This window comes from Pseudonocardia sp. DxW (assembly GCF_058448985.1).
The window spans coordinates 1-56,931 of sequence record NZ_JBZFLK010000025.1 but is presented as its reverse complement, the minus strand read 5'-3'; the positions used below and the strand labels follow the sequence as shown (position 1 = coordinate 56,931).

Sequence of the window (56,931 nt, the reverse complement as noted above, 5' to 3'; positions counted from 1 at the left end):
CGGTGCTGCGCCGGATCTCGCGGTTGAGCCGCTCGGTGTAGGGGTCGACCCGGGTCCCGGTCTTCGGGGTGGTCAACCGATGAGCTATCTTCTACGGAGCGTAGGAGACGCGGATTGCGGAGGGGGAGGAGAGCGGGGTGGCGGCGTACCGAAGGTTGTCCCGCCAGCGCGGTGTTGGGCGCATGCACCGGCGCCAGGCGCGCCCCGCTGGTGCAGCGGTTGCGGTCATGGCGGTCATGGCGGTCTTGCTGTCGACCGGCTGTGGAGTTGGCCGGGACGAGGCCGGGTCGGGGCCGGGACAGGAGTTTCAGTTCGTGGCACCCGGCGGACAGTCGCGGATTGCCTACGACCCGCCCGAGAGCCGTCAGCGGATCACCGACCTACGCGGCGAGAGTCTGATGAACCCGGGCACCGACGTCGGTATCGGGGACTTCCCCGGCAGCGTTCGCGTGATCAACATCTGGGGTTCGTGGTGTGGCCCGTGCCGGGTGGAGGCGCCCGAGCTGCAGGCGGTGCAGGACGCCACGCGTGGCGATGCCGTCGTACTCGGCATCGATGTTCGCGACGACCGGCAGGCTGCGCTGGACTTCAAGACCGACCGGGGGCTGACCTACGACTCGATCTATGACTTCTCGGGCCGCAGCCTGGCACGGCTCGACGGGTATCCGCGCAACGTGGTGCCCTCGACGATCGTGCTGGACCGCGAGGCTCGGGTGGCGGCGGTGTTCCTGACCCCGGTGTCGAGCTCGGACTTGCTGCCGCTGATCGCCAAGCTGACCGACGAAGCGGGGACAGACCGTGGACGCTGAGACCGCTCCCGCGTACTGGTGGAGCGTGTGAGGGATGGGTGCGACCACAACTCTCGCGATGTCGGGGCCGCTGGTGCTCGCGGCCCTGGTCTCGGTGGCGGCGGGGCTGGTCAGCTTCGCATCGCCATGCGTCGTGCCACTGGTTCCCGGCTATCTCGCCTATCTGGCCGGGCTGGTGGGTGCGCAATCACCGCCGGTGACCTCGGCCGAGGCTCGTGCCCGCGCAGCCGCCCGGCGCACAAATACCGACGCCGAGACCGTACCGGTGCTCGCCGACCCGGGCGCTGCCCGGGCCGCCGCCGGCGACCCGCCCTGGCCGTCGGCCAAGGACACGGCGAGCTCACCTAGAACACGAGCGGTCGACCGCCGCTGGCGTGTTGTCGGCGCGGTCGCACTGTTCATCGCGGGCTTCACCACCGTGTTCACCATCGTCATGGTCGGTGTGGTCTGGCTGTCCGATGTACTGATCGACAACGAGGCCGTGCTGCAGCGCATCGGCGGTGTCGTGATGATCGTGATGGGGCTGGCGTTCGCCGGGCTGATCCCGGCGCTGCAGCGCGAGTACCGCGCGCACTGGGCGCCGCGGGCCGGGCTGGCCGGGGCGCCGCTGCTCGGTGCGGTATTCGGGCTCGGCTGGGTGCCCTGCATCGGCCCAACCCTGGCAGGGGTCGTTGCCGTCGCCGCCGGGACCGGGGGCGGCTCGTTTCGCGGGATCGTCCTGATCCTCGCTTACTGTGCCGGGCTGGGGATCCCGTTCGTGCTCATCGCGCTCGGTGCCACCCGCGCCGTTGGCGCGCTGAGTTGGCTGCGCCGCCACACCCGGGCGGTCCAGGTCGTCGGGGGTGCGCTGCTCGTCACGGTCGGGGTGCTCCTGGTGTCCGGGTTGTGGGCACAGTGGCTGGTGAAGTTGCAGGTCTCGATCGCCGGGTTCACCCCGCCCATCTAAAGGATGAGCTGAGTTCCCCAGTGCGGTGGTCCGATCACGGGTACTGGCGAGACCCGCTGGCTCCGGACATATCGGCTCCGCGCAGAACCTGGTAGTACGTGTCGCCGCGGAATCGGACGGGCCGCACGATGCGGCCGTCTGCGCGCCGGCGAACCTGGAGTCGCGATCGTTGCTGCTGGGTGCCTGCCGTAGCCCGTCGCCATCGGCCGAGCGCCTCTCCGCACATGGCCGGGAGTCGCTGTGTTTCGGTCACGATGCACCTCGCGGATCGGCCGCGTTGGTATAACCGGTACGCTGGCGCAGCAGGCCCGCCGCGCGATGCTCAGACCCCAGTCGTCCACTTTTGCTGCTCGACACCGGCGGCGCGACGGATTCGCGTTGCGAGACTTCGTCCCTGACCAGCGCAGACCGGTCGGCCAAGCCGAGATGGGCCGGATCGGTTCCAGCACCGGCGGTCGGGCCTGGCGTAGCAGGGACGGCTCTCCCGGCTGGTGGCCGGTAGTCGAGTTCCGTGCGGGGCACTCGAGCTTCGAACGCGACGAGCTCGAGGCCGTGCTCGACGACGGCGGATTGCTCCTGCCAGCGGCCCGTGCGTACCACGGAGAACGTGATGCCGTTGTCCGCGGTGAGCGCGCCGCGGAGGACGGCGGTGGCGTGGTCGAGGACGTGTCGAGACCCGGGGGAGCCGGTTGGCATGCCGGTGTCGTGGAGGCTGAGGAGGAACCGGTCGATAAGCATGTCGGGGCTGAAGCCGGGAGCACCGGTCCAGGTCACCAGCAGTGACGTCGTCTGGGGCGTCGATGTGCGACCTGCCCGGCTGAGAACCTGCTGACGACCTTGCCCGTTCAGCAGTGAATCGCTCTGCAGGGCCGTGAGCACGGTGTCTCGTATCCAGTGGAAGCGGCCAGAGTCGTCGTGCATGAGTGCTGCTCCTGATTGTCGATGCCCGCGAGCGGCCGCCTGATCTGAGCAGGATGGGCAGCAGCGGACGAAGGTGGAGAGGGCCGGCGACGGCCTCGTGGCTGCCGATGCCGGCGACCGTTGCGGCGTGGCCCGTGGTGGGGGAGTGGTGGGTCGTGGCCGTCCGGCCGAGCTGTACCTAGTGCCTCGTCAGGCAACGTTCGGTAGGTAATCCGGTCTGCGGATCTTGGACTCGGGGGCGAAGTGCCGTTTCGGGGTCGCGTGTCTGTTGGCCCACCGGATGTAGCCGGCGATCGAGGCTTCTTGGGCGGTGTGGGAGGGGTAGTCGCTGCCGTCGAGGGTGAAGTAGCGCAGCGCCGTGAACTCGCACTCGATCCAGTTCAACCACGAGGCGTTGGTCGGGGTGAACACCAACTCGACGTCGTGGCCGGCGCACCAGTCGGCGACCTGAGCCTTGCGGTGCGGGGAGAAGTTGTCGCACACGACATGCAGCCGTCCGGTCGGGAACCGGGCACGCAGCTGCTTGAGGAAGGCGAGGAACTCCTGCCAGCGCTTCGGGTCCCGGAACCGGTAGAACATCTGGCCCGAGGCCAGGTCCAGTGCCCCGAACATGTGCCGCACCCCGCCGACGCGGTTGTAGGTCGCGCGCAGCCGCGCTGGTCGCCCGCTGGGGAACCATCCCCGCCCTGGTCGGGGCTGCAGGTTCAGCGGCCCGAACTCATCGACGCAGATAACGCGCCCACCGTCGGGGATCTGCCCGGCTGCGGCCTGGTCATAGAGCTCCAGGATCCGGTTCATCTTCACGGTGAACTCCGGGTCCCGACTGGTCTTCCAGGTCTTGGTGGCCTGCCAGCGCACACCGGCATCGCGCAGGACCTGACGCACGGTCTCGGTGCTCCCCACGATCCGATGCCGCTCGCGCAGGTGGGCGACCAGCTTGGTCAGGCTCCACGTGGTGAACGGCAACTTGAGGTCCTGCGGCGGGGTGCGGGCGACCCGGCAGATCAGCTCGCGGGCATCGGGGCCGAACCTACGGGGTCGGCCCCCGCTCCATTTTGGGTCCAGCCCGGCGAACCCCTTCTCGTTGAACGCGTGGATCACCTCCCGCGCGTACTGGGCCGTGGCGGCGAACATCGCCGCCGCCTCGGTGGCGCTGCGGCCCTGCACCGAGGCCAGCACGATCCCCGCCCGGCGCAGTCGGACCCGGTCCCGCGCAGTCCTGGTGATCTTCACCAGACGCTCCGCGTCGGCCGGGTCCAACTCCCGGACGAACACCTCAGGCTGTCGAGCCATCGCCCACCTCCAGCGACAGCCTCGCGCTCGCCGGCCCAGTCGATCAAGCTGGCCGGTTACGCCCCCAACGTTTCCTGACGAGGCACTAGTACCAGCACGGCTGGGACGAACACCGCGGAGATCCGGTCGGCGAGCCGCTGCGCACCTGCCTTGCCCTCCTGGGCCTGCTCGACAAGCTGCGCCATCCGCGCCATCCGCGTCTCGGCTCCCACACGGGTCGCGGACAGGACGAGGAATCCAGCGGTGTTGACCGTGCCGCCGACGACGGCGTCGCCGGCGGCAACCTCGCGCGGCACCGACTCCCCGGTCACGACGCTGGTGTCGAGCGCGGACCGGCCCTGCACGACGGTCGCATCGGTGGCGATCTTCTCACCTGGACGGGCGGTGAACCGGTCCCCCACCTGCAGATCGTCCACCGGCCTGCGGATCGGGGTGCCCTCGACGAGTACCTCGACATCCCGGGCCCCCCAGTCCAGAAGTGCCCGCAGCGCCCCACCTGCGGACCGCTTGGCGCGGGCCTCGAAGTAGCGCCCGGCCAGCACGAAGGTGATGACGACGGCGGCGACGTCGAGGTAGAGCACATCGTCGGTGCGGGTCAATGCGGCCCACCCGGTCCCGAAGCCCGGCTGTGCCGCACCGCCGCGCAGCATGATCCAGATCGACCAGACGGTGGCGGCCAGGGTCCCGACCGAGACCAGCGTGTCCATCGTCGCGCCGCCGTGACGCAGCGCAGTCCACGCACCCCGGTGGAACGGCCAGGCACACCACAACACCATGGGCAGGGCCAACCCGAGGAAGACCCACTCCCAGCCCGGGAAGCGAAGTTCCGGGAACAGCGACAGAGCAAGGGACAGATCGGCCAGCGGCATCGCCAGGACCGCGGCCACTGCCAGGCGCCGGCGCAGGTCACGCAGCCGCAGCTCCCCGGTGTCCGCGCTCGTCTCCCCGGTGTCAGACAGCAACCGCGCCGAGTACCCGGCCCGCTCGACGGCGTCGAGGAGTACCTGCGGCTCCAGCTCGGCCGGGGCTTCCACCCGGGCCCGCTCGGTCGCCAGATTCACGGCGGCACGCACGCCGTCGATCCGACCGAGCTTGCGCTCGACACGACCCACGCACGCCGCGCACGTCATCCCGCCCACGGCCAGGTCGTACACGACGGTGTCCGGTGCCGCGGGAGCGTCCGCTGACCGGGTCATCAACCCCTCACCTCCGACGTTCTACGGTTCGTAGAGTACAACTGCAGGGCTCGGCGACTGCACCGGTCGCCTGCCTGCCCGCCCGCAGACTCGCCGCCGTCCCCACCTCGCGACGAAGGACATCCCATGGAGCTGTTCGGACTCGTTGCCCTGGCGATCGTCGCCGGAGTCGTCTCGTTCAGCTCGCCGTGCGTCCTGCCGCTCCTGCCCGGCTACGTCTCGTACGTGTCCCGGCTGGAGGAGCGTCGTTCGCAGGCGGCATCCCGCCGTCCCGGCCTGGGCGCGATCCTGTTCGTCACCGGCTTCGCGGCCGTGTTCGTGACGATGGGGCTGACGGCGTCCACGGTCGGTTTCCTGCTGCGTCAGCATCTCGACACCGTCACCCGCATCGGGGGCGTGCTTGTCGTCGTTCTCGGACTGGCCATGACCGGCCTTCTGCGGGTGCCGGTTCTCGACCGGGAGTTCCGGCCCGGCCTACGCCGCTTCGGCGACGGCCCGGTGAGCTCGTTCGGGCTCGGCGCGGCGTTCGCGTTCGGCTGGACGCCCTGCGTCGGACCGGTCCTGGCCACGATCCTCACCATCGCCGCCTCGTCCGGCGAGCTCGGCGCCGGAGTCGTGCTGCTCAGCGGGTACACCCTCGGCCTCGGTGTGCCGTTCCTGCTGCTGGCGCGAGCGGTACACAGCGGGCGCGAACGGCTCGGTTGGCTGCGTCGCAACAGCCAGCGGATCGAGATCGTGGGCGGCCTCGTCCTGACGGCCACCGGCGTTCTCATGATCAGTGGCGCCTGGACCTCCCTCATGGCCGGTGCGCTCGCCGCGTATGCCCGACTCGGCTGGCCGCCCATCTGAGCGCGCACTCCTCCGACACGGTCGACCAAACATACGAATGAACGTTAGTATGGTTCTCGTGGCAACGGATGAGTGCGACCTGCTCTGCCTGGATCTGCCGTACGCCGAGCGGATCCGGGCGACGCTGCCGGACCTGCGGCACCTCGACGAGGCCTCCGGGCATGCGCGCGCGCTCGGCGACCCGACCCGGCTGCGGATCGCGACGGCGCTGCTTGGCGGGGACGAACTGTGCGTCTGCGACACGGCCTGGGTGGTCGGCGCGTCGGAGGCGCTGGTCTCGCACCACCTCCGGCAGCTGCGCGCCGCGGGCCTCGTCGTGTCCCGCCGGGACGGCCGGATGGTGATGTACCAGCTCTCCGAGCGGGGCCGGGCATTGTTGCCGGTACTACTCCCCCACGATGACGACCTCGACGACGCCGAGCAGGAGGCGCCCCGTGTCTGACCTGTACTGCGGCCCGGAGGAGACTCAGGAGAAACACGGCCCGGCCGGGGCCGACGAGGGCCCGGTCCGGATCTGGTACCTGCGCGAGCTGCAGCTCGCCGCCCTGGCGGCGGTCCTGCTCGCCGTCGCATGGTCGATCGATTCGCTAGCCGGCGGGCCATGGCAGCTGGTCCTCGGCGTCGAGTTCGTGGCAGCCGTCCTCGCGGCGTCGACGTTTGTGCCGGGCACGCTGCGCAACCTGCGCCACGGTCGGATCGGCGTCGGAACGCTCATGACGATCGCTGCGATCGGCGCGATCGCCCTGGGACAGATCACCGAGGCGGCACTGCTCGCGATCCTCTTCTCGATCGCTGAAGGACTCGAGCACTACGCCGTCACCAAAACGCGCCGCAGCCTGCGCGCGCTGCTCGGCCTGGTCCCGCCGACCGCCTCAGTGTTGCGCGACGGCCGCGAGGTCACAGTCTCGCCCGACGAGCTCGTCGTCGGCGACTTGCTGATCCTGCGTCCCGGCGAGCGAGCCGCGACCGACGGGACCATCCAAACCGGCCGGACGAGCCTGGACACCTCCGCGATCACCGGGGAGTCGGTCCCGGCCGAGGCGGGCCCGGGCGACGAGCTGTTCGCCGGCACGATCAACGGCGGCGGCGCGATCGAGGTCGAGGTCACCGCCCTGGCCTCGGACAGCTCGCTGGCGCGGATCGTGCACATCGTCGAGGAGGCTCAGGAGCGCAAGGGCTCCGGCCAGCGCCTCGCGGACACGATCGCCAAGCCCCTGGTCCCCGGGATCATGGTGCTGGCCGCACTCATCGCCGGGATCGGATCGCTGCTCGGCGACCCGGCGGTGTGGATCGAACGAGCGCTGGTGGTGCTGGTCGCGGCCTCACCCTGCGCGCTGGCTATCTCGGTCCCGATGACGGTGGTGGCTGCCATCGGCGCCTCCAGCCGGCACGGCGCGCTGGTCAAGGGCGGTGCCGCCCTCGAAGAGCTCGGCCGGATCCGAGCCATCGCGCTGGACAAGACCGGGACCCTGACCCGCAACAAGCCCGAGGTCGTCGACGTGCTCGCGGCACCGGGCCACGACCGCACCGAGGTCCTGGCGACCGCCGCGGCGCTGGAGTCGCGCAGCGAGCACCCGCTCGCCCGGGCGATCCTCGCCGCAGCCGAGGAACCGTCGCGGGGGATCACCGTCGTGCCCGCTGACGACGTCACCGCAGTCCTCGGGCACGGCCTGACCGGGACCAGCGGCGGCGTCGACCTCCGGCTCGGCAAGCCCGGCTGGGTCAGCGCCGGCCCGCTGGCCGGGGACGTGGCACGGCTGCAGGAGCAGGGAGCCACGGTCGTGCTCCTCGATCGCGACGATGCGCTGCTGGGCGCGGTCGCCGTGCGCGACGAGCTCCGCCCGGAGGCCCCCGAGGCGGTCCGGCGGATCCGTGACCTGGGAATCACGGTCACGATGCTGACCGGCGACAACGAGCGAACCGGACGGACTCTCGGACAGCAGGCCGGCATCGACACCGTGCACGCCGAGCTCAAGCCCGAGGACAAGGCGGCGCTGCTGCCGCAAATCTCGAGAGGCCGCCGGGTCGCCATGGTCGGCGACGGCGTCAACGACGCCCCCGCCCTGGCCACCGCCGACGTCGGCATCGCCATGGGCGCGATGGGTACCGACGTCGCGATCGAGACCGCCGATGTCGCCCTCATGGGCGAGGACCTGCGCCATCTACCGCAGAACCTCGCTCACGCCCGGCGGGCGTGGCGGCTCATGCTGCAGAACGTCGGCTTCTCGCTACTGATCATCGGCGCGCTCATCCCACTCGCCGCCTTCGGCGTGCTCGGGCTCGCGGTGGTCGTCGTGGTCCACGAGGTCGCCGAGGTCCTGGTCATCCTCAACGCGGTCCGCGCGGCCCGCATGAAGACCCTCCCTGGCCTGACGGTGGCTCCCGTCTCCGACGGTCCGTATCACGTGACCGTCGAGGCGGTTGCGGAATCCGAGGACGCATGCTGCGCCCCGCCTCCGGACACGGCGGCACCCGGGATCACCGTCGCCCGCGAGCGGGCCGGCACGGACCAGGCCGGATCGGGCGACGGCTGCGGAAGCGGATGCGACTGCTGCGACGGTCCTGCACCGGCCTCGGAAACCTCCGGGACGGCGACGGCGCGCACCCGTCGGCGACGCCTCCGGCCACCGGCACCCGCCGATCGCGGTATCACACAGAACTGGTCCTCCTTCAAGTGAGCAATGACCGACGACACCCGTAATGCGGCGTCCGGACCGAGCAGGACCCTCGGCGGGCCGGCCGGGTCCCGGGCGCGGGCCGCTGGACGAACCACGGTGCGGATCGCCGTGGCGGTCGTGGCCGGCGGCCTGCTGCACCTGGCGTTCCCGCCACACCTGACATGGTGGACGGCCGTCGTCGCCTTCGCGCTGCTGTGGCAGGCCCTCGGGGAGATCCGCGTCCGCGCAGCCGCTGCGGTCGGCTTCGCGTTCGGATCTGCCTTCTATCTCTCGCACCTTGTATGGCTCGACGACTTCCTCGGCTCGGACTACGGACCGTTCCCGTGGGTCGGCCTGTCCCTGCTGATGGCCCTGTTCACCGCGCTCGGCTGCGCCTGCATCCCACTGGCTCACGGCTACCGCGGCGCCCCCGTGTGGGGCGCTGTGATCTTCGTCGGACAGGAGTGGCTGCAGAGTCGAATCCCGCTGAACGGCTTCCCGTGGGGGCGGGTGGCATTCGGACAGGTCGAAGGCCCGGCGGAGTCCAGTAGTCGTTGCGAATCCCGACGATGAAGGATTCGTATGCCGAGATACGTCTCGAACAAGATGTCAGTCGAGGTCAAGCGCCGCTATTTCGAACTGATCCGGTCCGGGGTCCGGGGCTCGGTCGCAGCACGAGAGGTCGGCGTGTCGCTGAGCTGCGGCTCGGTCTGGTTCGTCGAAGCTGGCCGTGTGCACCTTATTGACCGACCAATCAGTCGTCGTTACCTGAACCAGGACGACCGGATCGAGATCGCCGAAGGGTTGACAGCCGGGGAATCGGTAAAGAGGATCGCCCGCCGGACCGGGAAGAGCTACCAGTCCGTGTATCGAGAGATCGCGAAGAACCGCAAGGAGGATGGCACCTATCAGCCGTGGTACGCGCACAATCAGGCATATCTGCGACGGAAGCGCCCGAAGCAGCGTCGCCTCGCCACCGACGGCGCGTTACGCGATGCTGTCGCGGCGAAGCTCGACCAGCGGTGGTCGCCGGCCCAGATCAGCCGGTGGCTGCGACGCCGCTACCCGGGCCGTCCGGCCTGGCACGTCTGTACGGAGACAATCTACGACGCGGTGTATGGCGGGCACATCCGTCCCATCACCCAGCGGCGTTCACCGCTACTGCGCACGGGCCGGACCTACCGACGACGCCGTGGTCGCGGCCGCTCCCGTGACGGCGCACTCAAGCAGTGCACGACGATGCGATCGATCCACGACCGTCCTGCTGGTGTCGACTCCCGCCGCGAGATCGGCCACTGGGAGGGCGACCTGATCCACGGGTCTGCCCGAGGCACCGCCGTCGCCACACTAGTCGAGCGGAAGACCCGGTTCACGATCCTGGTCGCTCTCCCACTCGGCCATTCAGCGACCGCTGTCGCCAACGGCCTCATCGACACTTTCCGGGCACTTCCTGCGGGGCTGCGTCGCACGTTGACCTGGGACCAGGGAAACGAGATGTTCCAGCACACCAAGGTTGAATCCAACACCGGGCTGAAGATATACTTCGCCGACCCGCATTCACCCTGGCAACGAGGAACGAACGAGAACACGAACGGACTTCTTCGGCAGTACCTGCCGAAGGGGACAGACATTGGGAAGGCCACAGAACGAGAACTGCAGGCGATCGCTGCAGAACTCAATGATCGCCCCAGACTCTGCTTGAACGATCGCACTCCTGCCCAAGAAATCGACCGCTGGAAACGACGAGCGGTCACCGATACCATTCGCAACGATCACTAGCCCTGGTTCTTCATGATCTTGACCCTGGTTCTTCATGATCTTGAAGGTTGATCAGGGACCCGAACGCAGAAAGTGCCCCGTGACCGGGTAGGACAGAGCTTGCTGAGGGCTACGTCCGCCGGGTCGAGGGGGCACTTTCCAGGTGCAGGCTACAACCACACGTCCGAAGATCATCGTCACCGCCGACGGAGACGGGGTGGTCTCCCATATCGGGTCCCGGTTGCTGGCCGATGTCGCCGACCGGACCACGCTGCCCGCAGAGCTGGCGCAGGTGCTGAGCGGGCTGCGCCGACCGCGGACCCGCCACGACCCCGGTCGGGTCCTGGTCGACATGGCCGTCGCTGTGGCCGACGGTGCTTCCACGATCTCCGACGTTGCAGTCCTGGCTGATCAGCCTGCGGTGTTCGGTGCTGTGGCATCGGACTCGACCTGCTGGCGGCTACTCGACCGCCTCGACGAACGGCTCCTGGCCTCAGTAGCCGCAGCCCGGGCCCGGGCGCGTGAGGTGGTGTGGGCCCAGCATTCCGAGACCCACGGGCACGCGTTCCCGGCATCACGGGTCGCCGGCCGCGACCTCGGCGAGACACTGGTGATCGATCTGGACGCGACGATCGTGATCGCGCATTCGGAGAAGGAGCAGGCCGCACCCACATTCAAGGGCTCGTTCGGCTACCACCCCATGCTCGCGTTCTGCGACAACACCGGCGAGTTCCTCGCCGGCCGGCTGCGCCGCGGCAACGCCGGGGCGAACACCGCCGCCGACCACATCACCGTCCTCGACGACGCGCTCGCCCAGGTCCCCGACAGCTACCGGCATGGGCACCCGATCCTGATCCGGGCCGACACCGCCGGTTGCACGCGTGCGTTCCTGACGCACCTGCGTGGTCTGCGTGAGCAGGGCGTGTCCTGCGAGTTCTCCGTCGGCTGGTCGATCACCGACCGGGAACGCGCCGCGATCACCGCCCTGGGCAAACGCATCTGGACGGGTGCGATCGACACCCACGGCGAACCCCGCGACAGTGCCGCGGTCGCGGAGATCACCGGGCTGCTACCCGCCACCGCATTGGCCAGCTACCCGGACGGGACACGGGTAATCGTGCGCCGCGAACGCCCGCACCCCGGCGCCCAGCTCGACCTTATGGAAGAACAGGACGGGTGGCGCTACACCTGCTTCGCCACCGACACCCGCGCCGGGCAACTGGCCTTCCTCGACGCCCGCCACCGCGCGCACGCCCGAGTCGAGGACCGCATCCGCACCGGCAAAGACACCGGTCTGGGCCACTTCCCCTCCCGCGACTTCGCGATCAACCAAGCGTGGCTGACCGTCACCATGCTCGCGGTCGACCTACTCACCTCCACCCAGCAGCTGCTCCTCGACGGCGAGCTGGCCAAGGCCGAACCGAAGACCCTGCGCTACCGGCTGCTGCACGTCGCCGCCCGCCTTGCTCGGGGTGGCCGTCGGGTCCGTGTCCGGATCCAGCGCAGCTGGCCCTGGGCCGAGGAGCTCGCGGCCGCGTTCGGCCGGCTCCACGCCCTGCCTGTCCCAGCAGGCTGACCCGACCCCACACAGCGACGACCAGGACGGAGCACCCGGCAGAACAGCAGGCCGGAGGATCCCGCATGCCCACACACCACGAACGTTCGAACCGGCCAGGACCAAGATCAACCAGCACCGACGTGAATCACCGGGGCTAGAATCCGCCCCCGTTCCTCACGCTCGCGGCGATCGGCGGAGCCCCGCTGGTCTCGCTCGCGGTCGTGGCGGCCGGGTTCTCCGCCGGAGCGCTGTTGGCCGCACTTCGCGGCCGCCCGCAGAACCTTCCCACCGCGGTGGCGGTCGTGGTCCTGCTCCTGGCGACGACCTCGTGGCCGCCGTCACCGGTCACTCCACCCGACGACAACCTGACCGTAGCCGTCATCCAGGGAAACGCCCCCGAGATCGGGCTGGGACTGTTCGACGCCGGACCGACCCTTCGCCGCAACCATCTGGCCGAGACCGAGGCCATGGCGGACCGGGTCCGGGACGGTGAGGTGCCCAGACCGGACCTCGTCGTCTGGCCGGAGAGTTCGACCTCGATCACCGGCACCGACGAGGAGGTGGCGCGCGCGGTCGACGCCGTGGACGCACCGTTCCTCATCGGGGCGTACCTCACGGACGGCACAGAGACCGAGAACGCGATCGTCACCTGGAACCCGGAGAGCGGCCCCGGCGACCACTACGCCAAACAGGAGCTCGTTCCGTTCGGAGAACGGGTTCCCTTACGACCGCTCTCGGAGTATCTGACCCCCTTCACCGCACTGGCCGACCTGACCCCGGGCACCGAACCAGCCGTGCTCGACATCGCAGGAACACGCGTGGCAGTCGGCATCTGCTACGAGGCCGCATACGACTGGGTCGTGCGCGAGGGCGTGGCCGGTGGCGGCCGGCTGATCGTGATTCCCACCAACAACGCCTGGTACGGGCGCGGAGAGATGACCTACCAACACCTCGCGATGGCCCGTCTGCGGGCAGTCGAGCACGGCCGGGCCACCGCCGTGGCAGCCCTGAGCGGCGTCAGTGCGCTCGTCCGGCCGGACGGTTCGCTGATCACCACGTCCGACATGTACACGACGACGAGCCTCGTCGAGCAGCTTCCGCTCCGCACCGACGCGACAGTTGCGACCCGGTGGGGCGGCTGGACGGAGGGCGGACTCGCTCTCCTCGGGGCCGCAACCGTGCTCGTGGCGCTCCGGCGCCGGATCGCCGACCGAGATCGCGAGCCCCCACTCATTGCAGCCCAGCACAGAACGAGGAGTCCATGACGACCGACACGCCGACGGGCGCGACGCCGGCATCTGTCCTCCGACCCAGGTCGGTGCTGCTTCCTCGCCGGGATCGCCACGGCCGTGCTGGCCTCGACGTGATCACCAAGATCACTGCGGTCGCCACACTCGACGTGGTCGACATGCTGGCCGTCTTCTCCCCGGACGGCAGCATCTTCCCGTCTTCAACATCGCCGATCCGGGCATCGTCAGCGGAGCGATCCTTCTGGCAGTGATAGCGCTGCGCGCATCGAGATCGACGGGCACCGTCCCGGATGAGGACGGGCGCCGACGCACTTCGGGCGAACACTACCGAGCGTGCGCACACGACGTGACGATGTAACGCCCCAGTGTGACAACGCCGAGCTCGCCTTCGGCGTCTGACGTTAGGGAGAGCGCCGAACGTCGTTACACATAGCAGTGCGTGACACGAATCGATGAGGAGCGGTATGCGCCACAGGACGACACAAGACACTCGTCGAAGTCGGCGGTCGCAGCGTGCCCGACTCGCGGTGGTGGGCTTGGTGGCCGTGGCCGGCGTCGGTTTCGCGGGGACCGCGATCGCCAGCGCCGAGACCAACTCGGTCGCGACCCAGGCGCATGCCGAAGCGGTCGCTCCTGGCACTCCCTGCTCGGTCTCCGCACGGGCGTGTGTCGACCTCGAGACACAACGGGCATGGCTGATCCGTGACGGCAAGGTCACTCGGGGGCCAGTCCCCGTCGCCTCCGGTGGCGCGGGCAAGGAGACCCCCCTGGGCCACTCCTTCCGGTTGTACCGCAAGAACAAGGACCACGTCAGCGGCGAGTTCAACGGCCCCGACGGCAACCCGGCCCCCATGCCGTTCTCGGTGTTCTTCGCCGACGGCGGTGTCGCCTTCCACGGCGGAGACCGGGCATGGGCCTCGGCGGGGTGCGTGAAGCTCGATCTCCCCGACGCCGAGGCATTCTTCAACGACCTCGTCGTGGGCGACAAGGTCCAGGTCGTCAACGCCTCGACCGAGCAGCAGGCGCGCGGAGGGGCGCCGGCGCGCAGCTAACACAGGCCGGTCGGACCACCCTCCTCGTCGTCGAGCGGGCGAGGCGCTCCGCTCGCCGCCCGGAGCAGCCCGGCCACCGCCCGGCGGCCCGACCCAGAACCGCAGATCATCTACCGACGTCGATGCGATCATCGGCAGCGCCGTGGGGGCGGTCGACGACGCGGTGCGCGAGCGGGACCGCCAACCACATGGACCAGGTCCACATCTCGTTCACCTGACCCGGTCGGCGGGCCGGGTGCTCAGTCCGGCGCCACGTACGGCGATCCCGGTGCGGGCTGGACGGCGCCCGGAGCGGCCGCCCCCGGCGTGCCGCCGGCCAGGACGGTGTCGAGCACCTCGGTCAGCAGCGGTGTGGTCACCGGGCCGGTGATCTTGGCGGCGACCACGCCGGAGCGGTCCAGGACAAAGGTCTCCGGCACTCCGAACAACCCGAAGTCCAGCGCGGTGCGGGAGTCGGGATCGTGCGCGTACAGGTAGTTTCCGCCGCCCCGGCCGAACTCGTCGAGGAACGCCGACGCCGAGCGGGGCGAGTCCTGGTAGTCGATCCCGACGAAGACGACCCCCTGGTCCCGGTAGCTCCGCGCGGCGTCGACGAGGACCGGGTGCTCGTCGCGGCAGGCGACACACCACGAGGCCCAGAAGTTGACCACGACCACATCCCCGCACAGGTCGGCGAGTGCGACCTCACCCCCACCCTCGAGAGCGGGAAGCACGGCTTCCGGGGCGGCCCGGCCAATCAGGGGGCTGTCGACGACGGTGGGGTCCCCGACGAGCCGCCAGCCGAAGGCCGCGGCGATCCCGATGGTGGCCAGGGCGACGAGCAGGGCGACGATCCGCACCCCGCTCCGGCGGGGGCCGGTCACGAGGTCTCCCGGTCGGGGTCGCGGGCGTTGCGGAGCAGGTCGTCGACGTCGTCACGGACCATCGGCGGCAGGTCCGGGCGGGCGGCGAGCTGCTCGAGGACCTCGACGCCCCGATCGACGTCGCCGGGGCCGGTGATCAGGACGTTCGCCTGGAGCCACGCGGCATCGATCGAGTCGGGCTGCAGCTCGACGGCGAGGTCGGCGTTCTCCAGCGCGGGCTGGTCCTGGCCGATCTGCAGCAGCAACCAGGCCAGACCCACGCGGGCGTCGGCGTCGTCCGGGTGCGAACCCACCACCTCCATGTAGACCCGCATAGCCGCGCCGAACTCCCCCGTGGCCGCGTACCGGTCGGCCAGGGCCAGCCGGATCCCGACCGAGTCGGGGTTCTCCGCCACGAGCTCCAGGAGCTCGTCGTCGCTGATCGCGTCCGGGTCGCGAGGGGCTGGTGCCCCCTCCTCGGGGAGGAGGGGCTCGATCCCGGTGACCGCCCCTCCCTCGGGGCGGTCGATGATCGCCGACGGGAGGACCACGACCGCGGCCACCATCGCGACGACGCCGGTGAGGACGTAGGCCAGCGTCCACGCCCGTGGTGCACGATGAGGTGTCCCGGGCTGTGGGGCCGGCGCGTCGCCGGCCGCCGCCAGTGCCGCGGCGGCACGGGCCTCGTAACGCCGGCGGAGGCTCTCGGCCCGCGCCGGGGTGATCTCCCCCGCGACGACCTGGGCGTCGAGCTCGGCGATGTCGCGCACCGCCGTGTCGACGGCCTCGTCGCGCCCCAAGCTCATACCCCGTCCTCCGGCTCCGTTGCGGTGCGCCGGTACCGAGCCACGGCCTCGTCGACCCGAGCCCGGTCGTCGCCGGAGAGCTCGGGCGGGTCGGGATCGCGCCGTCCCGCTACCCGGGAGAGCACGGTCGCGGCGCCGGCCACCAGGGCTACCCCCGGCAGGACCCACAGCATCAGCGTGTTGCCCGTCGCCGGCGGATCGATCACGGCCCAGTCGCCGTAGCGGGCCCGGAAGTAGTCCTCGATCTCAGTGTCGGTGTTGCCGGCCGCGACCTGCTCGTCGATCAGCTCCCGCATCGCGTCGGCCGACTCCGACGGGGACTCGGCCACCGACACGCTCGTGCAGACCGGGCACCGGAGTCGCTCGGCGAGATCCTGTGTGCGGTCGGTCTCCGGCACCGGTGCGGTGGCGAGCACGACGACTACCGCCGCCGTGACGGCCGCGGCCACGAGGCAGATCGCCACCGACAGGGCTGTGGGCCGAGGTGATCGGCGGAGATCAGCCATCGTGGACGACCCGTTCCGGGGCGGTGTCGGTGGCGCGGGCCGGGATACGGCGGGCCGGGCCGAGCGCCCAGAAGCCTCCGGCGGCGATCATGCCTCCGGCTACCCACATCCACACCATCAACGGGTACCGGAACAGGTTGAGGGTGACCTGCTCGGGTGTGATGTCCGCGAGTGCGACGTAGATGTCCTGACCTGGTGTCGTCCACACGTCCGGGTTGCCGACCGCCTGCGCCCGCCCGGGGAAGGAGTTCAGCAGCGGGGCCATGGTCTGCACGACCTCGTCTCCCGACCGCACGGTCAGGTGTGCGTCGGTGACCAGCCGGTCCGGCATCGGGTGCTCGTCGACGAGGTCGAAGGTCACCGTGTACCCCGCGAACTCGGCCGACTCGCCCGGGTTGAGGGTGACGGTGCTGCGTTCGGCGAGTCCGCTGGAGACCGCGACGACGACGGCGAACAGGGCGACGCCGAGGTGGGCAAGCTGCCCGCCCCAGTAGCCGCGGCGGCCGCGGAGCAGCCGCCAGATCCCGGCCGGCGTGCGTGCCGGCGCGGTGACCACAGCCTGACGGACGGTGGTGGCCGCGATGCCGGTGGCCAGCGCGACGACGGCGACAACGCCCGGGGACCGTACCCCGGCCAGCACGGTCGCTGCGGCCGCCAGCGTGGCCAGCAGCACGGACAGCTGGGTGCGCTGCCACAGGACGCCGGGCGAGGCGTGCCGGTAGGGGGTGACCGGTCCGACCCACATCGCCAGGAGCAGCGCGAATGCGATCGGTACGGCCAGACGGTCGAAGAACGGGCGCCCCACCGAGATCTGGTCACCGGTGATCGCCTCGAGAACGACCGGGTACAGCGTGCCCAGCAGCACCACGAAGGCGAACAGGCTCAGCAGCAGGTTGTTGACCAGGAACATGCCCTCCCGGCTGGCCAGGGCCTCCGGACGGCCACTTGAGGAGATCGCCTCGGCGCGCCAGGCGATCAGCACGAAGCCGACGACCACGACAAGCAGGAAGAAGATCAGCAGTGGCGGGCCGACATGTGACTGGCTGAACGCGTGGACGGACTGCACGACCGCGCTGCGGGTCAGGAAGGTCCCGAGCACGGTCAGCGCGAACGCCGCGAGGACGAGCACGAAATTCCAGGACTGCAGCATCCCGCGGCGCAGCTGCACCACCGAGGAGTGGATGAAGGCAGTGGCGATCAGCCAGGGCAGCAACGCCGCGTTCTCGACCGGGTCCCACGCCCAGTAGCCGCCCCAGCCCAGCACCTCGTAGGACCACCACGCGCCGACGATCAGACCTGCGGTGAGAAGGCTCCACGCCGCGAGGTTGGTCCGGCGGGTGCGGTGCAGCCAATCGACGCCCTCCACTCTGCCGAGCAAAGCCGACATCGCGTAGGCGAACGGCACGGTGAGCCCGACGTAGCCGAGGTAGAGAAGGGGCGGGTGCACGGCCATGAGCACGTGGTCGGCGAGGATCGGGTTCGGCCCCGGTCCGTCCGGCGGTACCTCGGCGAGGATCTCGAACGGGTTGCCCGCCAGCACGGTCAGCCCGAAGAAGAAGGCCCCGACGATGCCGATGACGCCGAGTGCTCCGGTCCCGAGTCGGTCGTCGGACGTGCGGACCGTACGCATGACCAGGGCGGCGTAGCCGGCCAGCACCAGCACCCACAGCACGAGGCTCCCCTCGAGCGCCGCCCACGCGGTGGTGACGGTGAACAGGGTCGGGGTGGCGCGTGCGTGGTTCTCCGCCACGTAGGAGACCGCGAAGTTGTCGGTCAGCAGCGCCACCTGCAGGGCCGCCATAGCCAGCGCGGACCCACCCAGCATGCAGCCGACGGCGACCGTGAGCTGCTGGCGACGGACGGCGCGCGGACGCTGCTGGGCCAGCAGCCCGAACACTGCGAGGACGACCGACCCGGCGAGGCCGAGCATCAAGCCGGTCCAGCCGGCCGCCGGTGCCACGACGGCCGTCACGGCCGGGGCCCCTCGTCGACGGGCACGTAGTTCTCGTCGTGCTTGACCATCATGGTGTCCGACACGAACGTGTTGTCCTCCCAGCGTCCCTCCAGGACAACGCCGACGCCGGTGCCGAACAGCTGGCCGGGCGCTCCGTGAAACTCGACGGCGACACGCGTTCCGTCATCGCCGGTGGTCGGGGAGACCTCGAACCTGACGATCCCAGGCGCAGGGCTCACCGTGTCCGCGACGACCAGACCCCCGAGCTGGAACCGGGTGTCGGCAGCGATCTGCCCAGCTCGTTGGGCGATCGCCTCGTCGGGTTCCAGGTAGTACACGAGGTTTCCGTTGAGGTTGCCGAACAGCAGCAGCCCGACTAGAACGGCAAGCGCCCCGGTCGAGGCCACGCCCAGCAACCGGTAACGGCGCACGGCCCCACGAGGAGCCGGGGCCGTCATCGTCGAGCCCCCGCACGCTTGCGGAGGTGGACCGCCGCGCGGAGCAGGACGATCAGATAGATCCCGATCGCGGTGGCAGTCACGCCGTAGCCCAGCGCGATCCAGGCCCAGGACGTCATGCCCGTCATGAGGATCCCTCCTGTCGGGGTGCGGAGATCGCGTCACCGGCCACCGGACCGGGTTCGGCAAGTTCGGCGGCGGTGAGGCCGTCCTCGGCGGCGCACAGCCTCATCCGGGTGCGGACGACGAGCGCGTAGACCAGTGTGAAGGCGACCAGGCTGAGCAGGAGCGTGATCAGCATCGCGCCGCCGATAGCGGGCGCCTCCGGGCGCAGCAACGTCGCAGGCTGGTGCAGCGTGCGCCACCAGACGACCGAGAAGTGCACGAGCGGAACCATGGCGAACGCGACAACGCCGAAGACGGCGGAGCGGCGGGCCCGCGCGACCGGGTCGTCGACCGCGCGCCGCAACGCCAGGTAGCCGAGGTAGACGAAGAACAGCAGTGCGGTGGTGACCAGCCGGGCGTCCCAGGTCCACCACACGCCCCAGGTCGGCCGCCCCCAGATCGATCCCATCGCGATCGCGAGACCGGTGAAGAACACTCCGGCCTCGGCGCTCGCGGCAGCCAGTCGATCCCACACCATGGTGCGCCGGAACAGCCAGACGAGCCCTCCGATCAGAGTGACGGCGTAGGCAAGGAAGGCCGTCCAGGCTGCCGGTACGTGCACGTACATGAGCCGGACGAGCTCCCCTTGCAGCGAGTCCGGCGGGGACAGCAGGGCGGCCGCCAGAGCCACGACGACCGTGAGCGCGGCGACGGCCGGAAGTGCCCGCCCGAACACCTCGGCGGGGCCGGTCCACCGTGGACCGGCCGGATCGGGCTCACTCACAGCGGCTCCTCCAGATGGTGGGCGCACCACGCGCTCAGCAGCACGGTGGCCAGGACAACGGTCAGGGACAGGAGCAGCCAGGGCCACGGCGGATTGTCGTGCCGGGCGGCGTTCAGGACACCAGTGGCGCCGAGCAGAAGCGGCACGGTCAAGGGAGCGACAAGGAGCGTGCCGAGAAGGGTACGGCCGGCGAGCCCCTCGGAGATCTGATCGGCGAGTGCGCCGAGCGTGCCGAGCCCGGCCGCGACCAGGAGCATCATCGGCGGCATCCAGATCCAGCCGGCGACGTCCGGGGCATAGAGCACGATCGCGACCGGCGCAACGGCGGCCTGGAACCCGAGCAGTAGCACGGAGTTGCCGATGGCCCTGCCCGCGAGCCGAACCCGTGGGCCGACCCCGGACAGGCTGAGCATCGCCCGCTGCGCCGGGCCGTCGATCGTGCTGCCGCGCATGGTCGCCAGCACGCCGAACAGCAGCACGACGACCCAGAACAGGGCGGGCCCGAGCTGGCGCAGCAGCGGGGTATCCGGGCCGACCGCGAGCGGCACCATCATCAGCGCCACGGCACCGAACGGGGCCGTGACCAGGAACGTCTCGCCGGTTCGGCGTTCCAGCCGAAGGTCCTTCCGGGCGAGCGCGAGGGCCTGGGTCAGCGGCGCCGGAGAGCTCAACACGGTTCCGCCACCCGCTCGAGCCGCCCGCCGATCACCCGGACCACCCGGTCGCAGACCCCGGTCAGTCGCTCGGGCTCGTGCGAGACCAGAACACAGGCGCCACCGTCCCGACCGGCTACGCTCCGGACGAGATCGTCGACCAACGGTGCCGCGCCCCGGTCGAGTCCGGCGTGGACCTCGTCGAGCAGCAGCAACCGCGGCCGGGTGAGAAGCATGCGGGCCAGTTCGGTCCGCCGCCGCATACCCTGTGAACAGCCCGCGACCGGCCGGACCGCCGCACCGGCGAGACCGACCTCGGCCAGCACCGCGTCCACCTGATCCTCGGGACGTCCGGTCAGGCGGGCGACGAGGCGCAGGTTCTCGGCAAGGCTGAGCCGCTCGTAAAGCGCGGGGGTGTGACCAACGAGTCCGATGCTGGGCCGGAGCACGGGCCGAGTCCGGGCATCGACAGTCGTCCCGAATAGTTCGACCAGGCCTGCCGAGGGGCGGACCAGCGTGGCCAGGACCGAAAGCAGAGTGGACTTTCCGGAGCCGTTCGCACCGACGACGCCGACGATCTCACCGGGCCGGACGCTCAGGTCGAGGTCCCGCAATACGGTCGCTTGCTGCACATCGACGCGGAGTCCGACAAGTCTCGCTGCAAGCGACGGGGCCGACATCGACACCTCCAGGCCAGCGGCACTACGTGTTCTACGACGCGTCGAATGTCCCACACGATCCGTTTTGTCCTTCACTCGCCCCACCGGGCGCCGTGAGGACCGGGCGGTTTCTTGCCTCGGCTCCCGCCGGGGAGCCGCCGCCTAACCCCTCTGTGCACGCTGGCGCTGCTGCCCAGCCGCGCTTCGACTCGAACGGGCTGGGATCCGGCTCGGCCCTGGAGCACGGCGCCCGGGGCTCCTGTCAGGTCCTCACTGCGCGGGGCTCGACGAGCTCCCCGTCCACGAAGAACGTCGGCCTCCCTCGGGCCCAGCTCGAGGCCATCGGCCCGGTCAGCGCTGATCCGCTCGGCGACGGCCGGATCGACTCCCACCAGTGCTCCGGGCGGCTCGGTGGGGCCGGGCGTATCGGCGTCGAGCAGCCGTAGAGACGAGGTTGCGTCCAGGGACGTGATGCACGGCGTAGTTGTGACAATCAGCGGCGTGCGCGGGTCGCCGACGACGTCGAGACGGTGATCCAGGACGTGCTGCGTACGCGGTATCTGACTCGACAGCGACGATCGGTGGCCTCGGTGCACCGCGCGATCGTGCGGGCGTGCAGGCTCCGTGGGCTTCGGGCGCCGTCGCGGGGCACGGTGGAACGGCGGATCGCAGCGCTGGACCCGCGCACCGCGACGGTGGCGCGCGAGGGAGTCGACGCCGCCCGGGCGCTGGGGGCCGCGGGCGGAGAGGTGCCGGCGCCGACGCGGCTACTCGAGCAGGTGCAGGTCGATCACACCGTGATCGACCTGGTGGTGGTCGACGAGCGAGAGCGGGCGGCGATCGGGCGGCCGTATCTGACGGTCGGGATCGATGTGACATCTCGGACGATCACCGGGATGGTGGTCACGCTCGAGGCGCCCTCGGCGACCTCGGTGGGGCTGTGCCTGGCACACATGGTCACCGACAAACGGACCTGGCTTGCCCAGCTCGGATCCGATGTGGAGTGGCCGATGGCAGGTAAACCGGCCCAGCTGTACGTCGACAACGGCGCTGAGTTCCATAGCGAGGCCCTGCGCCGAGGCTGCGACGAGCACGGCATCGAGCTGCGTTACCGACCGCCGGGACAGCCGCACTTCGGAGGAGTGGTGGAGCGGTTGATCGGTACGCTGATGCGAGAAGTCCACGAGCTACCGGGGACGACCTTCTCCAGCCCGACCGAGCGCGGCGGCTACGACAGCGAGGCCACCGCGTGCCTGACCCTGGACGAGCTGCAGCGGTGGCTCGCGTTCGCGGTCGCGGCCTACCACGGGCAGGTTCACGAGGCCCTCTCGCGCCCACCGGGCGCGGTGTGGGCCCAGCAGGCCGCCGAGGACCCGCCGGCCATGGTGACGAATCCGCACGCGTTTTTGATCGACTTTCTGCCCGTGCTGCGCCGCCGGCTGACGCGTACCGGGGTGACCATCGATCACGTGCAGTACTTCAGCGACGCGCTCAAGCCGCTGATCGCCCGACGCCGGCAGCTGGATCGGCTGCTGGTGCGCCGCGACCCCCGCGACCTGTCGCGGGTGTGGGTGCTCGACCCGGACAGCAACGCCTACCTGACCGTGGGCTACCGCAACCTGGCCCGACCGGCGATCAGCCTGTGGGAGCACCGGGCCGCGACCGGTCGGTTACGCGAGCTCGGGCGGAGCGAGGTCGACGAGAAGGCCCTGTTCGACACCGTCGAGGCGATGCGCCAGCTTACCGACACCGCGGCCCGATCAACCCGTCGAGCGCGTCGGAACCGCGCCCGACGACCCGCCCAGTCCACCGCGGCGCCCGAGGCGGCATCCGGCGCCGGCCCACCGCCCGACCCGCCGGACTCTGCGACAGATCCAGCTGGTGCCGACCCGGACCCGCCAGCCGTACCGTTCACCGACATCGAGCAGTGGTGACCGGTGTGAAAAGCGCGGCTTGGGATCTGACCCATCTGCACCCGTCGGCGCAGGACACGGCGCGCCTACCTGACGAGGAACGGCTCCATCACGTGCGCGCCGACCGGTGGATCGGCTACCACCGCGCCACCGACGCGGTGGCTCGCCTGGAGGCCCTACTGCAGTGGCCGCGCAAGCAGCGCATGCCCAACCTGCTGGTCGTCGGGCCCACCAACAACGGCAAGTCGATGATCATTGAGAAGTTCCAGCGAGACCATCCCCGCTTCGCCAAGAACGGCGCGATGACCGTCCCGGTGCTGGTGATGCAGACGCCGTCGAACCCCACCCTGACACGCTTCTACAGTGCGGTGCTGTCCGCCCTGGACACGGAGGTGTGGCCTCGCGCCCCAGCCGCCGACCTGGAACGCAGGGCCCTGGCCGACCTCGAGGAGTGCAGCGTGGGCATGCTCGTGCTCGACGAGCTGCACAACATGCTGGCCGGCAACACCGCGCGGCGGCGTGAGTTCCTCAACCTCTTGCGCCACCTGGGCAATGCGCTGCGCGTACCGCTGGTGGGAGTCGGCACCCACGACGCCCATCTTGCCCTCCGCTCGGATGACCAGCTGGAGAACCGGTTCGCGCCGCTGGTGCTGCCGCGCTGGGCCCCCGACGAGCAGGCCCGGTCGCTGCTGGCCAGCTTCGCCGCCTCGTTCCCGCTGCGGCGCCGTTCACCCATCACCACGCCGGAGATGGCGCACTACTTGATCGAGCGCAGCGAGGGCACCATCGGCGAGCTCGCCACGCTGCTCTGCCAGGCCGCCACGGTCGCGATCACTACCGGCGAGGAGGCCATCAACGCGGCCACGCTGGGCCAAGCCGACTACCTCGGACCCACCGAGCGTCGGCGAGCCTTCGCCCGGGCGTTGAGCTGATCTGTCTGCCAGCGGCGGTGGCCGCGGCGGGGTCACCCGCCGTCAGCGGCGGCGATAGCGGCCAGTTCGCCATAGTCGACGCGCAGCCGGTCGGCGGCAGCGATGGCCTGGTGGATGCCGTGGTTGCCGGCGCGACAAGTGATCTCGGGGTGGGCGCGTAGCTCGCCGAGGGCGAGTCCGACCGCGGAGAAGGTGCCATCGTCGACGTCGTCGGGGAGATCCTCCTGGACCCAGGCCAGGTAATCCCCGACGGTGGCGGGATCGCCGACATCGCCCTCCACCGCGGGGATCCCGACCCGGTCGGCTTGGGTGAGCAACTCGCCCAGCACAGCGCTGACGTGGTCGCGGTGGTCGGTGATCCAGCGTCCGCGGGCCGGGCGGGAAGCCGCTGCCGCCCGGCGGGCACGCGTGTAGCGCCCGTCGGCCCCGCGCTCGGCTCTGGGGCGATTAGTGAACCGGTAGTAGGGGTTGCGGGCCCGGCGCGGAGCGCTGTCGTCGCAGTCCTCGTCAGGCTCGCTGATGTCGGTCATAAGAAGCTCAGCGCCGCCAGCCTCAGGCCGAGCCGGCGCGCGGGATTCGCGGGTCAGCCGGTGGTACTCGTGCAGGCGGGCTTCCAACGAGTCGAGATGGTCGCGCATCCCTTGCCGGGAGTGCAGCCCGACGAAGGCGCCGACCTCACGCAGCGACAGTCCGCGCGAGAGCGCATGCCGGATCAGCTCAGCCTCGCGGCGGCGTTCGTCCCAGTAGATCCAGGCCGAGAGCACCAGCTGGTCCCAGGCGTCGGCGTCGACGACCTGGCGGGGGAACCGCCCGCGGTGGCGGCGCAGATAGCCCAGCACGTCCCGGGCGGCATCGTCGCCGTCGGATCCCGCCTCTGACCAGCGAGGATCATCGCAGTCCAGGTGACGGCGGGCGATACGGCGCAGAGCGTCGTCGCGTTCGAAGTCCCCAACGGGCGGGAAGGTCGCCACCGATCCCACAGTAGGGCCTAGGCCACCGTCCGCGGATTCCTGACGGCATTTCGGACTCCGTGTCGGGCACCAACCGCGCACAACGCCCATGTCTGCGCGGTGAGCGACGTGGCCGCGCCGGTACCGCGGCGAACCCGTGTGAAACCTGGTCTGTGTGAGCGCCCCGCACACCATCGAACCCGTCGAGGGGAGTGCCGGGCGCGGGACCGCCGACGACCACCGCTCGTCGGTGACCGATCCGCCCGTCACCAAGGAGCCGGTCGCGGTGTGTACCTGGGCCCGCCGCGCCGGCCAGCGAGCGCATCGCCACATCGGGTCTGGCAGCTCCGTGCGTTTCCCTCCGCGCCCGTCGATGTATGCCGCGACGGCCTTGCCTCGGCGGCGCTGAGCCCAGGCCCGTGATCGGCAAGGAGGTGTGGGCGAGGATTGGGGCCCGCTTGCCGCTTGGGTGGGGGACAAGCGCCCGCCCCGTCACCCATCGCTCCGCACACAAACCGATCGGAGCTGCTCGGCGCTGGCCGCCGCGGAGGCGCTCGGCCAAACGGCACGACCATGCACGGGAGGGCAGGCACGAGCGGACACCATCGAGACCCTGCTCGCGTAGCCCTTCAGCGTCGGTACGGCGCCGGACGCAGATCACGCGGTCGTGGCCCTGGGGCCTCCCGCGGCGTCGTGTTGCTTGATCGCCACGGTTACTTGGCCAGGAAGCCAGCGTCGACGGGCAGCGTCACGCCTGTGACGTAGCGGGCCTCGTCGGAGGCGAGCCAGGCCACGGCGTTGCTGATGTCGGCGGCCTCGAGCGCAGGCACCGGCAGGAGGTTGGTGAGCCCCGCGGCAATGTCGGCGGACTGGGCGAGGAACGCGCGAAACGTGTCGTTGTTGACCATCAGCGTGTCGACGCCCGTCGGGTGCACCGAGTTTACGCGGATGTGATGCGGGGCGAGCCAGTTCGCCCAGGACCGCATCAGCCCGACAACGCCGTGCTTGGAGGCGACATAGCCATCGCTGGCCCCGGTGCCGGTGCCGCCCGCGCCCGACAGACCCTGGGTAGAGCTCGTGAGGATGATCGACCCGCCGTCGCCCTGCTCGATCATGATCGGTGCTGCCGCGGCGACGGTGTGCCGGACACCGTGCAGGTTGATCGCGAGCGTGTCCTGGAACACCCGAAGCGAGTCAGCCTCGTCAACCGAGTGCGGCGCCACGCCGGCATTGGCGACCACGATGTCGATCCGGCCGAGCTCGGCCACGCCCGCGCGCACGACCTCCGCCATCGCGGCCGCGTCCCGGACGTCGGCCCGGACGCTCACAATGCGCCGGTCCAGCGACTCGACTTCCTTGACAGTCTGCGCGAGGTCCTCGGACGTCGCCAGGGGATAGGGCACTGAGTCGATCTGCGCGCAGACGTCCGAGGCGATGATGTCGGCGCCCTCGGCCGCGAGGCGCAGCGCGTGGCTTCGGCCCTGGCCGCGGGCCGCCCCGGTGATCAGTGCGACCTTCCCGTCGAAACGCCTCATTGCTGCACACCCTTCCGAACCGGAGCCCGATGCCCGATGCTTCCGGGCATCGGGCTAATACGTCTAACACTTCCCGATGTTTCGATTTGACGCCCGGGGGGTCGCAGCCCCTCTGCCGCCTCCGACCGGCCTACTCGATGACGTACATCCCGTCCCGGAAGTCCGTAATCGTCGCGAATCGCACGACGTCCGCCTCCATCTGCGGGAAGTGCGACTCAGCCGTCGGCATCTGACTCATGATCGGGAACATCGGGTCGGCTGAGCCGTCCAGGCCCGACTCGAGCGCCTCCTTGAGCGCCGCTCCGGTCAGCTCGCCCTCGACGGCCTCGACGCCCGCGGCCCATGTCCCGACGACGTCCCATCCCGTCGCATAGTTGAACAGCGCGGTCTCCATCGGGCCCTGCGCCGTCACGCGCTCGAACATGGTGGCGAACTCTGCGGAGCGTTCACTCTCCTCGATGTAGGCCTGCATCGGTAGGAGCGTGGCGTGGACGTTTGCGAGCTGGCCGCTCTGCGCCACGTCGAGCAGGTTCACCTGCGCCGAGCCGGCCCCGCCCATGATCGTCGGGATGTCTTCGGCACCGGCCTTCTCTCGGCCCTCGAGCAGGTAGGCCACCTGCCCGCCGGATCCGTCCATGAAGATCCAGTCGGGCTGGGTCGCGACGGCTTGTTGGAAAGTCGCGGTGAGGTCCACGGCGTCAGCGGGGAAGGTGACGGACTGCGTGGTGAACCCGGCCTGGTCCATTGCGGCGAGGAAGCCGGCGTTTACGGTCTCGCCGAGCGGGTCCTCCGCCGACACGACGGTGACATTCTCGATGCTGCCTTGCTCCTGGAGGAAGATGCTGGCGCCGGCGAGGATGTGCTGCTGGAGCGCGTTGACCGAGAAGTAGTAGGGGTAGGCTTGGACGTCGTCGAGCACAGACGACGCGGCCACGCCCACGCCGACGACCTCGTTGCGCTCCAGCAGGGGCGCCATGGCCAAGCCCTCAGCGGACGTGCTGCCGGGGATCACGAGGTCGGGAAGCTCCTCGTTCATCTGCTCCTGGAGCAGCGTGACGGCGCGGCTCGGGTCGCTCTGGTCGTCGAGCGAGACAAGCTCGACCTGCCGACCCCCGAGGCCGCCGTTGGCGTTGATCTCGTCGACGTGCGCCTGGATCCCGCGGCCGACGGCCTGGCCGGGCGTGGCGAACAGCCCGGTCTGGGCCGCCACGTAAACGATGCGGAATGGGTCGTCGGCGCTGCCCGCCCCACCGCCGTCGGCGCAGCCCGCGAGAGCAACTAGCGCCGCCGCGACAGCTGCCACAGCGCGAAATGGATGTCGTCGCTGGCGAGTCTGAGCGCTAGCCACAGGGTCTCCTTGAGAACTCATGCGAAGAAATTAGAACAGTGAGTTTCAACGGCCAGGACGGTGGCGTCAAGGATCACTTGCGCCCCTTGACGTCGTACGATCGAAAACAGTAGAAGTATCGTACCGAGAGCTCGCGCCCGTCCCGCACCAGGCCGTCTCGATCACCAGAGAAGAGAAGCCCTTGATCGCCACCCTGCTCGCCGGGCTCGCCCTGGGTGCGGTCTACGCTCTGGTTGCCATCGGATACAACATCACCTGGCTGACGACACGCGCGGTGAACTTCGCGCAGGGCGCGTTCATGGTCGCCGGGATGTTCCTGACGGTCTTCCTCTACGACCGGGGCGTACCGGCGGTCGTTGCGCTCCTGCTGCTGGCGGCCGTCGGGGTGGTAGTCGCGGCCGTCGAGTACGTGCTGGCCGTGCGGCCGGTGCTGCATCGCGGCGAGCACGGCGAGCTCGTGACCACACTGGGCGTCGCGACGATCCTGCAGGGGATCATCCTCGTGCTGGTTGCCGATGACGTGCAGCGCGTGCCGTTCTTTGCCGCGAACGACCTGCTCGACGTGCCCGGCGGCCGGGTGAGCCCCGCCGAGTTGTTGCTCGTGGTGCTGGCCGTCGCCGTGGGGACCGTGGCGCACCTATGGACCCGCCGGACGCTGGCCGGGCTGGCCGCGTCGGGCCTGTCCGAGGACCAGGACGCGGCCCGGTTGCTCGGCGTCGACACGGCGCGGTTCTCCCTGCTCACGTTCATGGCGTCCGGCCTACTGGGCTTCGCGATCGCGCCTTTCGTCGGCCCGAAGACATTCGCGGTGGTCGGCCTCGCGCTGCTGCTGGCGATCAAGGGGTTTGTGGCGCTCGCGTTGGGCGGACTCGGCAGCCAGGTCGGCGCACTGGTTGCAGGCATCGCGATCGGCGTGGTCGAGGGGTTCATCGGCCGGTACTTGGGGGCCCACTGGCAGAACACCGCGGTGTTTCTGATCTTCGTGTTGGTTCTGATGCTGCGGCCCCGGGGCCTGTTCGGCGAGAAACGGGAGAGGGTCGTCTGATGGCGCGGTCGGTCCCCGTGCGCCCGGTGGTGTGGGTGGGCGTGACGGTGCTGCTCATGGCGGCTCCGCACCTCGGCCTCAGCGCCAACATCGGCCGCCAAGTCGTCCTCATCGCCACCCTTAGTCTGGTCGTGAGCGGGCTGAACCTGAGCTTCGGGCACGCGGGCGAGCTGTCCTTCGCACAGCCGGTGCTCTACGCGCTCGGCGCCTACGTCACGGCGAACGTCGCGCTGCACTGGATCAACGACATCGCCCTCGCGCTCGTGCTCTCTGCCGTGCTCGGCTTCCTGTTCGGGTTGCTGACAGGGATCCCGGGGCTGCGGTTCGGCGGGTGGATGCTCGCCGTCGCATCGCTGTTCCTCGTGCTCCTGCTGCCGGACTGGGTGGGAATCCTCGGCGGGTGGACCGGCGGCCACCAGGGGATGGGCGGCATCCCGATCCCGCAGCTTTTCGGCGTGGAGCTGGGCAGCACGGCCTACGTAAGCTTCGTTGTCCTGGTCACATCGGTGTGGTTCGGCCTGTTCCGCAACCTGGTCGCCTCCCGCACCGGTACCACGCTCTCGGTGCTGCGGCAGAGCCCGGTGTTGGCGTCCTCGCTGGGCATCTCCGTGCCGGTGATGAAGCTGAAGGCCTACGCGGTGGGCGGCATCCCCGCAGCCATGGCCGGCACGCTGTTCGCCTACCTCGACGGCTTCGTCGCACCGGTGAGTTTCTCCATCGCCGCGGCCATCAGCATCCTGGCCGCCGCGATCCTCGGCGGGGCGCGCAGCGTCTACGGCATCTTCGTCGGCGTCGCGCTCATGGTCGTGGGCCCGATGCAGACCACGGCGTTCGGCGAGTACGCCTACATCGTCTACGGCGTGTTCCTCGTAGCCGCGGGCGTGCTGCTCCGCCAGGGCATCGCCGGGCCGGCCGCGGCGGCGTACGCTGCGATCCGGGCACGGAGCGGGCGGCGGGCCGACGCGCCCGCGGCCCCTGCCGTAGCGCAGCCCGCGGCCGGGGAGCTGCCACCCATGGACGGCGCCCGGCTCGACGTCACCGGTATCTCTATGGCGTTCGGCGGCGTGCACGCGCTGCGCGACGTTGACTTCTCCGTCCAGCCGGGGGAGGTCGTCGCGCTGATCGGACCCAACGGATCGGGCAAGACCACGCTGCTCAATGTCATCTGCGGCTACTACCGGCCTGACGGTGGCACCGTGCAGGTCGGCGGCGTGCCGGTCACCGGGCTGCGCCCGTACCGGATCGCCCGGACCGGGCTGGCGCGGACGTTCCAGACACCGTCCATCCCGCAGACAACGGTCCGGGACGCCATCGCGTCGTCCCGCAGCACGGTCCCGCGCGTATCGATGATCGAGACGATGCTCCGGCTCGGCCGGTACCGACGGGCGCGGCGAGGCGACGACGAGACCGTCGCCCGGCTCCTGGCGCTGACCTGCCTCGGCCCGGTCGCCGACGAGCAGGCGCCGTCGCTCCCGCTGGGCACGCGCCGGGTCCTGGAGCTTGCGCGATCGCTGGCCGGCGAGCCACGGGTGCTGCTGCTCGACGAGGTCGCGTCCGGCCTGGACGAGGGCGAGATCCGCGGGTTGAGCGCGGTGGTCCAGCGGATCCGCGACAGTGGCGGCTCGGTGCTGCTCGTGGAGCACAATTTCGCACTGGTTCGCTCGCTGGCCGACCGGGTGGTGGTCCTCTCCCGGGGCGAGGTCGTCGTCGTCGACACTCCGGACGCGGTCGCTCACCACCCCGAAGTGCTCCAGCAGTACCTGGGCGGGCCCGCGGCCGCGGCGCCGCGCGCGGAGGGGGAGAACGTCCGTGGCTGACCTGCTGGAATTGGAGTCCGTGCGCTCAGGCTACGGCGACCTCGTCGTCGTGCGCGACGTGTCGTTCACCGTGGCGGAGTCGTCAATCACGGTGCTACTGGGCCGCAACGGCGCAGGGAAGACGACGTTGCTGCGCACGGTGGCGGGCCTGAACCCGACCACGCACGGCGACGTCCGCTTCGCCGGGGCGAGCATCATCGGCGATCCCGCGCACCGGCGCGGGCGGCACGGAATCGGCTTCGTGCAGGAGAACAAGCGGGTCTTCCGCAAGCTGACGGTCGAGAAGAACCTCGTGCTCGCCACGTACGGTCTGCGGTTGGGGCGGGTGGCCACCGCAGCGCGGGTCGCCGAGGCGTTCGACCGCTTCCCGGTCCTGGGCGAGCGGCGCCGCGACGTCGCCGGGCTACTCAGTGGGGGCCAACAGCAGATGCTCGCGATCGCCCAGGCCCTGATCCGGCATCCCCGGCTGGTCCTGCTCGACGAGCCGTTCTCCGGGCTCGCGCCGGCGATCGTGCACGACGTCATGGAGGCGGTGTCGCGGATCCGGGCCGAGGAGGGGCGCACGCTCCTCATCGTCGAGCAGGCGGTGGCCCTGGCCCTGTCCATCGCCGACGCCGTCGTCGTGATGGACGTCGGCACGGTCGTGCACACGGGCCGGGCGAACGACCCGGACATCCACCGCGTCGTCGAGGACGCCTACTTCAGCGCCACGATGTGAGGCCGTGACCGGCCTTGACGCGTGTTCACGGCCCTCTCTATTATAGTTCTAATATTTTCGAACATTCTGGGCGAACGCTAGACCTCACCTGCGGGGAAGGACCCACCATGACCCAGGCTTCCGTCGACATCCTCGAGGAGTTCGGCGTCGACACCCGGCCCGACGCGGAGCTCACCACCGAGGAGATCCTCGCCCGCAACGTGCGCGTCGTTGACCTGCACTTCCACACCGAGAACCCGGACGAGGTTGAGAAGGCCATCGCCCTTTACACCGACGACATCACTTGGGAGGCCCCCAGTCGCGGCGTGGTGATGAAGGACCCACAGGAGGTGCTGGCCGCCTATCGGAACATCTTCAAGACGCTGGCCTACCGCAAGACGGTGTCGCTGCGCCGGTTCGCCACCGAACGGTATGTGTTCGACGACCAGATCGCTTACCTCAAGGTTGTCGGGGAGCCGACGCTCATGCACAACTTCCCCTTCGAGCACGGTACCGAGGTCAGCGTCCGGCTCGTGCACTGCTTCGAGATGCGCGACGGCCGGATCGCCCGCGAGATCGCTTACGAGATCTGGCGCCGGGTCGATAGCACGGTCGACCAGGACGACGTGCCCGAGGGTGCGGAGGTTCAGCTCTTCGACATGATCCCGACCTAATCCACCACTGACCCACGGAAGGACGCAGATGCGACTGATCGGCTTCGTCAAGGACGGGACCCCCTGGATGGGGGCGGTGACCGACGGCACGGTGACCCCGCTCGCGCCGCTGGACGAGTTCTACGCTGCGGGCGGGGAGGTTGCCGCCGCGGCGGACGCCGCGCCCGTCCCGCTGGCGGAGGTGACGCAGGTGCCGCCGGTGCCGGAGACATCGCGCGTGTTCTGCGTGGGCATCAACTACCGCTCACATGCTACTGAGGCCAAGATCGTGGCCGGGCTCGACGAGCCGAAGGTCCCGATGATCTTCGGCCGGTGGGCGTCCACGCTGGTCGTCGACGGTGCCGCAGTACCCGTTCCGCCCAACGAGAAGGGCCTGGACTGGGAGGTCGAGCTGGCCGCGGTGATCAAGGACGAGGTCTGGGCCGCTGACGAAGCGACCGCACTGAAGCACGTGCTCGGGTACACCGCGTTCAACGACCTCTCCGCCCGCCACAAGCAGCTCGAGACCGCGCAGTTCACGCTCGGGAAGAACGCGGACCGCAGCGGCCCCATCGGCCCGGTCCTGGTCACCGCGGACGAGATCCCGGACCCGCAGAAGCTGCGCGTCACCACGCGCGTCAACGGCGAGACGGTCCAGGAAGGCAACACCGTCGACATGATCCACACCGTGGCGGGGGTGATCGCCTACATCACCGACACGGTCACGCTGCTGCCCGGCGACGTCATCGCCACCGGGACACCCGCCGGCGTCGGCGTGAGTCTGGAGCCGCCGCGGTTCCTCACGCCCGGCGACGTAGTGGAGGTCGAGGTCGAGGAAATCGGTAGCGTACGCACGCCCGTCGTGAGCCGCGCGGAGCTGTGACGATGAGCGGTTGCCCCGTCAAGCACGATTTCACGATGATGGATGCCGAGTTCCTCGATGACCCGTACCCGATCTACCGCGACCTGCGCGACGAGCGGGTGTTCTACGCAAGTGACCTCGGTGTGTACGTCGTGACGCGGTATGCCGACATCGACCATGTCTTCGCCCATCCCGAGCTATTCTCCAGCAGCGTCACGCTGACGCCGCTCACCCCGCCGACGCCCGAAGCGAGGGCAATCCTCGACAGCGTCGAGCTGTACCGGCCGCCGAACCTCATCAACGCCGACCCGCCACGGCACACGGCGATCCGCGGCTTCGTGCAGGAGGCGATGACGCCGAAGCGGCTGCGCGAGATGGAACCGATCGTGCGCGAGTGGGCAAACGGCCGGATCACCGCGATGATCGAGCTCGGTCGCGCCGACGTGTTCTCCGAGCTCGCCTTCCCGCTCCCGGCGTTGACCGGGTTCCGCATCCTAGGCTTCCCGCAGGAGGACCTGGAGATGATCAAGGACTGGTGCCACGATCGGGTCGAGTTCACCTACGGCCGGGCGCACCCCGACGAGCAGATCCGGATCGCGACCAACGTCGCGAAGTTCTGGGTGTACGTGAACACGTTCGTCGCGGAACGGATCGCCCGGCCGATCGACGACCTCGCCAGCGACCTGGCCCGCCACCACCTCGCCGACCCGGAGTTCTTCACCCCGCGTGACATCGCCACCGTCCTGTTCGAGATGGCGGTCGCCTCGCACGAGACGACCACCAACCTCATCACCAACGGCCTGCGCCGGCTACTCGAGCAACGCGAGCAGTGGGAGAAGCTGGTCGTCGACCCGCGGCTGGTGCCCAACGCGGTGGAGGAGTGCCTACGCTACGACGGCAGCGTCGTGAGCTGGCGGCGCCGCGCGGTGCAGGACGTCACCCTCGGCGGCGTCGAGATCCCGCAGGACGCCACAGTGCTGATCCTGCTCACCTCGGCCAACCGGGACCCGGACACCTTCGCCGAGCCCGAGCGTTTCGACATCACCCGCCGGGACGCTCGCAAACACCTCACGTTCGGCAAGGGCATCCACTTCTGCCAAGGCGCGCCACTGGCCCGGATGGAGGCCAGAGTGGTCCTCGAGCTGCTCCGCGAGCGGACCCCCGGCATGCGGATCGTGCCAGACCAGACGTTCCACTTCACCCGCAACGTAGTGATGCGCGGCCCGAGCACTCTGTGGGTCGACTTCACCGCCGACCGCGAGGGCCTCGTCCCCGCCTGACGCACACCGGATACGCGGGGAACGGACTGACCATGACGAGCCGGATCGCGCTGGTGACCGGCGCCAACAAGGGCATCGGCCGAGCGGTGGCGGGCGCACTGGCGGGCGAGGGCATGACCGTCCTGGTGGGGGCGCGCGACCCGAACCGCGGGGCGGCGGCCGTGGCCGCCTTGCGGTCGGCTGGCGCCGCCCTCGAGCTGCTGCGGATCGACGTCACCGACGACGTGTCGGTGCGGGCCGCGGCCGCAGAGGTCGCCGCCCGGCACGGCCGGCTCGACGTCCTGATCAACAACGCGGCGATCAAACTGGAGTTCCACCCGGCGCCACCGAGCGGGACCTCCCTGGACGTCGTCCGCCAGACCTACGCCACCAACGTCTTCGGCACGGTCGCCGTCACGCTGGCGATGCTGCCGCTGCTGCGGGCCGCGCCCGCGGGTCGGGTGGTCAACCTGACCAGCGGGTTGGGCTCGCTGGCGTACGCCTCCGACCAGGACTCCGTGTACGCGCACCGGCCACTGCTCGGATACAGCACGGCGAAGTCGGCGGTAAACGCTGTGACCGTGCAATTCGCGAACGAGCTGCGCGGCTCGGCGGTGAAGGTGAACGCCGCGGACCCGGGCATGACCCGCACGGACATGACGCGCAACGCCGTCGACCGCACCCCGGAGGAGGCGGCCCGGCTTGTGCTCCGGCTGGCCACCCTGCCCGCGGATGGGCCGACCGGTGGCGTGTTCGACGCCGACGGTCCCGTGCCCTGGTGATGCGTTACTCGTCCAGCTGCAGCCCGCATGGGGCAAATCTCCACCGCAGGCGTACGCCGTTCGCGCGGTCGGGCGGGTCGTCCGGCAGGACGATCACGAGGACGTCGTCGTCGAAGACGTCCGGGACGATGTCGATGCAGCTGGCGACCGGTCTCGTCGGCTGGGACGACGTTCATGCGATATCGATCGATACTCCTCGAAGTATTGTGTCGAACGGCGTTGCGTTCGATAGCTTGAGATATTTAGAATGGAAGTGTGAGCCAGATCTCGCCGGGCGACGCCCGCGCCACCCCATTCGCCACCGGCCGCCGGGTCCTCGTCGTGGGCGCCTCGGGCCCGACCGGCGGGGCCGTTGCCCGCGCCGTGGCGGCGGCCGGTGCCGTCGTCCGTGCGATCGCCCGCACACCCGAGAGCGCGGCCCGGGCCCGGGAGGCGGGCGCCACCGAGGTGGCTACCGCGGACCTGCGGGACCCGCGGGCGCTGGAGGCGTCGCTGCGCGGCGTCGACGCGGCGTTCTACTTCAGCCCCCGGGCAGTGCCGGACGAGGCGGCGCTGGGGCGGGCGTTCCTCGCCGCCGCCGAGCGCGCGGGAACCCGCAAGGTTGTGATCATCTCGATGATTAACTCGCACGCCCCGATCCCGAACCACCAGGAGTCGCTCCAGGTCGAGGAGGCGCTCAGTCGTAGCCCGCTCACCGGTGTCGTCCTTCAGCCGGGGATGTTCATGCAGACCCTGCCCGCGCTCGACCGGATTGCCGAGCTCGGCTGGGTCGGCCGGCCCTACCCGGTGGACAACCTGCTCGCCTGGGTCGACTTCCACGACGTCGCCGCCGTCGCGGTCCGGGCGCTGCTGGAGTCCGTCATGGACAACGGCACGTTCGAGCTGTGCTCGGAAGGAATGCTGACGATCGCCGACATCGCCGAGCTGATGTCCGAAGCGCTCGACAGGCGCATCGCGGCTCGCGAAATCACCCTCGAGGAATGGGCCGCCGTCCGCGGCGAGGACTTCGTGTCGCCCTACCGGCGCGAGTGCTACGCGCAGATGTTCGAGCACTTCGCGCAGTACGGATTCAAGGGCGGCAACAGCTTCGTGCTCAGCAGCCTGCTCGACCGCCCGCCCACGTCCTTCGCGCAGTACCTGTGGCGCAGCCCCGCCCACGTCGGCGGGGCCGCGGCCTCCGCCGGCTAAGTCGGCCTTGGCCCGCGCCCGGCCACGACCCGCATCCAACCAAGGGAGAGCACATGTCCGGCCAGTGCCCGGTCATGCACGACTTCAGCATGATGGACGACCAGTTTGTACAGGACCCGTACCGGCATTGCCCGGCCCTGCTGGAGCAGCCGGTGCACTTCGCGCCGGATCTCAACGCCTACCTCGTCACACGCTACTCCGACGTCGAGGCGATGCTCCCGGACACCGAGCAGTACTCCAGCTCCAACACCAACCAGCCGATCCATCCGCCGGGCGAGGCGGCTATGAACGTGCTCCGCAGTTACGACTTCGGCTTCCGCCCTAACCTCATCAACGCCGACCCGCCGCGGCACACGCTCGTGCGCCGGTACGTCGCGGACGCAATGAGCCCGCGGCGCATCCGGGCGTTGGAGCCGATCGTGCGGCAGTGGGCGGACGAGCAGATCAGCGCGATGGTCGAGAAGGGGCAGGGCGACTTGTTCCGCGACCTCGCCTTCCCGCTGCCCGCGCTGACTGGGTTCTCACTCATCGGTTTCCCGCAGGAGGACCTGGACACGCTCAAGTCCTGGTGCGACCGGCGGGTGACGTTCACCTACGGCCGGGCGAGCGCCGAGGACCAGGTCCGCGTTGCGGAGAACGTCGGTGCCTTCTGGCGCTACGTCAACCAGTTCATCGCCGACCGCATCGCCGATCCCGTCGACGACTTCACCAGCGAGATGGTCCGCCGCCACCTGGAGAACCCCGAGGAGTTCACGCCGCGCGACATCGCCGCGGTGCTGTTCGGGATGTCGCTGGCCGCACACGAAACCACGACGAACCTCGTCACCAACGGCATCCGACGGCTGATGGAGAACCGCGACCAGTGGGAGGCGATCGTGGCCGACCGGTCGCTCATCCCGAACGCCGTCGAGGAGACCCTGCGGTTCGACGCGCCGGTCATCGCCTGGCGCCGGCGCACGAAGGTTGATGTCGAGATCGCCGGCACCGTCATCCCTCAGGATTCGACAGTGCTCATGCTGTTCTTCTCGGCCAACCACGACCCGGCGCGGTTCCCGGACCCCGGGACGTTCGACGTCCGCCGCACCTCCGCCCGCCACCACCTCACGTTCGGCAAGGGCGTGCACTTCTGCTCGGGCGCGCCGCTGGCCCGGATGGAGATGAAGGTGGTGCTGAACCTGCTCGCCGACAAGGCGCCGAACATGCGGCTGCTACCCGACCAGGAGTACGAGTACACGCCGAACATCGCGCTGCGCGGGCCGACCCGGCTGATGGTGGACTTCGGGACCGCCCCGGTCGTCGCCGCCGCACCGGCCGACACGGCGTCCGTGGGATGACGACACCGGTGGAGCACCGGTCGGTGATCGACCCCGGGCGGTTCCGGCAGGTGCTGGGCCAGTACCCGACCGGCGTCGTCATCGTCACGGCGTTGGGCGGGGCGGGCGCGCCGATCGGCATGACCGTCGGCTCGTTCAGCGCGGTCTCGCTGGACCCACCGTTGGTCGCGTTCCTGCCGGACAAGAAGTCGAGCTCGTGGCGGGCGCTGCGCGAGTCCGGGCCCCGGTTCTGCGTCAACGTGCTCGGCGCGAAGCAGGAGGACGTCTGCCGGCTGATCGCCACGCGCAAGCAGGACAAGTTCGCCGGCATCGGGTGGGGCTACTCCCCGGCGGGCCTGCCGGTGGTCGCCGGCAGCGTGGTGTGGCTGGAGTGCACCACAGAGGAGGTGATCGACGCCGGCGACCACGACATCGTGCTCGGCCGGGTGACCGGCCTCGACCTGGGCAGCGAGACCTACCCGCTGCTGTTCTTACGGGGCGGCTATGGGTCGTTTACGCCGCTGTCGCTCGTAGCCGGGGATGCCGACCTCGCGGGCACGCTCACGCTCGTCGACGTCGCGCGGCCGTACATGGAGGTGCTTGCCGCGCGGTTCGACACCGAGGTGACCGCGGTCTGCATGGTCCGCGACGAGCTCGTGCTCACCGCAGCGACCGGACGTTCGGAGACGGCCGTCGCGCCGACCCGGGTCGGCCAGCGGCTGCCGTGGAGGCCCCCGGTGGGCAGCCTGTTCGCCGCGTTCGGGGACGAGGGGCGAGCCGCGACCTGGCTTGCCGAGCTCGGCCGGGACACACCCCCGGAGCGCGCCGCGTACTACCGCGGGGTGCTCGAGCGAATCCGCGCGCAGGGGCACAGCGTCGCGCTGGGGCACGCGCGCAGCGCCAGCATCGAGCGGGCGGCGACAAAGATCAACGTGGGCGACGCGGAGGTCGACGAGAGGTCACTGCGGGCGGCCATCGCCGATATGGCCAAGGGCTATAACCCGGTCTCGCTCGATCCCGAGGGCCGCTACGAGCTGCACATGCTCTCGGCGCCGGTGTTCGGCCGCGACGGTGCCGTGGCCTTCGAGCTCAACATCTGGGGGCCCGCGGAGAAGATCACCGGGGCCCGAATCGAGGAGTACGCGAGCGCCCTCAAGGATACCGCGCACGACGCCACCGCGGCGATCTGCGCGCTCGCGCTGCACGACCGGCCCGGTGAGGGCCAGCGGGAGGCCCGCCCGGTGCCTCCCGACCGATCGTGACCGCCGGTCCCGATGCCGACGACGACACCACAGTGGAGAGCCACTTTCATGGCCACGACCCTTCCGACCGCGGCCCGCACGACCCCACCCACCGGCCGGCTCGCCGAAGCCGTCGACCGCGCGCGGGCGCTGGTGCCCGTCCTGCGCGAGCGTGGCCGGGAGATCGACGACCTGCGGCGGCTGCCCGACGACACGGTCGCCGACCTCGCCGCAATCGGGCTGCTCGACATCGCCACGCCCCGTGAGCTGGGCGGCGCCGACGTCGGCCCGGACGGGATCGTCGAGATTTGCCTCCAGCTGGCCCGCGGATCGGGGGCGGTCGCCTGGGTCGGCGGGAACTTCGCTGTGCACAACCTGCTGATGGCGATGTTCGCGCCGGAGGCGCAGGCGGAGGTCTTCGGCGGGCTCGACCGGATGCCGCGGGTCGCGACCGGCTTCAGCCCGCTGCGCGGGCAGACTGTGCCGGCCGATGGCGGGGCCCGCATCTCGGGTCAGTGGGACTTCGTCAGCGGCGTCGACCACGCAGACTGGGTCGTCGTCATGGCAATGTCGCCCACCGGCCCGCTCGCCCATCTGGTGCCGCGCGCGGACTTCACCGTCGTCGACACCTGGCACACGTCGGGACTGCGCGGCACGGGCAGCAAGGATGTCGCCGCGCAGAACCTATTCGTGCCGCAGCACCGGATCCTGGACATGATCCCGCCGACCGAGGGTCGCTCGATCGGCCGCGACCTCTATGGCATGCCGTTCCTGCGGGTGCCGATGTCGAGCTACTTCGGGGCGGGCGTCGCCTCGACGGTGCTGGGCACGGCGCGCGGGGCGCTGGAGGTGTTCGTCGAGCGGACGGCCGGCAACACCGGAGGGGTGAGCGGGGTGAAAATGTCGGCCCGGCCGGAGATCGCGCACAAGCTGGGCGAGTCCGCGGCCGACCTCGACGGCGCGGACGCCGCCCTGCGGGCCTCCTACGCCGATATGCGCGCCGCCGCGGTGTCCGACCGGGAGATCACGATGGACGACCGGCTGTGCTGGCGCCGCGACGCCGCCTGGTGCGCCAAGCTCGCCGCAGGGGCCGTCCACCGCCTGTACGAGGTCGGTGGCGCGCACGTGCTGTTCACCGGCGACCTGCTCGACCAGTTCCAGCGCGACAACGTCGCCGCCTCCCACCACTACGGCATGGCCTGGGACAGCCTCTTCGCCGGCTACGGCCGCTCGATGATCGGCCAGGAGGCCGGTATCGCGATGGTCTGAGCACGCCGGGCCGCACACCACCGTTCCTTTGAGGGAGCCGACATGACCGTAGGTTTCGACGACCGCGTGCGCAGGATCCTGGACGCGCCGAACCTCGCCAACCTCGCCACCGTGGACGCCGACGGCGCCCCGCGCGTGCACCCCACCTGGTTCGACACGGACGGTGCCACGATCCGTCTGAACGCCGTGGAGGGCCGAGTGTGGCCCGAGCGGGTCCGCCGAGACTGCCGGGTGAGCCTCTGCGTCGTCAACGCCGAGGCGACGACGGAGTACGTCGAGATCCGAGGTGAGATCGTCGAGGACCCCGTGGGCGCGTACCACCACATCGATGCCCTCTCCCACAAGTACATCGGCATGGACTACCCCAACCGGTTCCCCGGCGAGAAGCGCCTGCTGTTCCGGGTGCTGCCGGAGAAGGTCGTCTATGTCAACCTGCTGGAGGCCATCCCAGCGGCTCCCTTCGGCGACCAGCGATAACGGACCAGGCGGCGTCGATGCAGGTCGGGGTATTCACCGCGCACGACCGCAGCCTCCCCGAGGCGCTGGCGGTGTGGCGCCGGGCCGAGGAGCTCGGGTTCGACGCCGTCGGTGTGGTGGACTCACCGATGATCATGCGCGAGGCGCTGGTGTCCCTCACTGCGCTGGCGCTGTCCACGACACGCGTCCGGATCCTCCCCTCGGTGCTCAACACACTCACCCGGGACCCCACTGTCGTGGCGGGCGCCTACCTGGGCCTACACGACCTCGTGGGGGACCGGGTGACGCTGGCGTTCGGCGCCGGGGACAGCTCCACGCACGGCGTCGGCCTCGGCACAGCGCGGCTTGCCCACATGCGCGAGTTCATCGCGGCCGTGCGCGGCCTCGTGCGCGGGGAGGCTGTTACGTACCAGGGGCGGACCCTGCGCGGCGCGTGGCAGGCGGCGCAAGAGGTGCGTGCGCGCGTGCTCATGTCCGCGCACGGCCCCCGGGCGCTCGCCGCGGCAGGTGCCGTCGCGGACGGCGTGATCAGTGGTTTCGGGATGCTGCCGGAGACGGTCGCGGAGGCGGAGCGGCTGGTGCGCGAGGGCGCCGAGCGGGCCGGCCGGGACCCGTCGGGGATCGAGATCTGGCACGTCGCCTACTACTGTCCGGCCGAGACGCTGCAGGAGGGCTTCGTGCACGCCAACGGCGGGTCCGCGGCGGTGCTCTCACGGGGCGGGCTGGCGGGGAAGCTGGTGCCCCGGCACCTGGAGGACGCGGTCCGGGCCGTGGGGGCGACCTGGACGCTCGATACGCACGGCCGGGCGAACCGGCGGGCGCTCGAGGTCGCCGAGGAGACGGGCAGCCTGGACTACCTGACCCAGCGAGGCGGCGGGCTGATCGGGCCGGTCGACCTGCCTGCCGCGCTGCGCGACCTGGCGGCCCGCGGCGTGGAGCGGCTACTCGTCGTGGCGCTGGGCCACGACAAGCTGCGGCTGGTCGAGGACCTCGGCGCGGCCTTGTGAAGAAGGTTCGAACTAACTAGAATCATCACATGAAATGGACGAGGTCTGGATGGCGAGCAGCGTGAGCGACCGCACTGTCGGTGACGTGCAACTGGAGGTCCGCGAGCAGGGTGCCGGGGCGCCGCTCCTCTTCCTGCACGGTGAGGACGGGCTGCGCTGGAGCGGCCCCGTGCTCGACGAGCTGGCCGTCGACTTCGCCGTGATGGCACCGGCGCACCCGGCGTGGGGCGCCTCGAGCCGTCCCTGGCACGTCAAGGAGGTCCGCGACCTCGCGCTCGTCTACCTGGAACTGCTGGAGGAGCTCCAGGAGCCGGTGACCGTTGTGGGCTGCTCGTTCGGTGCTTGGCTGGCTGCGGAGTTGGCCGTGCTGCGGCCGGCGATGCTCGCCGGGCTGGTGCTCGTCGCGCCCATCGGGGTCAAGCTCGGCACCCGCGACGAGCGCGACTTCGTCGACATCTACGCTGCGGGTTTCGCCGAGCTGCCCGGCATCTTCTACGGCGACCCGGCTAGCGCGCCCGACCTCAGCAGCCTCGACGACGCGGCGTACCTCGACCTCGCCCGGTCCCAGGAGGCGACGGCCCGCTACTGCTGGTCGCCGTATATGCACAATCCCCGGTTGCGGCACTGGCTGCGGCGCATCGCGGTGCCGACAACGGTCGTGGGCGGCGAGCAGGACAACTTTGTGCTGCGGTCCCAATACTACAAGGAGTACGGCGCGTTGATCGGCCCCGAGGGCGCCGATGTCCGCACCGTCCCGGGCGCCGGGCACCGGCTCGAGGAGGAGCGGCCCGACGAGGTCGCCCGCATCGCGCGCGAGCTGGTTCTGACCGTGGCCTCGACCGGAAGGCGCTGACCGCCGTGTTCCACACCTACGTCTTCACCGAAATGCCCTACCCGTACCTGCCGCCCGCCGCGATGATGCCGAACAACCGCGTCTCGGTGCCGAACTCCTACTACGACCCGGACACCGGCTACGAGCTGTACCGCAAGTACCTCGACATCTACTCCGCCGCCGACGAGCTCGGGCTCGACGTGATGGTCAATGAGCACCACACGACGGCGACCTGCACCAACGCCATCACGACCATCCCGATGGCGATCCTCGCCCGGGAGACGAAACGGGCCCGGATCCTCACGCTGGGTAATCCCCTCGCGCACCGACCGGACCCGGTGCGGGTGGCCGAGGAGATGGCGATGATTGACGTCATCTCCGGGGGGCGCACCGACATCGGGTTCGTCCGCGGGGTGCCGCAGGAGGTCATCGCGGTGAACTCCACGGCCGTCGACATGCGAGACCGCTTCTGGGAGGCGGTGGACCTCGTCATGAAGGCGTTCACCACCCACGATGGGCCCTTCAACTGGGAGGGTGAGTACTTCCACCACCGCAACGTCAACCTCTGGCCGCGGCCCTACCAGACCCCGCACCCGCCGATCTGGTCGCCGACCACCGGCTCGGCCAGCGCCCCCGCCCTCGCCGAGCGGCAGATGACCGTCGCGACGTTGTCGGTAGGCACGCGGGGCTGTGCGGACATCTTCGGCGCCTACCGCAAGCGCTCCGCGGAGCTGGGTATCGACCCACCGCTGAGCAAGTTCGCCTACTCGGTACAGCTGTTCGTCGGCGACACTGACGAGGAGGCCTACCGCGAAGCCGAAAAGATCAAACTCTGGTACCGCGAGGCCGGCCGACACCACTTCCAGTACACCGACCCACCCGGCTACCTACCGCCGGAAGTCCGCGCCAAAGTGCTGCGGTCGAAGGCGCAGGGCCGCACGCCCTCGCCGCCGCTGGGCCCGCCGCCCGCACCGACGATGGCCGAGGTGATCGACAAGCCGGTCGAGGAGCTCACCAAGGGCGGCTTCATGATGGCCGGCAACCCGGACACGGTGTTCGGCCAGCTCCGTGACTTCTTCGACACCGTCGGAGGCATGGGCAACCTGCTCCCGATGGTCCAGTACTCGACCATGTCGTACGACCAGACGCTCAAGAGCATGCAGCGCCTCGCGAACGACGTGCTACCCCGCTTCGTCGAGGAGGTCTACCTCCCGACGCTCAAGGGCGAACGGGAAGTCCGCAGCGTCGCTGCATGAGATCGGCTCGACCCCCACCCAGCACATCTCAGCGAGGAGTACCGATGACCAGGAACGGCGGCCGGATGGAATTCGGCCTCTTCGTCCCGCCCATGCACTACGCCAACCAGAACCCCACGCGCGCCATCCACCGCGACCTGGAGATGATCCAGTACGCGGAGGAACTGGGCTTCCGCGAGGCGTGGATCGGTGAGCACCACTCCGGCGGAGCCGAGATCATCGGCCCGTCGGAGGTCTTCGTCGCCGCCGCGATCGAGCGCACCAAGCGCATCCGGATCGGCACGGGGGTCGTCTCGCTGCCCTACCACCACCCGTTCCACGTCGCGGAGCGGGCGGTGTTCCTCGACCACCTGTCGATGGGCCGCACGATGCTCGGCGTCGGCCCCGGCTCGCTGCCGACGGATGCCGCGATGCTGGGCATCCCGTGGTCGGAGACCCGCAAGCGCATGGTGGAGGCATGGGAAGCCGTCCACCACCTCCTCTCCTCCGACGAGCCGCTGACGATGAAGACTGACTGGTTTGAGCTGAACGACGCGCTGCTTCAGCACCAGCCGTTCACGCAGCCGACCATGGAGATCGCGTTCACCGCGATGGAGTCGCCGTTCGGGCCGAGCATGGTGGGCCGGTACGGAACCAGCATGCTCTCGCTGAGCGCCACGACGGCCAACGGCTACGCGGCGCTGGGCCGGCACTGGTCGGTCGTGGAGGAACAAGCCGCCGCGCACGGCAACACTGTCGACCGCAGCAACTGGGGCGTCGTCGTCATGCTGCACGTGGCAGAGACGCGCGAGCAGGCCAAGCGCGAGGTCGAACGCGGACTGCCGGCGTTCGCCGCGTACTCCGGCGGGATCTCTGAACGAACGTTCGAATGGCTCGCCCCCGACCCCGACGCGCCCGTGCCCACCTCGGCGCCGACGGTCGACGACATCATCGCCGCGTTCGGCGGCACCACGGTGGCCTGCATCGGCACGCCGGAGGACGCCATCGCGATGATCACGAACCTGCAGGAGGCGACCGGCGGTTTCGGCAAGCTGGAGCTGTTCGTCGGCACGGACTGGACCTCGCAAGACGCCCTCAACCGTGGGCTTGAGCTGTTCGCCCGCGAGGTCATGCCGCACTTCCAGGGCTCGGCGACCCGCCCAGTGCGCTCGCTGGAGCGGGCGATCGCCACCCGCGAGCTGCGCGTCGGCGAGCAGCGGGCGTCGATCAAGGCGGCCCAGGAGAGCTACGTGGAGCCCACCGCGTAGCCGCACCGACCACATCGGGGTGGGCGGACCCACCGTCTGCCCGGCCCTGCCCACAGAGGAGTCACCCGTTGATCGACAGCCCGACCTTCGCCATGCCGTCATTGCCACCGGTCGGCGAGGTCCCCGAGACGATGCTCGCGCAGGTGGTCCGGCAGGACCGCTTCGGCGATCCAGCGCAGGCATTCCGCATCGAGGAAGTCCCCACGCCGCCGCTGGGGCCCGACGACGTCCTGGTCGCCGTGATGGCGGCGGGGGTGAACTACAACAACGTGTGGGCCGCCCGGGGCGTCCCGGTCGACGTCATCGGCATGCGACAGCGGCTCGGCGAGCCCTACGACTACCACATCGGCGGAAGCGACGCCTCGGGCGTCGTCTACGCCGTGGGGGCGGAGGTCACCGGCGTGGCCGTCGGCGACGAGGTCATCGTCCACCCCGGCACCTGGGACCCGGCGGACCCGCTCATCGCCCGCGGAGGCGACCCGATGATCGCGCCGTCGGCACGGATCTGGGGCTACGACACCAACTTCGGCTCCTTCGCCCAGTTCGCCCGGGTGCAGGCGCACCAGGTCCTGCCCAAAGCCGAACACCTGACCTGGGCGCAGGCCGCCGCGCCGACGCTCGTCGGCACAACGGCCTACCGGATGCTGTTCGGCTGGGCGGGCAACGTTCTGCGCGAGGACAACGTCGTGCTGGTCTGGGGCGCCTCGGGCGGGTTGGGGACGCAGGCAATCCAGCTGGCCCGGCACGTCGGCGCCGTCCCGGTAGCGGTGGTGTCGAGCGAGGAGCGCGGCAAGGCGTGCGTCGACATGGGCGCGGCCGGCTGGATAGACCGCACCGACTACACGCACTGGGGTGTCCCGCCGCACTGGACCGACACCGCAGGGCAGAAGGCGTGGACCGCCGAGGCCCGCCGGTTCGGTAAGGCGATCTGGGACGTCGTTGGCGAGAAGCGCAGCCCGGACATCGTGTTCGAGCACCCCGGCGAGACGACGGTGCCGACCAGTGTGTTCGTCTGCGAGCCGGGCGGGATGGTCGTCATCTGCGCCGGCACCACGGGCTACTCGGCGACGGTCGACCTGCGCTACCAGTGGACCCGGCAGAAGCGGTTGCAGGGATCCCACGGCACCAACGACGAGCAGGCCCGCGCCTACAACGATCTCGTCCGCTCCGGGGTGATCGACCCGTGCGTCGGGCAGATCGTGGAGTTCGACCAGGTGGGGAAGGTGCACGCCGACATGGCGGCCAGCACGCTCCCACCGGGAAACACGGTGGTCCGGGTGAACGCGGGGCCGGGCGCGTGAGCGGGGAGGAGCCGCGCATCCTGATCTCGGTGAAGGACGGCGTCGCCACATTCACGCTGAACCGCCCGGAGCGGCTCAACGCTATGGACCACGGCCCGGGAAGCTTCCAGCGCGAGCTTGTCGACGCGTTGGAGCACGCCGACGCGGACGACGCGATCCGCTGCTCGATCGTCACCGGCTCGGGCCGGGCGTTCTCCTCGGGAGGCGAGCTCGGCGCCGCCGGAGCGCTCGCGAGCTCCGACGACTGGTACTGGTTCCTTCACCAGGAAGACGAGGACAACGAGCGGATCCGCAGGCTGCGCAAGCCGACCATCGGGGCGATCAACGGGATGTGCTTCGGCGCCGCCCTTATCATGGTGGCGCACTTCGACATCCTCGTCGCCTCCGACGCAGCCCGAATCGGGCTCATCGAGACCCGCTTCGGCGGCACCGGCGTCGACGTCCTCGCTTACCACGTCGGCCCCCAGTGGGCGAAGTTCCTCGCGCTGAGCGGAGAGCTGCTCACCGCGCAGAAGGCGCAGGAGATCGGGCTCATCCTGGCCGTCATCCCGCACGACGACTTCGCCGACAAGGTCGCCGACCTCGGGCGCCGGATCGCCGCCCTACCGACGGCCGCCGCCGCCATGAACCGGCGCGTGGTCAACGGCGCGATGGACCACATGGGCTGGGGATCACAGAAGGACCTGGCGCTGGCGCTCAACGCCGTGGCCAACGGGGAGGGGCACGCGGCGCGCGCGGCGGACGGACGGCTGTTCCGTGACCTGATGCAGCAGGGTTGGAAGGCGTTCAAAGAGGCACGGGACGAGCCGTTCCGCACTTCATGGCTCGAATGATCCCGCCGCGCTCAGCCGCGTACCGGCCCGGGGACGGGCGCCAGTGCCGCGACCAGGAAGTCGACCAGCTCACGGCGGAACTCCGGGGTGATCGTGCTCGCGCCGTGCGGTGTGCGACGCAGCGCCTGGACGAACATCGCCCCGACGAACATCCGGTTGACCAGCGTCAGCGAGACCGACTCTGCGATTTCGCCCCGCTCGCGGGCCTCCAGGATTGCCTCGGCGATCACCCGGTTACCGGCCTCCTGCAGATGTTCGTAGATCCGCTGGAACAGCTCGGGGAACTCCTCGCGGTCAGCGTCGACGCGCAGCAGCACCTCTATCGCCCGCGGCCGGCTGAATGCCTCGGCCCACTGGTCGGCGAGCTGCTCGAGGTCCCCACGCAGATTGTTCCGGCCGGGGCTGGTGATGCCCGCCCGCACCTGCAGGGCGCAGTCGAAGATCAGCTGCTCACGGGTCGGCCAGCGAAGGTAGATGCTGCCCTTCGAGACCCCGGCCCGCCGGGCGACGGCGGCCACACTGAAGTGCGAGATGCCGCTGCGGGAGAGCTCGTCGAAGCCGGCGGCCAGGATGCGGGCGTCGAACTCCTCGTCGCGGGGACGGCCCCGGCCGTTGGCATTCGACTCCCCGTTGGCGCCCCCGTTCGACGCTGCGCCGTCGCGGCCCAGATCGAACGTACCGCTGTCGTGCGGTTCGGCCGGTTGCTTCACAGTGCTCCCTCTTGTGGGCGCGGCCCTTCGGGTACCGACAGTCGCTCGTCCTCCGGCCCGTCGGCCTTGACCGCGCATCTGCATCCTATCTAGCCTAAACTACTAGAACAATCGAAACGAGGAGCGGTTCCCATGGCACGCGCAGAGGTTCTCGACGCACCGCGGACGTCCGGTGATCCGCTTATCGGATCCCTCGTGGGTGGCCGGCAAGTTGCCGACCCGGCCGCCGTGACCAGCGAGGTGTTCGACCCGGCGACCGGCGAGGCGACCGGCCGGCTGGCCCACGCCGATGCCGCCACCGTGGACGAGGCCGTCCGGCTCGCGACGGCGGCCTGGCGGGGCGGCTGGGGCGAGCTGCCGCAGAAGAACCGGCTCGGCGTCCTAATGCGGCTGCGGGAGCTCTTGGTAGAGCACCGCGCGCGGTTCGTGGAGCTCATCGTCGCCGAGCACGGCAAGGCTGCGGCGGACGCCGAGGGCGAGTTCGATCGGGGACTCGACGGACTGGATTCGGTGTTCTCCTTCCCAGCGAGTCTCCAGGGCGCGGCCACCGGGCAGGTGGCCCGTGGGGTGGACACGCACTCCTCCCCGTACCCACTGGGAGTCGTCACCGTCATCACGCCGTTCAACTTTCCCCTGATGATCCCGTTGTGGGGTGCCGCAGCGGCTCTGGCATGCGGAAACGCGGTGATCCACAAGCCGTCGCCGCGGGTCCCGTCTGCCGCGGTCCTGCTCGCCGAGCTGGTCCACCGGGCCGGCGTGCCGACCGACGCGTACGCGGTCGTGCAGGGTGGCGCAGACACCGTCGACGCGCTGCTCGACCACCGCGGCATCGCCGCGGCGAGCTTCGTCGGCTCCACTCCGGTAGCCGAGCACGTCTACACCCGCGGCACCGCGGCCGGGAAGCGCGTCCAGGCGATGGGCGGAGCGAAGAACCACGCTGTCGTCATGCCGGACTGCGACCTCGGGTTCACCGCGGACAGCTTGGTCTCCGGGGCGTACGGCTCGACCGGGCAGCGCTGCATGGCCGTCACGCTGGCCGTCGCGGTGGGGCCGGTGGCCGACGCGCTGCGCGCGGCCGTCGCCGAGCGGCTCCCGGCAATCAAGGTCGGCCCCGGTAACAGCGCCGGCTGCGAGCTGGGGCCGGTCGTCTCGCGGGAGTCCCAGCAGCGGATCCTCGCCCTGATCGAAGAGGGAGAGCGACAAGGTGCCGAGATTGCCGTCGATGGCCGGGAACTGGCCGCCGACAACCCTGGCTTCTTCGTCGGCCCGACCCTGCTTGACCACGTCCGCCCAGGCACCCCCGTGTACGACGAGGAGCTGTTCGGGCCCGTGTTGGGCATCGTGCGGGTGGAGACGCTGGAGGACGCACTGGCGTTGATCGACGCCAACCCCTACGGCAACGGGGCGGCGATTTTCACGTCGAGCGGCGCCGCGGCGCGCACGTTCGAGCACCGCGTCGAGGTTGGCATGGTGGGTATCAATGTTCCGGTGCCGGTGCCGGTCAACAGCTTCACCACCGGCGGGTGGAAGGCCTCGGTCTTCGGGGCGCACGGGCTGCTCGGCCCGGAGGCGTTTCGCTTCTACTCCCGCCAGAAGCACGTCACGACTCGGTGGCCCGAGGCCAGCGCGGCCAGTATGGGCATGTCCTTCAACCCGGGCACGTGAGCGCGGCTGTGGACAACGCCATGTGGCACGACCGGTACCGCACCGTTGATGGGATTCGCACGCACTACCTGGAGGCGGGGGAGGGCCGCCCAGTCGTGCTGCTCCACGCCGGTGAGTTCGGCGGCGCCGCCGAGCTGAGCTGGGAGCACACAATCCCGGCGCTCGCCGCGCACTACCGCGTCCTCGCCCCGGACTGGCTCGGCTTCGGGCTGACCGACAAGGTGCACGACTTCGTGAACGGCCAGCAGCGCCGCCTCGAGCACATGCGGCGCTTCCTCGATGAGATGGAGCTCGGTGCCGCGGCATACGTCGGGAACTCGATGGGCGGGTTGCTGCTGGCGCGGGCCGTGGCCCGCGACGAGCCGCTGTGGCCGGCCGCGGCGCTCGTCGTCGTATCCGCGGGCGGGTTCAGCCCGGACAACGCGGCGCGCCGGGTGCTGCTGGACTACGACTGCTCGGTCGAGGGCATGCGGTCCGTGCTGCAAGTGCTGTTCCACTCCCCGGACTTCGCCGAGGACGCGGAGTACGTCAAGCGGCGCCACGAGATGAGCGCCGTGCCGGGGGCGTGGGAGTGCGCGGCGGCGGCCCGGTTCCGCTCGCCGGTCGCCCCGACCCGCGCGGACTTCGGAGTCCCCGACACCACGGAGTGGACGAAGATCACCGTCCCGACGCTGGTCGCCACCGGCGCGGAAGACCCGCTCAAGGAGCCTGGCTTCGGCGAGGCGATCGCCGCGCAGCTGCCTGCAGGCCGCTCGATCGTCTACCCGGGGTGCGGGCACGCCCCCAACGTCGAGGTCGCGGATCGCTTCAACGCCGACCTGCTGTCCTTCCTCGCCGAGTCCTACCCGCCCGGGCCCCCGAACGCCGTCCAGGAGCTGCTCTGATGGACCCCGCGAACGCCCTCGTCCCCGGCGACGAGGTTCCCTTCGACGTGGCCGTGGTCGGCTACGGCCCGGTGGGCCAGGCGCTGTCCGCGATGCTCGGCGCGCAGGGCCACCGCGTCGCCGCCGTCGAGCGCTGGCCGCAGCTGTTCCCGCTGCCGCGCGCCGGCCACGTCGACCATGAGATCATGCGGCTTCTCCAGTCGCTAGGCGTCGCCGACCAGGTCGCGGAGGACAGCTACGAGTGGCAGGGACTGGAGTTCGTTGCCGCAGACGGCGAGGTGCTCCGGTCGCTGCCCTGGGGGTACGAGGGCGTGTCGGCCTGGCACTCCGACTATTCGCTCTTCCAGCCCTACCTGGAGTCGCTGCTGCACGGCCAGGCCGCTCGACAGCCCAGCGTCGTGCCCTTCCGCGGCTGGCAGGTTGAGGGCCTCGAACAGGGCCCTGACGCGGTCCGGCTGACGCTGCGCGAGGCCGCGTCGGCAGAGGGCGGGGTGTGGGTGGCCGGCGACACGGCGCACACGATCACCGCCCGCTACGTGGTGGGCTGCGACGGGGCCAACAGCATCGTGCGACAGACGGCCGGCCTGCCAATGACCGACCTCGGATTCGAAGCCGACTGGCTCGTCGTATTTGTGCAGCCGGACGATCCCGCGGCCGTCGTCGGCATGCCGGACGTTGCGCAGATCCTCGATCCAGCCCGCCCGACCACGGCGTTCCGCTCCTCGGGCAAGCGGTTCTGCCGCTGGGAGTTCATGCTCATGCCGGAGGAGACGCCCGCGGACATGTCCCGGCCGGAGGTGGCCTGGAAGCTCGTCGAGCGCTGGGGGGTCACCCCACAGAACGCAACGCTGGTGCGGAACACGGTGTTCCGGTTCCGGTCGGTGATCGCCGACCAGTGGCGCGCTGACCGGGCGTTCATCGCGGGCGATGCCGCCCACCTCATGCCGCCGTTCCTCGGGCAGGGGCTCTGCTCGGGGCTGCGGGACGCCAAGAACCTCGCCTGGAAGCTGGACCTCGTGCTGCGCGGCACCAGCCCCGGCGCGCTCCTCGACACCTACGAGCAGGAGCGAAAGGCGCACAGCGCGGCCGTCGTCCGGGCCTCCCTCGCCGTCGGCGAGCTAATCATGGTCACCGACCCAGTTGCGGCTGCCGAGCGCGACGACCGGCTGCGCGCGGGCGACACGGAGCCCGCCGGCCAGCTCCCGCCGCTCACCGACGGCGTCCTGCTACGCGCCGCCGACGGCGCGATCGCCGCGCACGCGGGGGAGCTGTCGGTGCAACCGCGCGTGCGACTCGGGGACCGGTCGGGCCGCGCCGACGACCTCGTCGGGAACCGGTGGGCGGTGCTCACCACCGGCTGGGACGCGGGCCCCGCACTGTCGCCGCCCGGCCGTGCCGTGCTCGACGCGCTCGACGCCGCCGTGTTGCGCATCGAGGACGACGAGCAGTGCGCCAGCGTCGCCGTCGACCTCGGCGGCACGTTCACCTCCTGGGCTCGGGACAAGGCCGGCCCGACCGCCGCCGTCATCGTCCGACCGGACTTCTACACGTTCGCCGTCGTCGCGAACGCGGCCGAACTCGACGAGGCGCTCCACCAGCTCGGCGAGCGGCTCGGGCTGGCCGCGGCCGCCGGGCATCTGGCCCGCACCGGGCTGGTGTCGCCGCTATGAGCGTCGACGCGGGGATGCTGCGCCGCTTCTTCCGGCCCGCGTCCGTCGCCGTCGTCGGGGCAAGCGAGCGCCAGGAGCGGTCCAACAACGCCGTCCTCACCATGCGGGCGGCCGGGATGGCGCTGTCGTACGTCAACCCGCACCGCGAGACGGCCTACGGCGACCGCACCTATCCCGACGTCGCGTCCATCGGCAGGCCGGTGGACGCTGTCCTCAGCCTGGTGCCCAGCCCGGCCGCAGTGCAGGTCGTCGCGGACGCCCGGGCGGCGGGCGCGGGCGGCGTCGTCGTCGTCGCCGGGGGATTCGGCGAGGAAAGTCCCGCGGGCGCCGCGCTAGAGCGACGGTTACGCGACGCGGCGGGCGACATGCCCGTCCTAGGCCCGAACTGCAACGGCTTCGTAAGCCCCGGCAACGGCGCGCGGCTGTCCGGTGTGCCGCGGGCGCTGACCTTCCCGGCCGGCGGCATCGGGGTGGTCTCGCACAGTGGGGCGCTGCTCGGCGCGCTCGGTCTGGCCGCTGCCGGGCGCGGCGTCGGGTACAGCTCGCTGATCTCCACAGGCAACGAGATGGCCCTCGACATGGCCGACGCCGTGCATTTCCTCGCGGAGGACGACGAGACCCGCTGCATCGGTCTGGTCATCGAGACGATCCGCGCTCCCGCGCGTTTCTTCGCCGCCCTGCGGCACGCCACCGACCGGGGCAAACCCGTCGTCGCGCTTAAGCTAGGCCGCAGCGCACGGGGCCAGGAGATCGCCACCTCGCACACCGGGGCGCTGGCCGGGGAGGCGTGGGTCTACGATGCCGCGCTCCGCCAGCACGGCGTCACCCTCGCCGCAGATGTCGTCGACCTGCTCGACCGGCTCACTATCGTGGCGCAGCTACCCCCACAGCGGTGGACGCGCCTGGCCGGCCTCGCCGTCGCCGGGCTGTCGGGCGGGATGTCTGCCTTGGCCAGCGACGTGTGCGCGCAGGAGGGTGTCGAGCTGCCCCGGCTGACCGGGCTCACCGCGGCGGTCAACGCCGTCCTCCCCGAGCGGACGACGATCAACCCGCTGGACATGACCGGCTTCGTCATGGGCAACACCACCGCCATTCGGGCCGTGCTCGACATCGTCGGCAGCAGCCCGGAGGTCGACACCGTCGTACTCCAGTGGTTCCTCGACGACACGGCCGAGGAGTCGGGCCGCGCATTCGTCGACGCCGCAGTGGACGCCGCGGCGCGCCTGGACAAGCCAGTCGTCATCGGGTCGGTGGAAGATGGTCATCCCGGCGGCTGGGCGCGGGCACTGCCCGCGCAGGGAGTGGCGGTCGGCCGCGGGCTACGTGCGACCATGCGTGGGCTGCGGACGATGGGCGATTTCACTCGCTTTACCGAGCGCCGAGCGGGGGAGGTGCCCCCGGAGCCGGTCGCGCTGCCCCGCCCTGCGGCGGCACCTGTCGAGACCGCGGCCGGGCTGCTTCTGCCGTTTGACGCGGCAATGTCGGTGCTGGCGGCAGCCGGCATCCCGGTGGCCCCGTACGTCGTCGTAGAGCCCGGCGGCGCGGTCGAGGAAGTGCTGCCGTTCGCACCGCCGTACGTCGTCAAGCTGGCCGACGTCCCGCACCGGTCGGACATCGGCGCCATCCGCACTGGCGTGCAGCCCGCGGAAGTCGCCGACGCGGTGGCCGCGATGCGGGAGATCGCCCGCGCGCACGGGGCGCCGGAGCGCGTGGTGGTGCAGCCCCAGCTCAACGTCCACGGCGAGGCGCTCGTGGGCGTGCAGGCGGAGAGCGGCCTCGGGCCGATGGTGATCTTCGGCGTGGGGGGCGTGTTCGTCGAGCTACTGGGCCGGGTCGCGGGCCGGCTCGCACCGCTCACCCGCGCAGATGCAGAGGACATGCTCGACGAACTCGCGGACACCGGCGTCTTCGCCGGGGCGCGCGGCCGTCGCCCGTGGGAGCGCAGCCCGCTCGTGGACCTCCTCACCGCGACCGGTCGGCTGGCGACCGCGGCGCAGGGGTGGCTGCGGAGCATGGACCTCAACCCGCTGGCGCTCACCGACGACGGGTTCGTGGCACTAGACGTGCTGTGCCTGGTGCAGCCGACCGTGCGCTGAGGCCATGCTCAGCGCACGGTTCGACTCAGCTCAGCGCTCGAGGAGGATCGACTCAAGCGACGCGTCCGCGCGCAGATGCTCGAGGAACTCCGACGCGTAGGTCTCCAGGACCGGCTCGTTGAGCCGGTAGAAGTAGTTGCGGCCCGCCTTGCGGACGTTGATCAGACCCGCCCGCCTGAGGATCCCGATGTGGTAGCTGATCGTGGACTTCCCCACGGGCAGCGCATCGTCCAGCGCCGTACAGGGAAGCTCGCCACCGCTCTGGTGGGCCATCATGTGCAGAATGCGCACACGCAGGGGCTCGCTCAGTGCAGAGAAGACCGCGAGATAGTCGTCGGTCGTCTGGCGTGGCTCAGCTGAAAGGGTCGACACCCTTAGAACTATAGCCGGGTCACCCGGTTCTCTCCACCTCCCGCGGCGTCGCCAATGCTCCGGCGGGACATGCTGTGGTGTGTCGACCCTCACGTCCCTGCCTCAGGGAATCCTGGCCACCCCCGATCAGGAAGTCAAGGGTTTCGGTGAAATTGTCAGCATTGCCCGGTGACTGCGGCGTCGATGTTCCTATTTCTTTCGAAGCATGCGAGAATCGAGGAGCTACGACAGACACATGGCGCGTGCTCCAGGGCGGGTGATTCCTACCGGCGGTGACAGTCCGCGACCCGGCTGCGAGATCAGCCGGTTGAGCTGGTGGAACCTGAGAACCGACGGTCAGAGTCCGGATGGAAGACGGCACGAACGCTCGGCGGAGGCGACGGCGCCCTCGGGGTGCCGTCGCCTCCGCCATGCACTGGCGCCCGTGCCCGACGGGGACGGAGCCGCTCGATGTTCGTGGAACCAGGTGCGTTGGTGGTGCTCGATGCCGTCGGAACGGCGCTGGCGGAGATCGCCGCAGGGCGTCCCGTCGTGGTCATCGACGATGCGGATCGGGAGGACGAAGGCGACCTGGTCATGGCCGCCGACGCCGTCACGCCGGCGTGGATGGCGTTCATCGTCCGCCACACTTCGGGGCTGGTGTGTCTGCCGATGACCGGCGGGGCGCTTGACCGTCTCGGGATCCCGGCGATGGTGGCTCGGAATGAGGACCCAGCGCAGACCGCCTACGGGGTCAGCGTCGACGCGCGCGCCGGCGTCACGACCGGCATCTCGGCCCGTGACCGCGCCCGTACTGCCCGGGTGCTCGCCGACCCGGGAAGCGTCGCGGCCGACCTGGCCCGGCCCGGGCACGTGCTGCCGCTTCGGGCGCGGGAGGGCGGGGTGCTGGTACGGGCGGGGCACACCGAGGCCGCCGTCGACCTGGCGCGACTCGCCGGCCGGGCGCCTGCAGGCGTTATCGCGGAGCTGGTGGAGGACGGCGGCGGCATGCGGCGGGCCGCGAGCTGCCGGGCGTTCGCCGATGAGCACGAGCTGGCGATGATCTCGATCGCGGACCTCCGCGCGTACCGCCGGCGGCACGATGGGCTCGTCCGGCGCGTCGTGACCACACGGATGCCCACCCGGCACGGCGACCTCACCGCCGTCGGCTACGCCGACCACGGCGACGGCGAGGGCCACGTGGCCCTTGTGGCCGGGCTCGGTCCGGACGGCCGCCTCGCCGACTCCGACGACGTCCTCGTGCGGGTCCACTCCGAGTGCCTCACAGGGGAGGTGCTGGGGTCGAGCCGGTGCGACTGCGGGCCGCAGCTGGACGCATCGATCGAGCAGGTCGTCGCCGAGGGGCGCGGGGTGGTCGTCTACCTCCGCGGCCACGAGGGCCGGGGCATCGGCCTGCTCGCCAAGCTCCAGGCCTACGCACTCCAGGACGGCGGCCTCGACACCGTCGACGCGAACATCGAGCTCGGCCTGCCCATCGACTCGCGGGAGTATCGAGCCGCCGCCGAGATCATCACCGATGTCGGCGCCCGCACCGTTCGCCTGCTGACCAACAACCCCGAGAAGGTGGCAGCGATGGCGCGCTACGGCATCGAGGTGTCCGCGCGCGAGCCCCTCGTGGTGGGCATCCACCCGGAGAACGTCCGCTACCTCGGCGCCAAGCAGGACCGCCTGGGCCACCACCTCGTCGAGTCGGTCGCGGGCAGCCTCGTGCCAGTCGAGTGCACCCGCTCGCCTGTCGGCACGACCCCTACGCGGCGGGCGGTGGGCACGTGACGCTCGGGTGGAGAAGCCGGGCGCAAAAGTTGGAGGCGAATATGCCACATGGCGATTGCCCTGCTGAGACCCGCGAAGATGGTTTCGTCTACGCGAACGGCGGGAATGCTGCCATCTTGTCGCGGAGTGGCCTTGCGGGGAAGCTCGTTCCGGACCACCTCCAGGATGCCGTGCGGGAAGTCGGCGACACCTGGACGCTCGAGACGCACGGACGCGCCAGCTGGCGCGCTGCCAAGGTCGCGATGAACAACTCGTTCGACTATCTCGTCCAGCGGATGGGCGGACTCATCGGTCCGGTGGACCTCACCGAGGGCCTCCGCGATCTGGCGGATCGCGGGGTTCGCAATCTGATGGTCGTTGCCCTCGGCGCGGACAAGCTGAAGCTGATGGATGGGCTCGGGGAGGGGATAGCCGGCTTGAGGTCTCGGTAGGGACAGGCGGCGACGAGGTTTAGGACAGGCGCGGGTGCGAACGTCGGGCCGACAGGACGGGCAGGTTCCGGCGCGGGTCACAGCAGGTCCGACGGTCTACAGGCCTGCAGCAGCGAGGCTGCAAGACACTCCGGCGACGACCGCCAAGCCCGTCGACGACGGCCGTAGCCGGGTCCCGATCCAACCTCTGCAATCCGATCATGGCCAGCGGGCCACCACCGTCCCTCCTACGTGCCCGGGACCGGACCAACCGCAGCGTCCTCAGCGCCCGGGTCACTCCCGGCACGCTGGTTGTGCAGCGCACTCCGGGTGTCCGTGCAGTCGACTGCAGAAATCGACAGCATCGGTGATCCGGGGCGGGGTCGCCATAGCGTCAGCATTTCACTGACGCTTATTCGGACACTCCTGGGACGGGGATTCGGGGCTCTTCCGGATCTAGAGTGCAAGGGCTCCGCAGTGCAGCAGCGATCTGATGCGGTAGTTGATCAGGTTGCGGAAGCCGAGGGCGTTGCGGCGG

53 protein-coding genes and 2 pseudogenes (1 of these 55 only partly in view) are annotated in these 56,931 nt (G+C 70.3%); 37 read left to right on the top strand and 18 right to left on the bottom strand.

Annotated elements, in window-relative coordinates; genetic code table 11:
• Positions 1–34: pseudogene (locus tag ACVJO7_RS28945) on the bottom strand (transposase); its annotated part reaches 138 nt to the left of the window's first position; the annotation flags it as partial.
• A 193-nt stretch (positions 35–227) separates the two neighbouring features.
• Between ACVJO7_RS28945 and ACVJO7_RS28940 the strand changes: the two are divergent.
• Both ACVJO7_RS28940 and ACVJO7_RS28935 read left to right on the top strand, forming a co-directional pair.
• The gene (locus tag ACVJO7_RS28940) at positions 228–809 is read left to right on the top strand and encodes a TlpA family protein disulfide reductase (RefSeq protein ID WP_491675545.1); all 582 of its coding nucleotides are present in this window, start codon (positions 228–230) and stop codon (positions 807–809) included.
• A 34-nt stretch (positions 810–843) separates the two neighbouring features.
• Complete coding sequence (locus ACVJO7_RS28935) at positions 844–1,755, top strand: cytochrome c biogenesis CcdA family protein (protein WP_491675544.1); 912 nt, start codon at positions 844–846, stop codon at positions 1,753–1,755.
• Between the two features lie 249 nt (positions 1,756–2,004).
• Here the strand turns inward: ACVJO7_RS28935 and ACVJO7_RS28930 are convergent, their stop codons facing one another.
• The 3 genes from ACVJO7_RS28930 to ACVJO7_RS28920 all read right to left on the bottom strand — a co-directional run bounded on the left by ACVJO7_RS28930 (position 2,005) and on the right by ACVJO7_RS28920 (position 5,165).
• Positions 2,005–2,676 carry a hypothetical protein gene (locus ACVJO7_RS28930; protein WP_491675543.1) on the bottom strand — a complete coding sequence of 224 codons (672 nt, stop codon included), beginning with the start codon at positions 2,674–2,676 and terminating at the stop codon, positions 2,005–2,007.
• A gap of 189 nt (positions 2,677–2,865) precedes the next feature.
• Positions 2,866–3,969, bottom strand: a complete 1,104-nt coding sequence (locus ACVJO7_RS28925) for an IS630 family transposase (protein WP_491675542.1) — start codon at positions 3,967–3,969, stop codon at positions 2,866–2,868.
• A 56-nt stretch (positions 3,970–4,025) separates the two neighbouring features.
• A complete protein-coding gene (locus tag ACVJO7_RS28920) occupies positions 4,026–5,165 on the bottom strand; it encodes a heavy metal translocating P-type ATPase (protein ID WP_491675541.1) in 1,140 nt (379 codons plus the stop codon).
• A gap of 126 nt (positions 5,166–5,291) precedes the next feature.
• On the opposite strand from ACVJO7_RS28920, the gene ACVJO7_RS28915 reads away from it, so the two are divergent.
• From ACVJO7_RS28915 to ACVJO7_RS28875, 9 genes and pseudogenes are all read left to right on the top strand, one after another.
• Complete coding sequence (locus ACVJO7_RS28915) at positions 5,292–6,014, top strand: cytochrome c biogenesis CcdA family protein (protein WP_491675540.1); 723 nt, start codon at positions 5,292–5,294, stop codon at positions 6,012–6,014.
• 49 nt (positions 6,015–6,063) lie between these two features.
• Positions 6,064–6,456 carry an ArsR/SmtB family transcription factor gene (locus ACVJO7_RS28910; RefSeq protein WP_491675539.1) on the top strand — a complete coding sequence of 131 codons (393 nt, stop codon included), beginning with the start codon at positions 6,064–6,066 and terminating at the stop codon, positions 6,454–6,456.
• A complete protein-coding gene (locus ACVJO7_RS28905; RefSeq protein ID WP_491675538.1) occupies positions 6,449–8,692 on the top strand; it encodes a heavy metal translocating P-type ATPase in 2,244 nt (747 codons plus the stop codon). Before ACVJO7_RS28910 ends, ACVJO7_RS28905 begins: the two co-directional genes overlap by 8 nt.
• A gap of 3 nt (positions 8,693–8,695) precedes the next feature.
• Entirely contained in the window at positions 8,696–9,244 is a 549-nt protein-coding gene (locus tag ACVJO7_RS28900; protein ID WP_491675537.1) for a hypothetical protein, read from the top strand.
• Between the two features lie 9 nt (positions 9,245–9,253).
• Positions 9,254–10,450, top strand: coding sequence for an IS30 family transposase (locus ACVJO7_RS28895; RefSeq protein WP_491675536.1), 1,197 nt, complete (start codon positions 9,254–9,256; stop codon positions 10,448–10,450).
• 142 nt (positions 10,451–10,592) lie between these two features.
• On the top strand, positions 10,593–12,005 hold the full coding sequence (locus tag ACVJO7_RS28890) for an IS1380 family transposase (RefSeq protein ID WP_491675535.1): 1,413 nt from the start codon (positions 10,593–10,595) through the stop codon (positions 12,003–12,005).
• A 158-nt stretch (positions 12,006–12,163) separates the two neighbouring features.
• Positions 12,164–13,252, top strand: a pseudogene (lnt, locus tag ACVJO7_RS28885) (apolipoprotein N-acyltransferase); the annotation flags it as partial.
• Entirely contained in the window at positions 13,249–13,488 is a 240-nt protein-coding gene (locus ACVJO7_RS28880; RefSeq protein ID WP_491675534.1) for a hypothetical protein, read from the top strand. The pseudogene lnt and the gene ACVJO7_RS28880, both read left to right, overlap by 4 nt.
• Before the next feature lie 288 nt (positions 13,489–13,776).
• Entirely contained in the window at positions 13,777–14,289 is a 513-nt protein-coding gene (locus ACVJO7_RS28875) for a L,D-transpeptidase (RefSeq protein ID WP_491675533.1), read from the top strand.
• 239 nt (positions 14,290–14,528) lie between these two features.
• On the opposite strand, the gene ACVJO7_RS28870 is transcribed toward ACVJO7_RS28875, so the two are convergent.
• From ACVJO7_RS28870 to ACVJO7_RS28830, 9 genes are read right to left on the bottom strand one after another with little or no spacing between them, the layout of a single operon-like run.
• A complete protein-coding gene (locus ACVJO7_RS28870; protein WP_491675532.1) occupies positions 14,529–15,152 on the bottom strand; it encodes a TlpA family protein disulfide reductase in 624 nt (207 codons plus the stop codon).
• Positions 15,149–15,937, bottom strand: a complete 789-nt coding sequence (locus tag ACVJO7_RS28865) for a tetratricopeptide repeat protein (protein ID WP_491675531.1) — start codon at positions 15,935–15,937, stop codon at positions 15,149–15,151. The genes ACVJO7_RS28870 and ACVJO7_RS28865 overlap by 4 nt, the downstream gene beginning before the upstream one ends.
• A complete protein-coding gene (locus ACVJO7_RS28860; RefSeq protein WP_491675530.1) occupies positions 15,934–16,401 on the bottom strand; it encodes a cytochrome c-type biogenesis protein in 468 nt (155 codons plus the stop codon). The genes ACVJO7_RS28865 and ACVJO7_RS28860 overlap by 4 nt, the downstream gene beginning before the upstream one ends.
• A gap of 34 nt (positions 16,402–16,435) precedes the next feature.
• Complete coding sequence (locus tag ACVJO7_RS28855) at positions 16,436–18,415, bottom strand: heme lyase CcmF/NrfE family subunit (RefSeq protein WP_491675529.1); 1,980 nt, start codon at positions 18,413–18,415, stop codon at positions 16,436–16,438.
• A complete protein-coding gene (locus ACVJO7_RS28850; RefSeq protein ID WP_491675528.1) occupies positions 18,412–18,828 on the bottom strand; it encodes a cytochrome c maturation protein CcmE in 417 nt (138 codons plus the stop codon). Before ACVJO7_RS28850 ends, ACVJO7_RS28855 begins: the two co-directional genes overlap by 4 nt.
• A gap of 23 nt (positions 18,829–18,851) precedes the next feature.
• Positions 18,852–18,983 (bottom strand): hypothetical protein, encoded by a 132-nt coding sequence (locus tag ACVJO7_RS28845; protein ID WP_491675527.1) that lies wholly within the window; start codon positions 18,981–18,983, stop codon positions 18,852–18,854.
• A complete protein-coding gene (ccsA, locus tag ACVJO7_RS28840; protein ID WP_491675526.1) occupies positions 18,980–19,744 on the bottom strand; it encodes a cytochrome c biogenesis protein CcsA in 765 nt (254 codons plus the stop codon). The genes ACVJO7_RS28845 and ccsA overlap by 4 nt, the downstream gene beginning before the upstream one ends.
• On the bottom strand, positions 19,741–20,418 hold the full coding sequence (locus tag ACVJO7_RS28835; RefSeq protein ID WP_491675525.1) for a heme exporter protein CcmB: 678 nt from the start codon (positions 20,416–20,418) through the stop codon (positions 19,741–19,743). Before ACVJO7_RS28835 ends, ccsA begins: the two co-directional genes overlap by 4 nt.
• Positions 20,412–21,077, bottom strand: coding sequence for an ABC transporter ATP-binding protein (locus ACVJO7_RS28830; protein ID WP_491675524.1), 666 nt, complete (start codon positions 21,075–21,077; stop codon positions 20,412–20,414). The genes ACVJO7_RS28835 and ACVJO7_RS28830 overlap by 7 nt, the downstream gene beginning before the upstream one ends.
• 509 nt (positions 21,078–21,586) lie before the next feature.
• On the opposite strand from ACVJO7_RS28830, the gene ACVJO7_RS28825 reads away from it, so the two are divergent.
• The gene (locus ACVJO7_RS28825; RefSeq protein WP_491675523.1) at positions 21,587–22,990 is read left to right on the top strand and encodes a transposase; all 1,404 of its coding nucleotides are present in this window, start codon (positions 21,587–21,589) and stop codon (positions 22,988–22,990) included.
• Complete coding sequence (locus ACVJO7_RS28820) at positions 22,987–23,901, top strand: TniB family NTP-binding protein (protein ID WP_491675522.1); 915 nt, start codon at positions 22,987–22,989, stop codon at positions 23,899–23,901. Before ACVJO7_RS28825 ends, ACVJO7_RS28820 begins: the two co-directional genes overlap by 4 nt.
• A 32-nt stretch (positions 23,902–23,933) precedes the next feature.
• Here the strand turns inward: ACVJO7_RS28820 and ACVJO7_RS28815 are convergent, their stop codons facing one another.
• The 3 genes from ACVJO7_RS28815 to ACVJO7_RS28805 form a co-directional block, all read right to left on the bottom strand.
• On the bottom strand, positions 23,934–24,872 hold the full coding sequence (locus ACVJO7_RS28815; RefSeq protein ID WP_491675521.1) for a hypothetical protein: 939 nt from the start codon (positions 24,870–24,872) through the stop codon (positions 23,934–23,936).
• 692 nt (positions 24,873–25,564) lie between these two features.
• Positions 25,565–26,386: a mycofactocin-coupled SDR family oxidoreductase gene (locus ACVJO7_RS28810; RefSeq protein WP_491675520.1), complete on the bottom strand. Its 822-nt coding sequence runs from the start codon at positions 26,384–26,386 to the stop codon at positions 25,565–25,567.
• A gap of 130 nt (positions 26,387–26,516) precedes the next feature.
• Positions 26,517–27,689: an ABC transporter substrate-binding protein gene (locus ACVJO7_RS28805; RefSeq protein ID WP_491675519.1), complete on the bottom strand. Its 1,173-nt coding sequence runs from the start codon at positions 27,687–27,689 to the stop codon at positions 26,517–26,519.
• Positions 27,690–27,915: 226 nt separating this feature from the next.
• Between ACVJO7_RS28805 and ACVJO7_RS28800 the strand changes: the two genes are divergently transcribed.
• The 18 genes from ACVJO7_RS28800 (at position 27,916) to ACVJO7_RS28715 (ending at position 46,813) form a co-directional block, all read left to right on the top strand.
• On the top strand, positions 27,916–28,779 hold the full coding sequence (locus ACVJO7_RS28800) for a branched-chain amino acid ABC transporter permease (RefSeq protein ID WP_491675518.1): 864 nt from the start codon (positions 27,916–27,918) through the stop codon (positions 28,777–28,779).
• Positions 28,779–30,596, top strand: coding sequence for a branched-chain amino acid ABC transporter ATP-binding protein/permease (locus ACVJO7_RS28795; protein ID WP_491675517.1), 1,818 nt, complete (start codon positions 28,779–28,781; stop codon positions 30,594–30,596). Before ACVJO7_RS28800 ends, ACVJO7_RS28795 begins: the two co-directional genes overlap by 1 nt.
• Positions 30,589–31,314, top strand: coding sequence for an ABC transporter ATP-binding protein (locus tag ACVJO7_RS28790; protein ID WP_491675516.1), 726 nt, complete (start codon positions 30,589–30,591; stop codon positions 31,312–31,314). Before ACVJO7_RS28795 ends, ACVJO7_RS28790 begins: the two co-directional genes overlap by 8 nt.
• A gap of 107 nt (positions 31,315–31,421) precedes the next feature.
• Positions 31,422–31,967, top strand: a complete 546-nt coding sequence (locus ACVJO7_RS28785; RefSeq protein ID WP_491675515.1) for a nuclear transport factor 2 family protein — start codon at positions 31,422–31,424, stop codon at positions 31,965–31,967.
• Positions 31,968–32,034: 67 nt separating this feature from the next.
• Complete coding sequence (locus tag ACVJO7_RS28780; protein ID WP_491675563.1) at positions 32,035–32,829, top strand: fumarylacetoacetate hydrolase family protein; 795 nt, start codon at positions 32,035–32,037, stop codon at positions 32,827–32,829.
• 35 nt (positions 32,830–32,864) lie between these two features.
• A complete protein-coding gene (locus tag ACVJO7_RS28775; RefSeq protein ID WP_491675514.1) occupies positions 32,865–34,088 on the top strand; it encodes a cytochrome P450 in 1,224 nt (407 codons plus the stop codon).
• 32 nt (positions 34,089–34,120) lie between these two features.
• On the top strand, positions 34,121–34,849 hold the full coding sequence (locus ACVJO7_RS28770) for an SDR family NAD(P)-dependent oxidoreductase (RefSeq protein WP_491675513.1): 729 nt from the start codon (positions 34,121–34,123) through the stop codon (positions 34,847–34,849).
• Between the two features lie 255 nt (positions 34,850–35,104).
• Positions 35,105–36,037 (top strand): NmrA family NAD(P)-binding protein, encoded by a 933-nt coding sequence (locus tag ACVJO7_RS28765; protein WP_491675512.1) that lies wholly within the window; start codon positions 35,105–35,107, stop codon positions 36,035–36,037.
• Positions 36,038–36,090: 53 nt separating this feature from the next.
• Positions 36,091–37,371 (top strand): cytochrome P450, encoded by a 1,281-nt coding sequence (locus ACVJO7_RS28760; RefSeq protein WP_491675511.1) that lies wholly within the window; start codon positions 36,091–36,093, stop codon positions 37,369–37,371.
• Positions 37,368–38,612, top strand: a complete 1,245-nt coding sequence (locus ACVJO7_RS28755; protein ID WP_491675510.1) for a flavin reductase — start codon at positions 37,368–37,370, stop codon at positions 38,610–38,612. The genes ACVJO7_RS28760 and ACVJO7_RS28755 overlap by 4 nt, the downstream gene beginning before the upstream one ends.
• Before the next feature lie 48 nt (positions 38,613–38,660).
• Positions 38,661–39,860, top strand: a complete 1,200-nt coding sequence (locus ACVJO7_RS28750; protein ID WP_491675509.1) for an acyl-CoA dehydrogenase family protein — start codon at positions 38,661–38,663, stop codon at positions 39,858–39,860.
• Between the two features lie 42 nt (positions 39,861–39,902).
• Entirely contained in the window at positions 39,903–40,337 is a 435-nt protein-coding gene (locus ACVJO7_RS28745; protein WP_491675508.1) for a pyridoxamine 5'-phosphate oxidase family protein, read from the top strand.
• 17 nt (positions 40,338–40,354) lie between these two features.
• A complete protein-coding gene (locus ACVJO7_RS28740; protein WP_491675507.1) occupies positions 40,355–41,344 on the top strand; it encodes an LLM class flavin-dependent oxidoreductase in 990 nt (329 codons plus the stop codon).
• A 34-nt stretch (positions 41,345–41,378) separates the two neighbouring features.
• Positions 41,379–42,197, top strand: coding sequence for an alpha/beta fold hydrolase (locus ACVJO7_RS28735; protein ID WP_491675506.1), 819 nt, complete (start codon positions 41,379–41,381; stop codon positions 42,195–42,197).
• A 5-nt stretch (positions 42,198–42,202) separates the two neighbouring features.
• Complete coding sequence (locus ACVJO7_RS28730; RefSeq protein ID WP_491675505.1) at positions 42,203–43,432, top strand: LLM class flavin-dependent oxidoreductase; 1,230 nt, start codon at positions 42,203–42,205, stop codon at positions 43,430–43,432.
• Positions 43,433–43,476: 44 nt separating this feature from the next.
• Positions 43,477–44,679 (top strand): LLM class flavin-dependent oxidoreductase, encoded by a 1,203-nt coding sequence (locus ACVJO7_RS28725; RefSeq protein ID WP_491675504.1) that lies wholly within the window; start codon positions 43,477–43,479, stop codon positions 44,677–44,679.
• Positions 44,680–44,747: 68 nt separating this feature from the next.
• Positions 44,748–45,980 (top strand): crotonyl-CoA carboxylase/reductase, encoded by a 1,233-nt coding sequence (gene ccrA, locus ACVJO7_RS28720; RefSeq protein ID WP_491675503.1) that lies wholly within the window; start codon positions 44,748–44,750, stop codon positions 45,978–45,980.
• On the top strand, positions 45,977–46,813 hold the full coding sequence (locus ACVJO7_RS28715) for an enoyl-CoA hydratase/isomerase family protein (protein WP_491675502.1): 837 nt from the start codon (positions 45,977–45,979) through the stop codon (positions 46,811–46,813). Before ccrA ends, ACVJO7_RS28715 begins: the two co-directional genes overlap by 4 nt.
• Positions 46,814–46,824: 11 nt before the next feature.
• Here ACVJO7_RS28715 and ACVJO7_RS28710 read toward each other — a convergent pair whose 3' ends face one another.
• Positions 46,825–47,523, bottom strand: a complete 699-nt coding sequence (locus ACVJO7_RS28710) for a TetR/AcrR family transcriptional regulator (protein ID WP_491675501.1) — start codon at positions 47,521–47,523, stop codon at positions 46,825–46,827.
• Between the two features lie 132 nt (positions 47,524–47,655).
• Between ACVJO7_RS28710 and mmsA the strand changes: the two genes are divergently transcribed.
• From mmsA to ACVJO7_RS28690, 4 genes are read left to right on the top strand one after another with little or no spacing between them, the layout of a single operon-like run.
• The gene (gene mmsA / locus ACVJO7_RS28705; RefSeq protein ID WP_491675500.1) at positions 47,656–49,188 is read left to right on the top strand and encodes a CoA-acylating methylmalonate-semialdehyde dehydrogenase; all 1,533 of its coding nucleotides are present in this window, start codon (positions 47,656–47,658) and stop codon (positions 49,186–49,188) included.
• A complete protein-coding gene (locus tag ACVJO7_RS28700) occupies positions 49,185–50,072 on the top strand; it encodes an alpha/beta fold hydrolase (protein ID WP_491675499.1) in 888 nt (295 codons plus the stop codon). The genes mmsA and ACVJO7_RS28700 overlap by 4 nt, the downstream gene beginning before the upstream one ends.
• Entirely contained in the window at positions 50,072–51,742 is a 1,671-nt protein-coding gene (mhpA, locus tag ACVJO7_RS28695) for a bifunctional 3-(3-hydroxy-phenyl)propionate/3-hydroxycinnamic acid hydroxylase MhpA (RefSeq protein WP_491675498.1), read from the top strand. The genes ACVJO7_RS28700 and mhpA overlap by 1 nt, the downstream gene beginning before the upstream one ends.
• Complete coding sequence (locus tag ACVJO7_RS28690) at positions 51,739–53,838, top strand: acetate--CoA ligase family protein (protein WP_491675497.1); 2,100 nt, start codon at positions 51,739–51,741, stop codon at positions 53,836–53,838. The genes mhpA and ACVJO7_RS28690 overlap by 4 nt, the downstream gene beginning before the upstream one ends.
• 30 nt (positions 53,839–53,868) lie before the next feature.
• On the opposite strand, the gene ACVJO7_RS28685 is transcribed toward ACVJO7_RS28690, so the two are convergent.
• Positions 53,869–54,210, bottom strand: coding sequence for an ArsR/SmtB family transcription factor (locus tag ACVJO7_RS28685; protein WP_491675496.1), 342 nt, complete (start codon positions 54,208–54,210; stop codon positions 53,869–53,871).
• A 450-nt stretch (positions 54,211–54,660) separates the two neighbouring features.
• Between ACVJO7_RS28685 and ACVJO7_RS28680 the strand changes: the two genes are divergently transcribed.
• Both ACVJO7_RS28680 and ACVJO7_RS28675 read left to right on the top strand, forming a co-directional pair.
• Entirely contained in the window at positions 54,661–55,983 is a 1,323-nt protein-coding gene (locus ACVJO7_RS28680; RefSeq protein WP_491675562.1) for a bifunctional 3,4-dihydroxy-2-butanone-4-phosphate synthase/GTP cyclohydrolase II, read from the top strand.
• Positions 55,980–56,414, top strand: coding sequence for a hypothetical protein (locus ACVJO7_RS28675; protein ID WP_491675495.1), 435 nt, complete (start codon positions 55,980–55,982; stop codon positions 56,412–56,414). Before ACVJO7_RS28680 ends, ACVJO7_RS28675 begins: the two co-directional genes overlap by 4 nt.
• Positions 56,415–56,931 lie beyond the last annotated feature (517 nt).

What these genes read in the sequence shown, in the direction of transcription:
- ACVJO7_RS28910 (WP_491675539.1), top strand. Translation starts at nt 6,064, where the DNA reads ATGGTTCTCGTGGCAACGGATGAGTGCGACCTGCTCTGCCTGGATCTG.
- ACVJO7_RS28920 (WP_491675541.1), bottom strand. Translation starts at nt 5,165, where the DNA reads ATGACCCGGTCAGCGGACGCTCCCGCGGCACCGGACACCGTCGTGTAC.
- ACVJO7_RS28740 (WP_491675507.1), top strand. Translation starts at nt 40,355, where the DNA reads ATGCAGGTCGGGGTATTCACCGCGCACGACCGCAGCCTCCCCGAGGCG.
- ACVJO7_RS28780 (WP_491675563.1), top strand. Translation starts at nt 32,035, where the DNA reads ATGGGGGCGGTGACCGACGGCACGGTGACCCCGCTCGCGCCGCTGGAC.
- ACVJO7_RS28865 (WP_491675531.1), bottom strand. Translation starts at nt 15,937, where the DNA reads ATGAGCTTGGGGCGCGACGAGGCCGTCGACACGGCGGTGCGCGACATC.
- ACVJO7_RS28735 (WP_491675506.1), top strand. Translation starts at nt 41,379, where the DNA reads ATGGACGAGGTCTGGATGGCGAGCAGCGTGAGCGACCGCACTGTCGGT.
- ACVJO7_RS28810 (WP_491675520.1), bottom strand. Translation starts at nt 26,386, where the DNA reads ATGAGGCGTTTCGACGGGAAGGTCGCACTGATCACCGGGGCGGCCCGC.
- mmsA (WP_491675500.1), top strand. Translation starts at nt 47,656, where the DNA reads ATGGCACGCGCAGAGGTTCTCGACGCACCGCGGACGTCCGGTGATCCG.
- ACVJO7_RS28750 (WP_491675509.1), top strand. Translation starts at nt 38,661, where the DNA reads ATGGCCACGACCCTTCCGACCGCGGCCCGCACGACCCCACCCACCGGC.
- ACVJO7_RS28830 (WP_491675524.1), bottom strand. Translation starts at nt 21,077, where the DNA reads ATGTCGGCCCCGTCGCTTGCAGCGAGACTTGTCGGACTCCGCGTCGAT.
- ACVJO7_RS28940 (WP_491675545.1), top strand. Translation starts at nt 228, where the DNA reads ATGGCGGTCATGGCGGTCTTGCTGTCGACCGGCTGTGGAGTTGGCCGG.
- ACVJO7_RS28935 (WP_491675544.1), top strand. Translation starts at nt 844, where the DNA reads ATGGGTGCGACCACAACTCTCGCGATGTCGGGGCCGCTGGTGCTCGCG.
- ACVJO7_RS28680 (WP_491675562.1), top strand. Translation starts at nt 54,661, where the DNA reads ATGTTCGTGGAACCAGGTGCGTTGGTGGTGCTCGATGCCGTCGGAACG.
- ACVJO7_RS28690 (WP_491675497.1), top strand. Translation starts at nt 51,739, where the DNA reads ATGAGCGTCGACGCGGGGATGCTGCGCCGCTTCTTCCGGCCCGCGTCC.
- ACVJO7_RS28760 (WP_491675511.1), top strand. Translation starts at nt 36,091, where the DNA reads ATGTCCGGCCAGTGCCCGGTCATGCACGACTTCAGCATGATGGACGAC.
- ACVJO7_RS28845 (WP_491675527.1), bottom strand. Translation starts at nt 18,983, where the DNA reads ATGACGGGCATGACGTCCTGGGCCTGGATCGCGCTGGGCTACGGCGTG.
- ACVJO7_RS28915 (WP_491675540.1), top strand. Translation starts at nt 5,292, where the DNA reads ATGGAGCTGTTCGGACTCGTTGCCCTGGCGATCGTCGCCGGAGTCGTC.
- ACVJO7_RS28930 (WP_491675543.1), bottom strand. Translation starts at nt 2,676, where the DNA reads ATGCACGACGACTCTGGCCGCTTCCACTGGATACGAGACACCGTGCTC.
- mhpA (WP_491675498.1), top strand. Translation starts at nt 50,072, where the DNA reads ATGGACCCCGCGAACGCCCTCGTCCCCGGCGACGAGGTTCCCTTCGAC.
- ACVJO7_RS28770 (WP_491675513.1), top strand. Translation starts at nt 34,121, where the DNA reads ATGACGAGCCGGATCGCGCTGGTGACCGGCGCCAACAAGGGCATCGGC.
- ACVJO7_RS28795 (WP_491675517.1), top strand. Translation starts at nt 28,779, where the DNA reads ATGGCGCGGTCGGTCCCCGTGCGCCCGGTGGTGTGGGTGGGCGTGACG.
- ACVJO7_RS28895 (WP_491675536.1), top strand. Translation starts at nt 9,254, where the DNA reads ATGCCGAGATACGTCTCGAACAAGATGTCAGTCGAGGTCAAGCGCCGC.
- ACVJO7_RS28775 (WP_491675514.1), top strand. Translation starts at nt 32,865, where the DNA reads ATGATGGATGCCGAGTTCCTCGATGACCCGTACCCGATCTACCGCGAC.
- ACVJO7_RS28925 (WP_491675542.1), bottom strand. Translation starts at nt 3,969, where the DNA reads ATGGCTCGACAGCCTGAGGTGTTCGTCCGGGAGTTGGACCCGGCCGAC.
- ACVJO7_RS28745 (WP_491675508.1), top strand. Translation starts at nt 39,903, where the DNA reads ATGACCGTAGGTTTCGACGACCGCGTGCGCAGGATCCTGGACGCGCCG.
- ACVJO7_RS28725 (WP_491675504.1), top strand. Translation starts at nt 43,477, where the DNA reads ATGACCAGGAACGGCGGCCGGATGGAATTCGGCCTCTTCGTCCCGCCC.
- ACVJO7_RS28785 (WP_491675515.1), top strand. Translation starts at nt 31,422, where the DNA reads ATGACCCAGGCTTCCGTCGACATCCTCGAGGAGTTCGGCGTCGACACC.
- ACVJO7_RS28880 (WP_491675534.1), top strand. Translation starts at nt 13,249, where the DNA reads ATGACGACCGACACGCCGACGGGCGCGACGCCGGCATCTGTCCTCCGA.
- ACVJO7_RS28900 (WP_491675537.1), top strand. Translation starts at nt 8,696, where the DNA reads ATGACCGACGACACCCGTAATGCGGCGTCCGGACCGAGCAGGACCCTC.
- ACVJO7_RS28755 (WP_491675510.1), top strand. Translation starts at nt 37,368, where the DNA reads ATGACGACACCGGTGGAGCACCGGTCGGTGATCGACCCCGGGCGGTTC.